The sequence below is a fragment of the Mycolicibacterium nivoides genome (assembly GCF_003855255.1).
Classification (GTDB): Bacteria; Actinomycetota; Actinomycetes; order Mycobacteriales; family Mycobacteriaceae; genus Mycobacterium; species Mycobacterium nivoides.
In genome coordinates, this window is the sequence record NZ_CP034072.1 from 1,545,562 (window position 1) to 1,601,855 (window position 56,294).

General features: G+C 67.1%; 59 protein-coding genes and 1 tRNA gene (2 of these 60 only partly in view). 45 read left to right on the forward strand and 15 right to left on the reverse strand.

Going from position 1 to position 56,294, the window contains the following annotated elements; all coding sequences use genetic code 11:
- From EH231_RS07320 to EH231_RS07350, 7 genes are all read left to right on the forward strand, one after another.
- On the forward strand, positions 1–560 hold the 3' portion of the coding sequence (locus EH231_RS07320; protein WP_090432970.1) for a tetratricopeptide repeat protein. 295 nt of this gene lie to the left of the window's left edge; the window shows 560 of its 855 coding nt (coding positions 296–855); the start codon falls outside the window, past its left edge; its stop codon occupies positions 558–560.
- A 1-nt stretch (position 561) separates the two neighbouring features.
- Positions 562–1,578 carry an HAD-IIA family hydrolase gene (locus EH231_RS07325; RefSeq protein WP_124712160.1) on the forward strand — a complete coding sequence of 339 codons (1,017 nt, stop codon included), beginning with the start codon at positions 562–564 and terminating at the stop codon, positions 1,576–1,578.
- 13 nt (positions 1,579–1,591) lie between these two features.
- Entirely contained in the window at positions 1,592–1,798 is a 207-nt protein-coding gene (locus EH231_RS07330; RefSeq protein ID WP_090432975.1) for a hypothetical protein, read from the forward strand.
- Between the two features lie 6 nt (positions 1,799–1,804).
- Entirely contained in the window at positions 1,805–2,614 is an 810-nt protein-coding gene (locus EH231_RS07335; RefSeq protein WP_090432977.1) for a TlyA family RNA methyltransferase, read from the forward strand.
- Positions 2,611–3,534 (forward strand): NAD kinase, encoded by a 924-nt coding sequence (locus EH231_RS07340; RefSeq protein WP_044518930.1) that lies wholly within the window; start codon positions 2,611–2,613, stop codon positions 3,532–3,534. The genes EH231_RS07335 and EH231_RS07340 overlap by 4 nt, the downstream gene beginning before the upstream one ends.
- Before the next feature lie 6 nt (positions 3,535–3,540).
- The gene (gene recN / locus EH231_RS07345; RefSeq protein ID WP_090432979.1) at positions 3,541–5,304 is read left to right on the forward strand and encodes a DNA repair protein RecN; all 1,764 of its coding nucleotides are present in this window, start codon (positions 3,541–3,543) and stop codon (positions 5,302–5,304) included.
- Between the two features lie 87 nt (positions 5,305–5,391).
- Positions 5,392–5,601, forward strand: coding sequence for a DUF4287 domain-containing protein (locus EH231_RS07350; RefSeq protein WP_044518928.1), 210 nt, complete (start codon positions 5,392–5,394; stop codon positions 5,599–5,601).
- Here the strand turns inward: EH231_RS07350 and EH231_RS07355 are convergent.
- Together EH231_RS07355 and EH231_RS07360 are read right to left on the reverse strand one after the other, a co-directional pair.
- Positions 5,598–6,500, reverse strand: a complete 903-nt coding sequence (locus EH231_RS07355) for a pyridoxamine 5'-phosphate oxidase family protein (protein WP_090433370.1) — start codon at positions 6,498–6,500, stop codon at positions 5,598–5,600. The genes EH231_RS07350 and EH231_RS07355 overlap by 4 nt on opposite strands.
- Positions 6,501–6,515: 15 nt before the next feature.
- Positions 6,516–6,977 (reverse strand): VOC family protein, encoded by a 462-nt coding sequence (locus tag EH231_RS07360; RefSeq protein WP_090432981.1) that lies wholly within the window; start codon positions 6,975–6,977, stop codon positions 6,516–6,518.
- Between the two features lie 143 nt (positions 6,978–7,120).
- On the opposite strand from EH231_RS07360, the gene EH231_RS07365 reads away from it, so the two are divergent.
- The 6 genes from EH231_RS07365 (at position 7,121) to xerD (ending at position 13,362) form a co-directional block, all read left to right on the forward strand.
- A complete protein-coding gene (locus EH231_RS07365) occupies positions 7,121–7,642 on the forward strand; it encodes a CGNR zinc finger domain-containing protein (protein WP_090432983.1) in 522 nt (173 codons plus the stop codon).
- A 100-nt stretch (positions 7,643–7,742) separates the two neighbouring features.
- Positions 7,743–8,927: a putative cytokinetic ring protein SteA gene (steA, locus tag EH231_RS07370; RefSeq protein WP_090432985.1), complete on the forward strand. Its 1,185-nt coding sequence runs from the start codon at positions 7,743–7,745 to the stop codon at positions 8,925–8,927.
- A gap of 15 nt (positions 8,928–8,942) precedes the next feature.
- Positions 8,943–9,884: a copper transporter gene (locus tag EH231_RS07375; protein ID WP_090432987.1), complete on the forward strand. Its 942-nt coding sequence runs from the start codon at positions 8,943–8,945 to the stop codon at positions 9,882–9,884.
- Between the two features lie 142 nt (positions 9,885–10,026).
- On the forward strand, positions 10,027–11,796 hold the full coding sequence (locus EH231_RS07380; RefSeq protein WP_090433373.1) for a CTP synthase: 1,770 nt from the start codon (positions 10,027–10,029) through the stop codon (positions 11,794–11,796).
- Positions 11,789–12,409, forward strand: coding sequence for an NUDIX domain-containing protein (locus EH231_RS07385; protein ID WP_044518922.1), 621 nt, complete (start codon positions 11,789–11,791; stop codon positions 12,407–12,409). Before EH231_RS07380 ends, EH231_RS07385 begins: the two co-directional genes overlap by 8 nt.
- A complete protein-coding gene (gene xerD / locus EH231_RS07390; RefSeq protein WP_124712161.1) occupies positions 12,406–13,362 on the forward strand; it encodes a site-specific tyrosine recombinase XerD in 957 nt (318 codons plus the stop codon). The genes EH231_RS07385 and xerD overlap by 4 nt, the downstream gene beginning before the upstream one ends.
- Here xerD and EH231_RS07395 read toward each other — a convergent pair.
- Positions 13,359–14,111 (reverse strand): O-methyltransferase, encoded by a 753-nt coding sequence (locus EH231_RS07395; protein ID WP_090432991.1) that lies wholly within the window; start codon positions 14,109–14,111, stop codon positions 13,359–13,361. The two genes, xerD and EH231_RS07395, sit on opposite strands and share 4 nt — an antisense overlap.
- 94 nt (positions 14,112–14,205) lie before the next feature.
- On the opposite strand from EH231_RS07395, the gene EH231_RS07400 reads away from it, so the two are divergent.
- From EH231_RS07400 to EH231_RS07455, 11 genes are all read left to right on the forward strand, one after another.
- A complete protein-coding gene (locus EH231_RS07400; RefSeq protein WP_234927183.1) occupies positions 14,206–15,114 on the forward strand; it encodes a ParA family protein in 909 nt (302 codons plus the stop codon).
- Positions 15,111–15,980, forward strand: a complete 870-nt coding sequence (locus EH231_RS07405; RefSeq protein WP_090433006.1) for a segregation/condensation protein A — start codon at positions 15,111–15,113, stop codon at positions 15,978–15,980. The genes EH231_RS07400 and EH231_RS07405 overlap by 4 nt, the downstream gene beginning before the upstream one ends.
- Positions 15,981–15,988: 8 nt before the next feature.
- Positions 15,989–16,726: an SMC-Scp complex subunit ScpB gene (scpB, locus tag EH231_RS07410; protein ID WP_090433008.1), complete on the forward strand. Its 738-nt coding sequence runs from the start codon at positions 15,989–15,991 to the stop codon at positions 16,724–16,726.
- Between the two features lies 1 nt (position 16,727).
- Positions 16,728–17,468, forward strand: coding sequence for a pseudouridine synthase (locus tag EH231_RS07415; protein WP_044518918.1), 741 nt, complete (start codon positions 16,728–16,730; stop codon positions 17,466–17,468).
- A complete protein-coding gene (cmk, locus tag EH231_RS07420) occupies positions 17,465–18,151 on the forward strand; it encodes a (d)CMP kinase (RefSeq protein WP_090433010.1) in 687 nt (228 codons plus the stop codon). Before EH231_RS07415 ends, cmk begins: the two co-directional genes overlap by 4 nt.
- Positions 18,148–19,566 carry a ribosome biogenesis GTPase Der gene (gene der, locus EH231_RS07425; RefSeq protein WP_090433012.1) on the forward strand — a complete coding sequence of 473 codons (1,419 nt, stop codon included), beginning with the start codon at positions 18,148–18,150 and terminating at the stop codon, positions 19,564–19,566. Before cmk ends, der begins: the two co-directional genes overlap by 4 nt.
- An 85-nt stretch (positions 19,567–19,651) precedes the next feature.
- On the forward strand, positions 19,652–20,419 hold the full coding sequence (locus EH231_RS07430; RefSeq protein WP_234940403.1) for a sulfite exporter TauE/SafE family protein: 768 nt from the start codon (positions 19,652–19,654) through the stop codon (positions 20,417–20,419).
- A gap of 243 nt (positions 20,420–20,662) precedes the next feature.
- A complete protein-coding gene (locus EH231_RS07440; RefSeq protein WP_090433016.1) occupies positions 20,663–21,604 on the forward strand; it encodes a sulfite exporter TauE/SafE family protein in 942 nt (313 codons plus the stop codon).
- 80 nt (positions 21,605–21,684) lie between these two features.
- Positions 21,685–21,758: transfer RNA gene (locus tag EH231_RS07445), tRNA-Pro, on the forward strand.
- Positions 21,759–22,196: 438 nt separating this feature from the next.
- On the forward strand, positions 22,197–22,697 hold the full coding sequence (locus EH231_RS07450) for a UCP032817 domain-containing protein (protein ID WP_124712162.1): 501 nt from the start codon (positions 22,197–22,199) through the stop codon (positions 22,695–22,697).
- A gap of 449 nt (positions 22,698–23,146) precedes the next feature.
- Positions 23,147–23,296 (forward strand): hypothetical protein, encoded by a 150-nt coding sequence (locus tag EH231_RS07455; protein WP_205866829.1) that lies wholly within the window; start codon positions 23,147–23,149, stop codon positions 23,294–23,296.
- 67 nt (positions 23,297–23,363) lie between these two features.
- Here EH231_RS07455 and EH231_RS07460 read toward each other — a convergent pair whose 3' ends face one another.
- Positions 23,364–23,723, reverse strand: coding sequence for a hypothetical protein (locus EH231_RS07460; protein ID WP_090433023.1), 360 nt, complete (start codon positions 23,721–23,723; stop codon positions 23,364–23,366).
- On the reverse strand, positions 23,720–24,463 hold the full coding sequence (locus tag EH231_RS07465; RefSeq protein WP_241177904.1) for a hypothetical protein: 744 nt from the start codon (positions 24,461–24,463) through the stop codon (positions 23,720–23,722). The genes EH231_RS07460 and EH231_RS07465 overlap by 4 nt, the downstream gene beginning before the upstream one ends.
- Positions 24,464–24,608: 145 nt before the next feature.
- On the opposite strand from EH231_RS07465, the gene EH231_RS07470 reads away from it, so the two are divergent.
- Positions 24,609–24,908 carry a hypothetical protein gene (locus tag EH231_RS07470; RefSeq protein WP_090433375.1) on the forward strand — a complete coding sequence of 100 codons (300 nt, stop codon included), beginning with the start codon at positions 24,609–24,611 and terminating at the stop codon, positions 24,906–24,908.
- A 276-nt stretch (positions 24,909–25,184) separates the two neighbouring features.
- On the opposite strand, the gene EH231_RS07480 is transcribed toward EH231_RS07470, so the two are convergent.
- From EH231_RS07480 to EH231_RS07505, 6 genes are read right to left on the reverse strand one after another with little or no spacing between them, the layout of a single operon-like run.
- Complete coding sequence (locus EH231_RS07480) at positions 25,185–26,273, reverse strand: NADH:flavin oxidoreductase/NADH oxidase (RefSeq protein ID WP_124712165.1); 1,089 nt, start codon at positions 26,271–26,273, stop codon at positions 25,185–25,187.
- Positions 26,273–27,253: an amidohydrolase family protein gene (locus EH231_RS07485; protein WP_124712166.1), complete on the reverse strand. Its 981-nt coding sequence runs from the start codon at positions 27,251–27,253 to the stop codon at positions 26,273–26,275. The genes EH231_RS07480 and EH231_RS07485 overlap by 1 nt, the downstream gene beginning before the upstream one ends.
- Entirely contained in the window at positions 27,250–27,687 is a 438-nt protein-coding gene (locus tag EH231_RS07490) for a cupin domain-containing protein (RefSeq protein WP_090433031.1), read from the reverse strand. The genes EH231_RS07485 and EH231_RS07490 overlap by 4 nt, the downstream gene beginning before the upstream one ends.
- A gap of 27 nt (positions 27,688–27,714) precedes the next feature.
- On the reverse strand, positions 27,715–28,905 hold the full coding sequence (locus EH231_RS07495; protein WP_124712167.1) for an FAD binding domain-containing protein: 1,191 nt from the start codon (positions 28,903–28,905) through the stop codon (positions 27,715–27,717).
- Positions 28,902–30,257 carry an MFS transporter gene (locus EH231_RS07500; protein ID WP_090433035.1) on the reverse strand — a complete coding sequence of 452 codons (1,356 nt, stop codon included), beginning with the start codon at positions 30,255–30,257 and terminating at the stop codon, positions 28,902–28,904. The genes EH231_RS07495 and EH231_RS07500 overlap by 4 nt, the downstream gene beginning before the upstream one ends.
- 30 nt (positions 30,258–30,287) lie before the next feature.
- Positions 30,288–31,790, reverse strand: coding sequence for an aldehyde dehydrogenase (locus EH231_RS07505; protein ID WP_124712168.1), 1,503 nt, complete (start codon positions 31,788–31,790; stop codon positions 30,288–30,290).
- 148 nt (positions 31,791–31,938) lie between these two features.
- Between EH231_RS07505 and EH231_RS07510 the strand changes: the two genes are divergently transcribed.
- Positions 31,939–33,690 (forward strand): helix-turn-helix domain-containing protein, encoded by a 1,752-nt coding sequence (locus tag EH231_RS07510; protein ID WP_164480802.1) that lies wholly within the window; start codon positions 31,939–31,941, stop codon positions 33,688–33,690.
- A gap of 16 nt (positions 33,691–33,706) precedes the next feature.
- On the opposite strand, the gene EH231_RS07515 is transcribed toward EH231_RS07510, so the two are convergent.
- Positions 33,707–34,279 carry a VldE C-terminal domain-containing protein gene (locus EH231_RS07515; RefSeq protein WP_090433042.1) on the reverse strand — a complete coding sequence of 191 codons (573 nt, stop codon included), beginning with the start codon at positions 34,277–34,279 and terminating at the stop codon, positions 33,707–33,709.
- 429 nt (positions 34,280–34,708) lie between these two features.
- Here EH231_RS07515 and EH231_RS07520 point away from each other — a divergent pair, with 429 nt between their 5' ends.
- The 5 genes from EH231_RS07520 (at position 34,709) to EH231_RS07540 (ending at position 40,824) form a co-directional block, all read left to right on the forward strand.
- Positions 34,709–36,073 (forward strand): flavin monoamine oxidase family protein, encoded by a 1,365-nt coding sequence (locus EH231_RS07520; protein WP_090433044.1) that lies wholly within the window; start codon positions 34,709–34,711, stop codon positions 36,071–36,073.
- 103 nt (positions 36,074–36,176) lie between these two features.
- Positions 36,177–37,484, forward strand: coding sequence for a GlnX family signal transduction membrane protein (locus EH231_RS07525; RefSeq protein ID WP_124712170.1), 1,308 nt, complete (start codon positions 36,177–36,179; stop codon positions 37,482–37,484).
- Entirely contained in the window at positions 37,484–38,425 is a 942-nt protein-coding gene (locus EH231_RS07530) for a glutamate ABC transporter substrate-binding protein (protein WP_124712171.1), read from the forward strand. The genes EH231_RS07525 and EH231_RS07530 overlap by 1 nt, the downstream gene beginning before the upstream one ends.
- 1 nt (position 38,426) lies before the next feature.
- Positions 38,427–40,421: a serine/threonine-protein kinase gene (locus EH231_RS07535; RefSeq protein WP_124712172.1), complete on the forward strand. Its 1,995-nt coding sequence runs from the start codon at positions 38,427–38,429 to the stop codon at positions 40,419–40,421.
- A gap of 79 nt (positions 40,422–40,500) precedes the next feature.
- Positions 40,501–40,824 carry a DUF732 domain-containing protein gene (locus EH231_RS07540; RefSeq protein WP_090433051.1) on the forward strand — a complete coding sequence of 108 codons (324 nt, stop codon included), beginning with the start codon at positions 40,501–40,503 and terminating at the stop codon, positions 40,822–40,824.
- On the opposite strand, the gene EH231_RS07545 is transcribed toward EH231_RS07540, so the two are convergent.
- Positions 40,821–41,459 (reverse strand): TetR/AcrR family transcriptional regulator, encoded by a 639-nt coding sequence (locus EH231_RS07545; RefSeq protein WP_090433377.1) that lies wholly within the window; start codon positions 41,457–41,459, stop codon positions 40,821–40,823. The genes EH231_RS07540 and EH231_RS07545 overlap by 4 nt on opposite strands.
- Positions 41,460–41,539: 80 nt before the next feature.
- Here EH231_RS07545 and EH231_RS07550 point away from each other — a divergent pair, with 80 nt between their 5' ends.
- Positions 41,540–42,754, forward strand: coding sequence for an oxygenase MpaB family protein (locus tag EH231_RS07550; protein ID WP_241177905.1), 1,215 nt, complete (start codon positions 41,540–41,542; stop codon positions 42,752–42,754).
- 12 nt (positions 42,755–42,766) lie between these two features.
- Here EH231_RS07550 and EH231_RS07555 read toward each other — a convergent pair whose 3' ends face one another.
- Both EH231_RS07555 and EH231_RS07560 read right to left on the reverse strand, forming a co-directional pair.
- Positions 42,767–43,417 carry a VldE C-terminal domain-containing protein gene (locus EH231_RS07555; protein WP_420891970.1) on the reverse strand — a complete coding sequence of 217 codons (651 nt, stop codon included), beginning with the start codon at positions 43,415–43,417 and terminating at the stop codon, positions 42,767–42,769.
- Between the two features lie 92 nt (positions 43,418–43,509).
- Complete coding sequence (locus EH231_RS07560) at positions 43,510–43,761, reverse strand: hypothetical protein (RefSeq protein WP_090433057.1); 252 nt, start codon at positions 43,759–43,761, stop codon at positions 43,510–43,512.
- 84 nt (positions 43,762–43,845) lie between these two features.
- On the opposite strand from EH231_RS07560, the gene EH231_RS07565 reads away from it, so the two are divergent.
- The 13 genes from EH231_RS07565 to EH231_RS07625 form a co-directional block, all read left to right on the forward strand.
- Positions 43,846–44,052: a three-helix bundle dimerization domain-containing protein gene (locus EH231_RS07565; protein WP_090433059.1), complete on the forward strand. Its 207-nt coding sequence runs from the start codon at positions 43,846–43,848 to the stop codon at positions 44,050–44,052.
- Between the two features lie 345 nt (positions 44,053–44,397).
- On the forward strand, positions 44,398–45,159 hold the full coding sequence (locus EH231_RS07570) for an MlaE family ABC transporter permease (protein ID WP_409543932.1): 762 nt from the start codon (positions 44,398–44,400) through the stop codon (positions 45,157–45,159).
- Entirely contained in the window at positions 45,156–45,998 is an 843-nt protein-coding gene (locus tag EH231_RS07575) for an ABC transporter permease (protein ID WP_044518893.1), read from the forward strand. Before EH231_RS07570 ends, EH231_RS07575 begins: the two co-directional genes overlap by 4 nt.
- 5 nt (positions 45,999–46,003) lie before the next feature.
- The gene (locus EH231_RS07580) at positions 46,004–47,380 is read left to right on the forward strand and encodes an MCE family protein (RefSeq protein WP_090433063.1); all 1,377 of its coding nucleotides are present in this window, start codon (positions 46,004–46,006) and stop codon (positions 47,378–47,380) included.
- On the forward strand, positions 47,377–48,405 hold the full coding sequence (locus EH231_RS07585) for an MCE family protein (RefSeq protein WP_090433065.1): 1,029 nt from the start codon (positions 47,377–47,379) through the stop codon (positions 48,403–48,405). The genes EH231_RS07580 and EH231_RS07585 overlap by 4 nt, the downstream gene beginning before the upstream one ends.
- The gene (locus tag EH231_RS07590; RefSeq protein ID WP_234927179.1) at positions 48,402–49,727 is read left to right on the forward strand and encodes an MCE family protein; all 1,326 of its coding nucleotides are present in this window, start codon (positions 48,402–48,404) and stop codon (positions 49,725–49,727) included. Before EH231_RS07585 ends, EH231_RS07590 begins: the two co-directional genes overlap by 4 nt.
- Complete coding sequence (locus EH231_RS07595; RefSeq protein ID WP_124712174.1) at positions 49,724–51,019, forward strand: virulence factor Mce family protein; 1,296 nt, start codon at positions 49,724–49,726, stop codon at positions 51,017–51,019. Before EH231_RS07590 ends, EH231_RS07595 begins: the two co-directional genes overlap by 4 nt.
- Positions 51,016–52,137, forward strand: coding sequence for an MCE family protein (locus tag EH231_RS07600; protein WP_124712175.1), 1,122 nt, complete (start codon positions 51,016–51,018; stop codon positions 52,135–52,137). The genes EH231_RS07595 and EH231_RS07600 overlap by 4 nt, the downstream gene beginning before the upstream one ends.
- Before the next feature lies 1 nt (position 52,138).
- Positions 52,139–53,599 carry an MCE family protein gene (locus EH231_RS07605; protein ID WP_124712176.1) on the forward strand — a complete coding sequence of 487 codons (1,461 nt, stop codon included), beginning with the start codon at positions 52,139–52,141 and terminating at the stop codon, positions 53,597–53,599.
- Positions 53,566–54,096 carry an Rv1363c family protein gene (locus EH231_RS07610; RefSeq protein ID WP_206429638.1) on the forward strand — a complete coding sequence of 177 codons (531 nt, stop codon included), beginning with the start codon at positions 53,566–53,568 and terminating at the stop codon, positions 54,094–54,096. Before EH231_RS07605 ends, EH231_RS07610 begins: the two co-directional genes overlap by 34 nt.
- Entirely contained in the window at positions 54,093–54,707 is a 615-nt protein-coding gene (locus EH231_RS07615; RefSeq protein WP_206429639.1) for a hypothetical protein, read from the forward strand. The genes EH231_RS07610 and EH231_RS07615 overlap by 4 nt, the downstream gene beginning before the upstream one ends.
- Positions 54,677–55,177, forward strand: coding sequence for a CAP domain-containing protein (locus EH231_RS07620; protein ID WP_090433077.1), 501 nt, complete (start codon positions 54,677–54,679; stop codon positions 55,175–55,177). The genes EH231_RS07615 and EH231_RS07620 overlap by 31 nt, the downstream gene beginning before the upstream one ends.
- Before the next feature lie 44 nt (positions 55,178–55,221).
- Positions 55,222–56,294, forward strand: partial view of an acyltransferase family protein gene (locus EH231_RS07625; protein WP_124712177.1) — the 5' portion only. 229 nt of this gene lie beyond the right edge of the window; the window shows 1,073 of its 1,302 coding nt (coding positions 1–1,073); its start codon is at positions 55,222–55,224; its stop codon lies off the right edge, out of view.

A 56,294-nucleotide genomic window follows, 5' to 3' on the forward strand; every position in this document is an offset into this window, starting at 1 on the left:
CCCGTCATCTCGTGATGGCCGGCAAGTTGCTCGACGAAGATCCCGATGCCGCACTCGCCCACGCCCGTGCCGCCCGTAACCGGGCCGGCCGGATCGCAGTGGTGCGTGAGGCTGTCGGCATCGCGGCCTACCACAGCGGTGACTGGGCACAGGCTCTCGCCGAATTGCGTGCTGCGCGGCGTATGGGCAGCAAGTCCGCGCTGCTGCCGATGATCGCCGATTGCGAACGCGGTGTGGGACGGCCCGAGCGGGCATTGGAACTGGCTCGCAGCGACGAGGCAACCGCGCTCACCGGTGAGGATGCCGACGAGCTGCGCATCGTCACAGCCGGCGCGCGTTCGGATCTAGGGCAGTTCGAGCAGGCGTTGGCGATCCTGTCCACACCGCAGCTCGACCCGACCAAGGTGGGCCAGACGGCGGCTCGGCTGTTCTACGTATACGCCGACACTCTGCTGGCGCTGGGACGCACCGAGGAGGCCCTGCAGTGGTTCCTCCATGCCGAGCAGGCCGATATCGACGGCATCACCGACGCGGAAGACCGGATCACGGAGCTGTCCTGACGTGACCACGCTTGCACGGCAACATGATTGCCTGCTGCTCGATCTCGACGGCACGGTGTTTCGTGGCCACGAGCCCACCTCAGGTGCGGTTCAGAGCCTGGCCGGCGTGGCCGCCCGGGTGCTGTATGTCACCAACAACGCATCACGGGCTCCCGAGCAGGTTGCCGAGCACTTGCGTGACCTCGGATTCGCAGCCGCTTCCGACGATGTGGTGACCAGCGCGCAGAGCGCGGCACACCTGTTGGCCGCCCATGTGCCGCCGGACTCCGCGGTTCTCGTCGTCGGGACGGATGCACTGGCCGGTGAGGTGTCCAATGTCGGGCTTCGCCCGGTTCGCACGTTCAACGAGGGTCCGGTCGCGGTGGTGCAGGGGCACTCGCCGAACACCGCGTGGCCGGACCTGGCCGAGGCCGCGCTGGCCATCCGCGCCGGAGCGCTGTGGGTGGCCGCCAACGTGGATCTGACGCTTCCTTCGGAACGCGGGTTGCTGCCGGGCAACGGTTCGATGGTGGCCGCGTTGCAGGTGGCCACCCAGCAGAATCCGCTGGTGGCCGGCAAACCCCAGCCGACACTGATGAACGACGCGTTGAGCCGCGGGACCTTCGCGACCCCGCTCGTGGTGGGGGATCGGCTCGACACCGACATCGCCGGGGCCGTCGCTGCCGGGCTGCCGAGCCTGATGGTGCTCACCGGCGTCAGCACCGCGAGCGATGCGGTACATGCCGCACCCGCGGAGCGTCCCGGATATCTCGCCGCGGATCTGCGGGGATTGCACGCCGACGCCGATGCGCTCCGCATCGGGCCCGACCCGGCCTGGCGGATCGACATCGACACCGACACGGTCACCGTGTACGCCACCGGGCAGGATCCCCAGGACGAATTGTCTGTGGTGCGGGCGACCGCGCACGCGGTGTGGGGCGCCGACCAGGGGCAGGCCGCTGTGACGGTCTCCGCCGGCGACGACACAGCGCGCCAGGCGCTGCAACGTTGGTCGTTGCTGTCGGCACCCATCGACTAGCGTGAGTGTCGCTATGACTACCGATCCAGACCAGCTGCGTGCGCAGGTCGCCGCGGTGCTGGCAGATGTGCCGGATCCGGCGGTGGACCCGTCCGCACTCGAGGGCATGGACATCGACGTGGTGGCTGCCCGGCTCGAGCAGGCCCATGATCTGCTCCTGCAGGCGCTCGAATCCGTCGACAGGGGGCAACCGGGCGGATCGCAGGCGACCGAAAGGTGAGCGCCTGTGGCGCGGCGCGCTCGCGTTGATGCCGAGCTGGTGCGGCGGGGCCTGGCCCGGTCGCGTCAGCAGGCAGCCGAGCTGATCGAGGCCGGCCGCGTCCGGATCGACGGTATGCCCGCGGCAAAACCGGCGACCGCCGTCGCACCGGACACCAACATCACCGTGATCGCCTCCGAGGAGCGCACCTGGGTCTCGCGGGGCGCGCACAAGCTGATCGGTGCACTCGACGCGTTCGAGGTCGTCGTCGAGGGCCGCCGCTGCCTCGACGCCGGCGCCTCGACCGGGGGTTTCACCGAGGTACTGCTGGACCGCGGTGCCGCCGAGGTGGTGGCCGCCGACGTGGGTTACGGCCAGCTGGCCTGGCCACTGAGATCCGACGACCGGGTACACGTGCTGGAACGCACGAATGTGCGGGAGTTGACCCCCGAGGCGATCGGCGGGCCGGTGCAGTTGATCGTGGCCGACCTCTCGTTTATTTCGCTGGCCACGGTTCTTCCGGCGCTGACGGCCTGCGCGGCCCCCGACGCCGATATCGTTCCGATGGTGAAACCGCAGTTCGAGGTCGGCAAGGACCGGGTGGGTGCGGGCGGCGTGGTGTCAGATCCCGAGTTGCGCATCGACGCGGTGTGCACGGTCGCCCGCAAGGCGGCCACATTGCAGTGGCATGCTGTCGATGTGACGGCCAGCCCGCTCCCCGGACCATCGGGCAATGTCGAGTATTTCCTGCACCTGCGTGCCCAGAGCGACCGTCCGCTGGATGGCGAGTCGCTGGAGCAGGCAGTGCGGCGGGCCGTCGAGGAGGGGCCGCAATGACGGCTGAACGCACGATTCTGCTGGTGGTGCACACCGGCAGGGACGAGGCGACCGAAGTTGCCCGTCGAGTGGAAAAGGTGCTCGGCGACAACGGCATTGGTCTGAAGGTTCTCTCGGCGGAAGCCGTGGACCGCGGCCCGCTGCATCTGGCGCCGGATGACATGCGCGCCCTCGGCGTCGACATCGAGGTCGTCGACGCCGACGAGCGAGCGGCCGAAGGTTGTGAGCTCGTGCTGGTGCTCGGCGGTGACGGCACGTTCCTGCGTGCCGCGGAGCTCGCGCGAAATGTCGAGATCCCGGTGCTGGGAGTCAATCTGGGCCGGATCGGATTCCTCGCCGAAGCCGAGGCCGAGGCGATCGACCATGTGCTCGAGCGCGTCATCGAGCGCGACTACCGCGTCGAGGAGCGGATGACCCTCGACATCGCGGTGCGGGTGGGGACCGATGTGGTGAACCGCGGTTGGGCACTCAACGAGGCCAGCCTGGAGAAGGGTCCCCGGCTCGGAGTGCTCGGCGTTGTGTTGGAGGTGGACGGCCGCCCGGTCTCGTCGTTCGGCTGCGACGGGGTATTGGTGTCGACCCCGACGGGATCCACGGCCTACGCGTTCTCGGCGGGCGGCCCGGTGCTGTGGCCGGACCTGGAGGCGATTCTGGTGGTACCCAACAATGCTCACGCATTGTTCGCCCGTCCGATGGTGACCAGCCCGTTGGCCAGTATCGCGATCGAGATCGAGGCAAGCGGCAACGATGCCCTGGTGTTCTGCGACGGTCGCCGCGAGATGGTGGTGCCTGCAGGTGGCCGCCTCGAGGTGACGCGGTGCGGTACGCCGCTGAAATGGGTGCGGCTGGACTCGGCACCGTTCACTGATCGCCTGGTGCGCAAGTTCCGGTTGCCTGTCACCGGATGGCGGGGACAGTAGATACCTGTGCTGTCGGAGATTCGTATCGAGTCGTTGGGCGCGATCAGTGCTGCCACCGCGGAGTTCGACCGCGGGTTGACGGTGCTGACCGGTGAAACCGGTACCGGTAAGACGATGGTGGTGACCAGCCTGCACCTGCTCGGTGGGGCGCGGGCGGACGCGACGAGGGTGCGTTCTGGCTCTGACCGTGCTGTGGTGGAAGGCCGGTTCAGCACAATCGAACTCGGTGAGGACGTGACCGGACGGGTCGAGGAGATCCTGGATTCCTCCGGCGCCGAGCGTGATGACGACGGCAGTGTGATCGCGGCCCGCTCCGTCAGCCGGGCCGGACCGTCGCGGGCGTTTCTGGGTGGGCGCAGTGTGCCGGCCAAGTCGCTGAGCAGCTTCACCGCCCAGGTGCTGACATTGCATGGCCAGAACGACCAGCTGCGGTTGATGCGGCCTGACGAGCAGCGGGCGGCACTGGACCGGTTCGCCGACGTCGACAAGCCGCTGGCCCGCTACCGGAGTGTGCGCGACGAATGGCTGACGGCGCGTCGTGACCTGGCGGACCGCCGCCGGCGGGCCCGGGAACTGGCCCAGGAGGCCGACCGGCTCAGCTTCGGAATCCACGAGATCGATGCGGTCGCACCGGAACCCGGTGAGGACGAGGCGATCGTCGCCGACATCCGTCGGCTGTCGGAACTCGACGCCCTGCGTGAAGCTGCGCAGACCGCCCGCTTCGCATTGGCCGGCGAGCTCGACGAGCCGACGCCGGAGTCCACATCGGCGGCCGACGGTGTGGGCCGCGCGCAGGCGGCGCTGGAGTCCACCGACGACTCGGCGCTGCAGGCACTGGGCGGCCGCCTGGCCGAGGCGATGGCGGTGATCGGTGACGTGTCCGGCGAACTCGGAGACTATCTGTCCGAATTGCCGAGCGATGCCAGCACTTTGGAGACCAAACTGGCGCGGCAGGCCGAGCTGAGGACACTCACCCGCAAGTACGCCGCCGACATCGACGGGGTGCTGGCGTGGTCCCGCGATGCCGCCGAACGGTTGGCGCAGCTCGACGTGTCCGAGGAGAGCCTGGCTGCCCTGGACCGCAAGGTCGCCGAGCTCGAGGCTCAACTGGTCGCGGCGGCAAGCGAACTCACCAAGGTCCGGTCCAAGGCGGCCAAGGGTCTGGCCAAGGCGGTGACCACCGAACTGGCCGGGCTGGCCATGACGAATGCGGTGTTCACCATCGGGGTCGGTCCGATGCCGGCGCGGGCCGATGATTCCGCGCCGGTGACCATGCCCGACGGCGAGGTGCTGCATGCCGGTCATGACGGTGTGGACGCGGTCGAGTTCGGCTTCACCGCGCACCGCGGTGCGGATGTGCTGCCGCTGGCCAAGAGTGCCTCCGGCGGTGAACTGTCCCGCGTGATGCTGGCCCTCGAGGTGGTTCTGTCGGCATCGACGGCGGGCACGACGATGGTGTTCGACGAGGTCGACGCCGGGGTCGGCGGCCGGGCCGCGGTGCAGATCGGGCGTCGTCTGGCCCGGCTGGCGCGAACTCATCAGGTCATCGTGGTGACCCACCTGCCTCAGGTCGCGGCCTTCGCCGACGCGCACCTCGTGGTCGACAGCGGGAATGGCCGGGCCAAGTCCAGCGGCGTGCGCCGCATCGACGACGAGGACCGGGTCGCCGAGTTGGCCCGGATGCTGGCCGGATTGGGGGAGTCCGACAGCGGCCGGGCCCACGCCAGGGAGCTGCTCGAGGCCGCACAGCAGGAGCGCAGCGCGCCGTAGGCCGGACTTCAGGTGGTGTCGCGATGAGTTCGCGCCAGGTTGCCGGTCGGTACGCGAAGACCCGCAATCACAACCGAAGGAGCACCCATGGCGGAATCCGTGAAGGGGCCGGCGAGCTACTTCCCGTCGATCGAGAAGAAATACGGGCGGCCGATCGCCGAGTGGCTGGAGCTGATTCGTTCGTCGCCGTTGACCAAGCACATGGAGTTGGTCGGTTGGCTCAAATCCGAGCACGGCCTCGGGCACGGGCACGCCAACGCGCTGGTCGCCCACACTCTCGCCGAGGCGCGCGCCTAGCCCTGATCGCCGGTCGGGCCCGGGTTGGCCGGCGACAGCTCGGCGGAGCTCCATCGCAGTGGGCTGACGTGGGTCAGCTCCACCACCTCGCCGATCGTGAAGTCGACAGCGCACTGCGTGCCGGCACCGGAATCGGCTTCATCCCAGTTGATTTCAGCGGTTCCGGTGAGCTGGATCGTCGATCCGGAAGACCAATCGACCACCAACAACCCGCACCGCGGGTTGGCCTCGATGTTGCCCAGGGTCATGAACATCGAGTTCCCGCGGTAGTCCGGCCACCGCAGCTGCCGGGGTGAGAGCACCTGCAGGAACCCGGGATTGCCGCCGCGGTGGGACGCGTCGGCATTACCCGCCGTATCCGCCGACCCGATGAAGAAGGCGTCGGCACTGGCGATGAGCGCTTGCTGTCGATCGGTCAGTGACTCGCCACGCTGCACGTCGGGCAGCCCCACGGCGGACCGCACCTCGGCGATGTGCCTGCGAGAGATGTACTTCGGGCAGTTCGAATACACCTGATCGGTGTGGATGCGCAGGCCTGTCCCTGCCGGCTCGGCCGAGCCGTTGACCCGCATCCGGCGCCGGGTCTGCGGCTCGATGGCGATCATCCCGATCTGCTGCCCGCTGCGCAGCACATCGCCGACCGGATCGCCCGGTGCAGGCAGCGCGTCGAGCAGGATCGTGCGCGGATCGTCGGCGTGGACGAATCCGGGTGGGCCGGCGATCAAGCTGGTCCACACCCGGCCGTCGTCGTCGGCCGCGGCGATCACGATCATCGGCTGTTCGGCGAGGAACTCAGCGGCGGCCGCGGGAACTTCGGTGCGGATCATGCGGCCGACGCGAGTGGCGATGGCCTCCTGCCCCATGCGCCGCTGCACTGCCAGCTCACCCGAGTGATACATGTTCACCTGCTCAGCTCAGAAGAATCCGCAGGTGGGGGCCGCTCCGGTTGGTGCGGGAGCGGTCTGCGCTCCGTCGGGCGCGTACACCTCGAGCCGGGTTCCGTCCGGGTCTGTGAAGAAGATACCGCCGGATGCGGCTCCCTCGCCGTGCGCGACGACGCCGTCGTGCGCGAATTCCGTGCCCAGCGCCTTCAACGCCGCCTCAACGGTCCGCACCTCGTCGATGCTGGCCGCCTCGAACGAAAGATGATGCAGGCCCGGTGTTTCCGTGGAGAATCGGCCGTTGCTCTGCTGCCAGAGCGTCAGCCGCAGCGTCCCGCCCGTGCCGAGAAAGGCGTACCGGTGCTCACCCTCGCTGTTGACGGCCAGCGGTTCGAAACCCAGCGCGTTTCGGTAGAAGGCGACCGAGCGGTCCAGATCCGTGACGTTGATGCCGACGTGTCCGGCAGCGAGCTGGGGTGTGGTGGTCCCGGTCATGCAGTCCTCCTGAATGGCTAACCGATGTAATTGCTTAAACAGGTTAGAACGGCGATGGGCGAGTCGTCAACCGTCTATTTGTATTTCGACGGTTAGTTCGGCGGGTGGCCCTTGGTGTCGCCTGCGCGTGGTTACCCTCAGGTATGCGTGACCCGCGCCCGCATGTCGGCGAACCTCTTGCGCTGGATCTGCTGAACACCCGGTGGATGTCGGCGGATGGCCCCCAGGACCTCCTGGCGGACGTCGAGGGCCTGCGGTGCTGGTTGCTGGCCAACGGGCTGGAGGATCGCTGCGAGGCCGACGAGGAGGTGCGGGTCGCCCTGATCTCGGCCCGCGAGGCCATCCTTCGGGCCCTCCGGGACGGGTCCGTCGATGAGGTGAACGAAGTGCTGGAACGCGGCCGGATCCGGCGCACGCTCACGGCGTCCGGCCCCGCCGAGGCTGCCGAGGTGTCGCAGCCGGAATGGCTCGCCGGCTGGCTGGCCGCCGACGACTTGTTGCGGTTGCTGGGTGAGGCGCCCGATCGGATCAAGCAGTGCGCACATCCGCACTGCATCCTGTGGTTCCATGACACCTCGAAAAACGGGGCCCGGCGCTGGCATTCGATGGCCACCTGTGGCAACCGTGCGAAGGCTGCGCGGCACTATGCGGCGAAGCGGGATTGAGACCGAATTCGTGTTACTGATGTGACTAAAGCCAACTTGTGAGGCTGGTGTTACGGCGCGCCTCCGCCGCCTGACCGGCCGTTCCCGACAGAATCGGCGCATGAAGATGGCCACTCTGCTCACCCGCAATGCCAGTTCGCGTCCGGGAGTGACCGGCACTGCTCGAGTGGACCGCGACATCGATCGTCTGCTGCGCCGCGTCGGCCCTGGCGACATCGTGGTCCTCGATGCCCAGGATCTGGACCGGATCACCGCCGATGCGCTGGTCGAGGCTCAGATCGCCGGTGTCGTCAACGCCTCGCCGTCGATCTCGGGGCGCTACCCGAACCTGGGGCCCGAGGTGCTCGTCGCCAACGGTGTGGTGCTCATCGACGAGGCGGGGTCGGAAGTCTTCAAGAAGATCAAAGACGGGGCGCGGATCCGGCTGAACAACGGCGGCGTCTACTCCGGTGACCGGCGCATCGCGGTGGGCACCGAGCGCAACGATCAAGAGATCCACGAGTTGATGCACGACGCCAAGAGTGGTCTGGTGGCGCATCTGGAAGCCTTCGCCGGCAACACCATCGAGTTCATCCGCAGTGAGAGCCCGCTGCTCATCGACGGCATCGGAATCCCGAACATCGACGTGGACCTGCACCGTAGGCACGTCGTGATCGTCGCCGAGGAGCCCCACGCCGCCGAGGACCTCAAGGCGCTCAAGCCGTTCATCAAGGAGTACCAGCCGGTTCTGGTCGGCGTCGGCGCCGGCGCGGACGTGCTGCGCAAGGCCGGCTACCGGCCCGCCCTGATCGTCGGCGACCCCGACAAGATGAGCGTCGAGGTGCTGCGGTGCGGCGCCCAGGTGGTGCTGCCCGCCGACGCCGACGGGCATGCCGCCGGTCTGGAGCGCATCCAGGACCTCGGCGTCGGCGCGATGACCTTCCCGGCCGCCGGGTCGGCAGCGGACCTGGCGCTGCTGCTGTGCGACCACCACGGGGCGTCGCTGATCGTCACGGTCGGTCACACGGCCTCCATCGAGGAATTCTTCGACCGCTCGCGCCAGCGCAGCAACCCGTCCACGTTCCTGACCCGGTTGAAGGTCGGGGAGAAGCTCGTCGACGCCAAGGCGGTGGCGACGCTGTACCGCAGCCGGGTGTCCGGCGGGGCGATCGCGCTGCTGGTGCTGGCGATGCTGGTGGCGGTGGTTGTCGCGCTGTGGGTGTCCCGGGCCGACGGTGCGGTGCTCGACTGGGTCGTCGACTACTGGAACCGTTTCACGCTCTGGGTACAGGGTCTCGTCAGCTGATCGGATCGGTGAGTTGTGATCACGCTACGTGCGCACGCGATTTCCCTGGCGGCGGTATTCCTGGCGCTGGCCATCGGGGTGGCCCTCGGTTCGGGGCTGCTGTCGAACACGGTGCTGTCGGGACTTCGTGACGACAAGAAGGAACTGCAGCACCAGATCGACACCCTCACCGACGGCAAGAACGCGCTGAACGAAAAACTCAAGGCCGCAGGCGAATTCGATGCGCAGATGGCACCGCGGATGGTGCGCGACGCATTGAAGGACAAGTCGGTTGTGGTGTTCCGCACGCCGGATGCCGTCGATGGTGACGTCGACGCCGTGTCGCGGTTCGTCCGCGATGCGGGTGGCACCGTGACCGGCAAGGTCTCGCTCACCCAGGAATTCGTCGAGGCGAACTCTGCCGACAAACTGCTCTCGGTGGTCAACTCGCCGATCGTGCCCGCCGGTAAGCAACTGAGCACCGCGGCGGTGGACCAGGGGTCGCAGGCCGGCGACCTCCTGGGCATCACTCTGCTGATCGACAAGAACCCGGCCGCCGCGCCTGTGGACGACACCCAGCGCCAGACCGTGCTCGCCGCGCTGCGCGACACCGGGTTCCTGACCTATGACGATCCGCACATCGGCGCGGCCAACACGGCGCTGATCGTGACCGGAGGCGGCCTCGGCGAGGACGGCGGCAACCGGGGCTCCACCATGGCCCGGTTCGCCGCCGGGTTGGCGCCGCACGGCACCGGCACTGTGCTCGCGGGACGCTCGGGGTCGGCTTCTGGAACCGGTCCGGTGGCTGTGACCAGGTCAGATGCCGGTTTGACCGCCATGGTGAGCACCGTGGACGACGCCGATTCCAGCGCCGGTCAGATCACCGCCGTACTGGCTTTGGGCGACCTCGTGAGCGGTGGGAAGCCCGGCAAGTACGGCACCGGGCAGGGCGCGACGTCGGTGACCGTCCCGCAGTAGCGAGCCGGCAGCCTCCCAACTGCTCCGCGTACGCGCGGCGCGTCAGCGACGGCTTGTCGGTGTCGGTGTTAAGGTGAGATTCCGTGGGTCGGCAGGCCACAGCAGTTTCTCGATTCCCTGCCAGTCGTCACGGAGGATGCTTTTGCCCGCCTTACGCAAGCACCCGCACACCGCCACCAAACACCTCTTCGTCACCGGTGGTGTGGCGTCATCGCTCGGTAAGGGGTTGACCGCGTCGAGCCTCGGTCAACTGCTGACCGCGCGAGGGTTGCAGGTGACGATGCAGAAGCTCGACCCCTATCTGAACGTCGATCCGGGCACCATGAACCCGTTCCAACACGGTGAGGTGTTCGTCACCGAGGACGGCGCCGAGACCGACCTCGACGTCGGCCATTACGAGCGGTTCCTGGATCGCAACCTGTCCCAGTCGGCCAACGTGACCACCGGCCAGGTGTACTCCACGGTGATCGCCAAGGAACGCCGCGGCGAGTACCTGGGCGACACCGTGCAGGTGATTCCCCACATCACCGACGAGATCAAGAGCCGGATCCTGGCCATGGCCGAGCCCGATTCGTCCGGGCAGCGCCCCGACGTGGTGATCACCGAAATCGGCGGCACGGTGGGCGATATCGAGTCGTTGCCGTTCCTTGAGGCCGCCCGTCAGGTGCGCCATGAGGTCGGCAGGGACAACTGCTTCTTCCTTCACGTTTCGCTGGTGCCCTATCTCGCCCCGTCCGGTGAGCTCAAGACCAAGCCGACCCAGCACTCGGTGGCCGCGCTGCGCAGCATCGGCATCACCCCCGATGCCCTGATCCTGCGGTGTGATCGTGACGTCCCCGAACCGCTCAAGAACAAGATCGCGCTCATGTGCGACGTCGACATCGACGGTGTGATCTCCACTCCCGACGCGCCGTCCATCTACGACATCCCCAAGGTGCTGCACCGCGAGGAACTCGACGCCTACGTGGTGCGCCGGCTCAACCTGCCGTTCCGCGATGTGGACTGGTCGGAGTGGGACGACCTGCTGCGCCGGGTACACGAGCCGCAGGAGACGGTTCGGATCGCCTTGGTGGGCAAGTACATCGACCTGTCCGACGCCTACCTCTCGGTGGCCGAGGCGCTGCGCGCCGGCGGCTTCAAACACCGCGCCAAGGTGGAGATCCGGTGGGTGGCCTCCGATGACTGCGAGACCGACCTCGGTGCGGCGGCCGCGCTGTCCGATGTCGACGGGGTGCTGATTCCGGGCGGTTTCGGCATCCGCGGCATCGAAGGCAAGCTCGGGGCCATCTCGTTCGCCCGCAAGCGCGGCCTGCCGGTGCTGGGACTGTGTCTGGGATTGCAGTGCATCGTGATCGAGGCGGCGCGGTCGGTCGGTATCGCCGGTGCCAACTCCGCCGAGTTCGATCCGAAGACGGTGGACCCGGTGATCTCCACGATGGCCGATCAGAAGGACGCCGTCGCCGGCGAGGCAGACCTGGGCGGCACCATGCGGCTGGGTGCGTATCCCGCAGTCCTGGAAGCGGGATCGATTGTGGCCCAGGCCTATCAGGCGACCGAGGTGTCCGAGCGGCACCGGCACCGCTACGAGGTCAACAACGCCTACCGGGACCGGATCGCCGAGAGCGGGCTGCGGTTCAGCGGCACCTCGCCCGACGGGCACCTGGTGGAGTTCGTGGAGTACGACTCGAAGATCCATCCGTTCCTGGTCGGGACACAGGCCCATCCCGAGCTCAAGAGCCGGCCGACGCGGCCGCATCCGCTGTTCGCCGCGTTCATCGGCGCGGCGCTGGACTACAAGGCCGAAGAGCGGTTGCCCGGCATGGACCTTCCCGAGGATTTCGCCGAGGAGGCCGGGGAAGTGGAAGCCGGCGGAAGTCCTGTCGACGACGCCGAAGCCGCTTCACTTGGCTGAACACGACTTCGAGACCCTGGCCAGCGAAACCGTCTACGTCGGAAACATTTTCGCGCTGCGCGCGGATGAGGTCAGCATGCCCGGCGGCGGTTCGGCCCGGCGCGAGGTCGTCGAGCATTACGGCGCGGTGGCCGTGGTGGCACTCGACGAGGACGGCAACGTGGTGCTGGTGTATCAGTACCGGCATCCGCTGGGCCGTCGGCTCTGGGAACTGCCCGCCGGCCTGCTCGACCTCGGTGGGGAGCCTCCCGAGGTGACCGCGGCCCGTGAACTCGTCGAAGAGGTCGGTCTCAGAGCCGATCACTGGCGGGTGCTGGTGGATCTCGATTCGACGCCGGGGTTCTCCGACGAGAGTGTGCGGATCTTCCTGGCCACCGGGCTGACCGACGTCGGACGCCCCGAGGCCGAGCACGAGGAAGCCGACATGGTGGTCGAACGGGTGCCGTTGCAGGAAGCCGTCCGTCGGGTGTTCTCCGGCGACATCGTGAACGGCATTGCGGTGGCAGGCATTCTGGCGGCGCACGCGATGCCCGATGGGGAGGCGTTACGACCGGTCGAGGCGCCGTGGACCGACCGGCCGACAGCGTTCAGGCGGCGAAAAGGCTTGCTATGACGACGCCGTCCCCCGTCCGATCGGCCCTCGACGACCAGTTACAGGGCTACCTCGATCACCTGACGATCGAGCGGGGCGTGGCGGCCAACACCTTGAGCTCCTACCGGCGCGACCTGCGCCGCTACGCAGAGCACCTGACCCAGCGCGGAATCGATGATCTGGCCAAGGTGTCCGAGGCCGACGTCAGCGACTTCCTGATCGCCCTGCGCCGGGGCGACCCCGAGTCGGGAGTGGCTGCGCTGTCGGCGGTTTCGGCCGCCCGGGCCGTGGTCGCGGTCCGCGGTCTGCACCGGTTCACCACAGCCGAGGGCATCACCGCACTCGATGTCGCCCGTGGGGTGAAACCACCCACGCCCAGTCGCCGGCTGCCCAAGAGTCTCACTCTCGACGAGGTGCTCGCGTTGCTCGAGGCCGCAGGCGGGGACAGCGAAGCCGACGGTCCGCTGACACTCCGCAACCGGGCGCTGCTGGAGTTGCTGTACTCGACCGGGGCGCGAATCTCGGAGGCCGTGGGACTCGACATCGATGACATCGACACCCAGGCGCGCTCGGTGCTGCTGCGCGGCAAGGGCGGCAAGCAACGGCTGGTGCCCATCGGTCGTCCCGCGGTCAGCGCGCTCGACACCTACCTGGTGCGGGGCCGGCCGGACCTGGCCCGGCGCGGCCGGGGCACGCCGGGGATCTTCCTCAATGCCCGCGGCGGGCGCCTGTCCCGGCAGAGTGCCTGGCAGGTGTTGCAAGATGCGGCCGAGCGGGCCGGGATCACGTCGGCGGTCTCGCCGCACACGTTGCGGCACTCGTTCGCGACCCACCTGCTCGACGGCGGTGCCGACGTGCGCGTCGTGCAGGAACTGCTCGGTCACGCCTCGGTGACCACCACGCAGATCTACACCATGGTCACCGTGCATACGCTGCGCGAGGTCTGGGCGGGTGCGCACCCGCGGGCGCGCTAACCGCCCAGGTACTCCGATTCCAGCACCAGGTCGGGCAGCAGGGTCTGATACTCGGCATGCGTCTTGTGATGTTTCGTATCCCAGAGTGAACCCTGCTGCTCCTGCATGTAGGCCAGGTACTTCGGCGCTCCCGGAAGCTTCACGTTGTCGGCGACCACGATCGAGCCCCGGTGCAGCCAGCCCCGCTTCAGCAGGCTCTGCAGGTCGGTCAGGTAGGCGTTCTTGTCGTGATCGAGGAACACGAAATCCAGCCCGCCGGTCTCGAACCCGCCTGCCGCGAGCGCGTCGAGCGTGCGTCCGCCGTCGTCGATGGTCCCGACCACGCAAGTGATCCGGTCGGCCACCCCGGCGTGGGCCCAGATGCGTCGCGCGATGTCGGCATTGGTGGGGGAGAACTCGACCGAGAACACCCGGGCGGCCGGTGCGGCGCGGGCGATGCGCATGGCCCCGTAGCCGCAATAGGTGCCCAGTTCCAAAGCCAGGCGCGGGTTGGCCCGCACGACTGCCGCGTCGAGCAGCGCACCCTTCTCGTCGCCGACGTTGATCAGAAACGACTTCTCGTAGGCGAACTTGTCGATGGTGGCGATGACATCGTCGAGGTCGCCCGCGCGGGCGTTGGCCACGACATAATCGGCGGCCGCGGCCTCCCGGCCATCGCCCCACTGCCCGGTGCGGGCGAAGTGTCTGGCGCCGATTCCCATCCGGATGAACGACCACCGCAACAGCGGCAGCCGCTGTTTGAGACTCATGACGCACACCATATGCGCCCGATTGCCCGCGGGTCTGCCCGTCCTGGCTGCGTACCGACGTTAAACTTGCGGGGATGTGCGCCATGACTGCGGGATGCCTGACCGGTGGCGGTCGGGCGTGAACGACGACGGCGGGCATGACGGACTCTTCGAGCACAGCTCACCTGAGCTCGGTCTGACCGGGCGGCCACCGCGAGACATTCCCGAACCGCGGCCCCGTTCGACTCACGGCCCGGCCAAGGTCATCGCGATGTGCAATCAGAAGGGCGGGGTCGGCAAGACCACCTCGACCATCAACCTGGGCGCCAGCCTGGCCGAGTACGGCCGCCGGGTCCTGCTGGTCGACCTGGATCCGCAGGGCGCGCTGTCGGCGGGCCTCGGCGTCCCGCACTACGAACTCGAGCACACGGTGCACAACCTGCTGATCGAACCGCGGGTGTCGATCGACGACGTCGTGATCAAGACCCGGGTCAGCGGCATGGACCTGGTGCCCAGCAACATCGACCTGTCGGCCGCCGAGATCCAGCTGGTCAACGAGGTGGGCCGCGAGCAGTCCCTGGCTCGGGCCCTGTACCCGATCCTCGATCGCTACGACTACGTGCTGATCGACTGCCAGCCATCGCTGGGCCTGCTCACGGTCAACGGGCTCGCCTGCGCCGACGGTGTGATCATCCCCACCGAATGTGAGTACTTCTCGCTGCGCGGGCTGGCGCTGCTGACCGACACCGTGGACAAGGTGCACGACCGGCTCAATCCGAAGCTGTCCATCAGCGGCATCCTGGTGACCCGCTACGACCCGCGCACGGTCAACGCGCGCGAGGTCATGGCCCGCGTGGTGGAGCGGTTCGGCGATCTGGTGTTCGACACCGTGATCACCCGGACCGTGCGGTTCCCGGAGACCAGCGTGGCCGGCGAGCCGATCACCACCTGGGCACCCAAGTCCGGCGGCGCCGTGGCCTACCGATCGCTGGCACGCGAAGTCATCGACCGGTTCGGCGCGTGAACGATGTCCTGAACAACCCGACCACCGAGGGCGCCGAAGCGGATGCCGCGGTCGGGGGCGAACCGACTGCCGGCGATCAGCAGAACCGCTTCCAGGTTCGGCTCACCAACTTCGAGGGACCGTTCGACCTGCTGTTGCAGCTGATCTTCGCGCACCGGCTCGACGTCACAGAGGTGGCATTACACCAGGTCACCGACGATTTCATCGCGTACACCAAGGAGATCGGCGCCCGCCTCGAACTCGACGAGACCACGACGTTCCTGGTGATCGCGGCCACGCTTCTTGACCTGAAAGCGGCCCGGCTGCTGCCCTCGGGCGAGGTGCACGACGAGGAGGATCTCGCCCTGCTCGAGGTCCGCGACCTCCTGTTCGCGCGATTGCTGCAGTACCGCGCGTTCAAACATGTCGCGTTGATGTTCGCCGAATTGGAGGCCGCGGCGCTGCGCAGCTACCCGCGGGCAGTGTCGCTGGAGGACCGCTTCTCCGACCTGCTGCCCGAGGTGATGCTGGGCGTCGACGCCGGGAAGTTCGCCGAGATCGCGGCCGCCGCCCTCACCCCGCGGCCGGTGCCGACGGTCGGCATCGACCACATTCACGCACCCAAGGTGTCGGTGCCCGAACAGGCACACCGGATCATCGCGCTGCTCGAACAGCGCGGGATCGGCGAATGGGCCACATTCTCGGAACTGGTGGCCGAGTGCACGGACGGATTGCAGATCGTCGGGCGCTTCCTGGCACTGCTCGAACTGTTCCGCGCCAGGGCGGTAGCATTCGAGCAACCAGAACCGCTTGGAGTGCTCCAGGTTTCGTGGACCGGAGATCGTCCGACCAGCGAACATCTGGCAACCGCTGATGCGGAAGAATAGCGAGAACAATGACTGACGAGAACTCCGATTCCGGAGTGCAGTCCGATGATGCCCCGGGTGACGCGATCCCGGTCGGAGATGAGCTGGGCATCGATGTGGCGACGGTTCCAGAGCTCGAAGACGGCGAACTTGGCGCTGTGTTGGAAGCGTTGTTGCTGGTAGTGGACACGCCGGTGACGGTCGACGCACTGGCCTCGGCGACGGAACAACCCGCCTACCGGGTGATGGCCAAGCTGCGGCTGATGGCCGAGGACTACGCCGCGCGGGACAGCGGCATCGACCTGCGCGAGGCCGCGGGCGGCTGGCGGATGTACACCCGGGCGCGATACGCCCCGTACGTCGAACGGCTCCTGCTCGACGGCGCCAGGTCCAAGCTGACCCGAGCGGCCCTGGAGACTCTGGCCGTGGTGGCCTACCGGCAGCCGGTGACCCGTGCGCGGGTGAGCGCGGTCCGTGGTGTGAACGTGGACGCGGTGATGAGGACCCTGGTCGCACGCGGCCTGATCACCGAGGCGGGCACCGATCCGGATTCGGGCGCAGCGGCGTTCGCCACCACCGAGCTGTTCCTGGAACGGCTGGGCTTGTCGTCGCTGTCCGACCTGCCCGACATCGCGCCGCTGCTGCCCGATGTCGACGTGATCGACGACCTGAGCGAATCACTCGGTGACGAGCCGCGTTTCGCCAAACTCAACAGTGGCTCATCCGGCAGCAATCAGCCGCTGGCCTTCGACGTGGACAAGGACTGACATGGCTGAAGAAGGCGTACGGCTGCAAAAAGTGTTGTCCCAGGCCGGAATTGCCTCCCGCCGGGTGGCCGAACGGATGATCACCGACGGCCGCGTCGAGGTGGACGGTCGACTGGTGACCGAGCTCGGTACGCGTGTCGACCCGGCGGTCGCCGAGATCCGGGTGGACGGATCGCGCGTCGTGCTCGACGACACCCTGGTGTACCTGGCGATCAACAAGCCGCGCGGCATGATGTCCACGATGTCCGACGAGAAAGGCCGCCCCTGCGTGGGAGACCTGGTGGAGCACCGGGTCCGGGGCAACAAGAAGCTCTTTCATGTCGGCCGGCTCGACGCCGACACCGAGGGGCTGCTTCTGCTGACCAACGACGGGGAGCTCGCCCACCGGCTGATGCACCCGTCCTACGAGATCCCGAAAACCTATGTGGCGACGGTGATCGGCACGGTGCCGCGCGGACTCGGGAAGAAGCTGCGCGCCGGTGTCGAATTGGACGACGGCCCGGCACACGTCGATGACTTCGCGGTGGTGGACACCGTCCCGGGCAAGACCCTGGTGAAGGTCACCCTGCATGAGGGGCGCAATCGCATCGTGCGGCGGATGCTGGCCGCGGTGGATTTCCCGGTGCAGGAACTGGTCCGCACCGACATCGGTTCGGTGGCGCTCGGCGAGCAGCGGCCGGGCAGTATCAGGGCGCTCAGCCGCAAGGAAATCGGCGAGCTTTATCAGGCGGTGGGAATGTGAGCGGATCTCTGGTGGTGGCGGTCGACGGACCGGCGGGAACCGGAAAGTCTTCGGTTTCAAGAGGTTTGGCGCAGGCCCTGGGCGCCAGCTACCTGGACACGGGCGCGATGTACCGCATCGTCACCTTGGCGGTGCTGCGCGCCGGGGTCGACCTGGACGATGCCGAGGCTATCGACGCGGTGGCCTCGGGTGCGGTGATCGGTGTGGGTTCGGACCCCGGTGAGGACCGCGCCTTCCTGGCCGGCGAGGACGTGTCCGCCGAGATCCGTGGTGACGAGGTGACCCGGGCGGTGTCGGCGGTCTCCGCGGTGCCCGCGGTGCGCGCCCGGTTGGTGGATCTGCAGCGCGAACTGGCGGCCTCGGGTGGCCGCGTGGTGGTCGAGGGCCGCGACATCGGCACCGTGGTGCTGCCCAAGGCCGACGTCAAGATCTTCCTGACCGCGTCGGCCGAGGAGCGGGCCCGGCGCCGCAACGCCCAGAACATCGCGAGCGGACTGCCCGATGACTATGCGACGGTGCTCGCCGACGTGCAGCGCCGCGACCACCTCGATTCCACGCGGGCGGTGTCGCCGCTGCGTGCGGCCGAGGATGCTCTGGTGGTCGACACCAGCGATATGGACCAAACACAGGTCGTGGCACACCTTCTCGACCTGGTGACCCAACATGCGGGGGTACGGCGATGAGCGTCTCTGACGGAGACGGCACCTGGTCGGACGAAAGCGACTGGGAGTTCAGCGACGAGGTTGCCGAGGTTCTGGAAGAGGCCGCGGCGCCGCCTCCGGTGGTGGCCGTCGTCGGCCGGCCCAATGTCGGGAAATCGACTCTGGTGAACCGGATCCTGGGCCGTCGCGAAGCCGTCGTGCAGGACATCCCCGGGGTGACCCGTGACCGGGTGTCCTATGACGCGAACTGGCTCGGTCGTCGCTTCATGGTGCAGGACACCGGGGGATGGGAACCCGACGCCAAGGGCCTGCAGCAGCTGGTGGCCGATCAGGCGCTCGTGGCGATGCGCACCGCCGACGCGATCATTCTCGTGGTCGACGCGGTCGTCGGCGCGACCTCGGCCGACGAGGCGGCGGCCCGGATGCTGCGCAAGTCGGGTAAGCCGGTCTTCCTGGCGGCCAACAAAGTTGACACACAGCGGGGCGAGTCCGATGCCGCGGCACTGTGGTCACTGGGCATCGGTGAGCCGCACGCGATCAGTGCCATGCACGGCCGGGGCGTGGCCGATCTGCTCGACACGGTGATGGAGAAGCTGCCCGAGGTCTCGGAGGTTGGTGGCAGCGGTGCCGGCGGCCCACGCCGGGTGGCACTGGTGGGCAAGCCGAACGTCGGCAAGAGTTCGCTGCTGAACCGGCTGGCCGGCGACGAGCGGTCGGTGGTGCACGACGTCGCGGGCACCACGGTCGATCCCGTCGACTCGCTGATCGAATTGGGCGGCAAGACTTGGCGTTTCGTCGACACCGCCGGTCTGCGTCGCAAGGTCGGCCAGGCCAGCGGCCACGAGTTCTACGCCTCGGTGCGCACCCACGGCGCGATCGATGCGGCCGAAGTGGCGATCATGCTGATCGATGCCTCCCAGCCGCTGACCGAGCAGGACCTGCGGGTGCTGTCGATGGTGATCGAGGCCGGGCGCGCACTGGTCATCGCATTCAACAAATGGGACCTGGTCGACGAGGACCGCCGGTACCTGCTGGACAAAGAGATCGACCGTGAACTGGTGCAGGTGCAGTGGGCGCCGCGGGTCAACATCTCGGCCATGACCGGCCGGGCGGTGCAGAAGCTGGTGCCGGCGCTGGAGACCTCACTGGCGTCCTGGGACAAGCGGATCTCGACCGGACAGCTCAACAACTTCCTCAAGGAGATCGTCGCCGCGACACCGCCGCCGGTGCGCGGTGGCAAGCAGCCCAAGATCCTGTTCGCCACCCAGGCGGCCACTCGGCCCCCGACCTTCGTGCTGTTCACCTCCGGGTTCCTGGAGGCCGGTTACCGCCGGTTCCTGGAGCGGCGCCTGCGTGAGCAGTTCGGTTTCGAGGGCAGCCCGGTGCGGATCAACGTCCGGGTCCGCGAGAAGCGCGGAGCACCGAAGAAGCGCTAGCGATTCGTGCACGCTGGGTAACGCCTGGCGCGACGCACCGTGCACCAGTCGGGCCGATAGGGTGGCCCGAGTGTCTGTCACCCACATGATCCTGATCGCCCTGGCCGGCGTCGGCGCGGGAGCGATCAACGCCATCGTCGGGTCCGGCACGCTGATCACCTTTCCCACGCTGGTGGCGCTGGGGATTCCGCCGGTCACGTCGACGATGTCGAATGCCGTGGGTCTGGTCGCCGGCGGCGTTTCGGGCACCTGGGGTTACCGGCGCGAACTGCGCGGACAGTGGAAACGGCTGCGCTGGCAGATTCCCGGATCGGTGATCGGTGCCGGCCTGGGCTCCTGGCTGCTGCTGCACCTGCCGGAAAAGGTGTTCGTCACGGTGGTGCCGATCCTGCTCATCCTGGCCCTGGTTCTGGTGGTCGTCGGCCCGCGGATCCAAGCCTGGGCACGGCAGCGCGCGGAGGCGTCCGGCCAGTCGGCCGACCACGTCAGCCCGCAGCGCATGGCTGTGCTGGTGATCGGCACGTTCGCCGTCGGTGTCTACGGCGGCTACTTCACCGCGGCCCAGGGAATCCTGCTGATCGCGGTGATGGGTGCGTTGCTGCCCGAGTCGATGCAGCGGATGAACGCCGCCAAGAACCTGCTGTCGTTGTTGGTCAACATCGTGGCGGCCCTGGCCTACACGATCGTCGCGTTCGACCGGATCAGCTGGGAGGCGGCGGGCCTGATCGCGATCGGTTCGCTGATCGGCGGCTTCCTCGGCGCGCACTACGGCCGCCGGCTGTCGCCGAACGCGCTGCGGGCAGTGATCGTGGTGGTGGGCCTGATCGGGCTGTACCGATTGCTGACGGTGTGAGCCCATCGGCGGGATCCCGACCACGCTCTTGTAGGCTTGCTGAGTCTGTCTAACGACGAGGGAGAGGGGCGACCGGTGGCTGAACGTGCATACCGCACCGCGCCGTCTGCCCTTGCTGCTCTCGAGCCGTTCTGGCCGTCGCGCCGGTTGATGGCTTTCGACGAATGGTGTCGCGCGCGCATCTGATCCGCGCCCGTCAGTCATCAGGTCGCCCGGCGACCACAATCGAAAGCAGCCGAACCTATGCGTTCGCTTCTGATCTTCACGCTCGTCGGCCTCGGGGCCCAGTTGGTCGATGGTGCGCTGGGCATGGCCTTCGGTGTCACCGCATCGACCCTGCTGGTGCTCAGCGGGGTGGCCTCGGCACAGGCCAGCGCCGCGGTGCACCTGGCGGAGGTCGGCACGACGCTGGCGTCGGGGCTGTCGCATTGGCGGTTCAAGAACATCGACTGGAGCATCGTGCTCAAGCTCGGTGTGCCTGGCGCGATCGGTGCGTTCCTCGGGGCCACCGTGCTCTCCTCGCTGTCGACGGAGGACGCCGCGCCGCTGATGGCCTCGATCCTGCTCGGCATCGGTGTGTATGTGCTGCTGCGGTTCTCACTGGGTTCACCGCCTGCGTTCCGTGCGGGCAGCACCTCCCACACCGCGAAGTTCCTGACCCCGCTGGGCTTGTTCGGTGGCTTCATCGACGCCTCCGGCGGTGGCGGCTGGGGTCCGGTGACCACCAGCACGTTGCTGTCGCAGGGCAAGACCGCGCCCCGCACGGTGATCGGCTCGGTGAGCGCCTCGGAGTTCCTGGTCGCGGTCTCGGCGTCGCTGGGCTTCCTGGTCGGCCTGCGGGCCGACTTCCTGCACAACCTCCCGATCGTGGCAGGCCTGGCGGCGGGTGGCGTGCTGGCCGCACCGCTGGCGGCCTGGTTGGTGTCGAAGGTCAGCCCGGCGCTGCTGGGCACCGCGGTGGGCGGCGTGATCGTGCTGACCAATGCGCAGAAGCTGTTGAAGTACTTCGGCATCCAGGGAGCGGCCTCGACGGCCATCTACGTCACGATCGCCGTCGCGTGGGCCGGGTTGGTTCTGTACGCCTGGCGGACCTCGCGGGCGCCGGAGTACCTGCCCGAGGAGCTCGACGCCGACGAGGCTGCCGAAGAAGAGCTGGCAGACGAGCCGGACACCGCCGCGCGGTGACACAACGGGGGAGCGATTGGGGCGAAACCGGGTCCCTACGGTAAGCTTTCGACTCGCTGCCGGTGCAAGCCGGAAGCAAGCGGGCTGTGGCGCAGCTTGGTAGCGCACTTGACTGGGGGTCAAGTGGTCGCAGGTTCAAATCCTGTCAGCCCGACAAAGAAAAACCCTCTCTGACCAGTGTCGGAGGGGGTTTCTTCGTATCTGGGGAGCAACGGCGGTACGGCACCGGAGTTGGGATCGGTAGCGCCGCGGGGTGTGGTCCGCTTCGTCCTGTAACGGCGTGGACGACAGGGGAGGACGAGATCATGTGGTGGATGATTCCGGTGGTGGTCATCGCGTTCGACGTGGCGATCTTCGCCATCTTCGCAACCGTGAAACGGCGGCGGCGTGGGCTTGGGACGGCCCGTCGCGGTCGGTTCGGGTCTGTGGCCGGTGCCGGTGGAGGAGCCATCTGGGCGACCGGCGCCGACTCCTCCGGTTGTGGCGACGGAGGCCATGGGGGCCACTCGGGTTGCGGTGGCGGACACGGCGGCTGCGGTGCTGGAAGTAGTTGTGGTGGGGGAGGCGGAGGTTGCGGGGGCGGTGGCTGCTGATGATCACGTTGCGAAAGGCCGGCGCCCGACGCGCTGCCGGGCAGGTGATCGCCGATCTGGAGTTACCGGAGGCGGTGTTCAAGACGTGCCCTTGGCAACCGCGTGAACTCGTCGAAACCGGTCTGCGGCAGTGGTTGCGATGTTGCGCGGTAGCGCTGCGCGACGGTCAGACCATCGGGATGCCCTCGCGTGCAGTCGATGAAGCCTGGCATGGCCTGATCCTGTGCACCGTCCGCTACGCGGCATTCTGCACTGCCGCCTACGGACAGTTCTTGCATCACCATCCCGAGGGCGGTGCGCCGCCCGCCGCCACAGCGGCCGGCGAGTGCATGGATGAACAGTTGCGCCGCATCGTCATCGCTTGGTCCATGGTCGCCGAGCCGGGTGAACGGTGCGTCTTGTGGGATCTGGACTCTCGTCTCGGGCTCGATGAGCCGTGGGGCATCAGTGATCGCCGGGTCGCGGACATCGACGCGGCACTGTGTCCCAGTACGGGATGACGATCGTGACCTCGGGGTGACCCGAACCGAGGCCGTCCACGGGGTGGCTGCCAACTGCCTACGGCCGCTGACCGCTCGCTCCCGCCGACACCGAATCGAAAGCCACAGGCGCACAACGGTTCAGGTGGAAACCGCTTCGTGCCACCGCTGAACACGCACCGACAGTGACGAAGAGCCGTACCGTCTCACCCAAATCGGATTAGGAGATAACAATTTCGGCAGTATGCGGAAAGAACCTCGGGTAGTGGGTGCCGCCGCTGACGAATTGATGGCAGGGTGGCGATGGTGACCCAGGCAAGGAGCGTCGGCAGGCCATCGCCGGTCCGGCCCCGCCGCGTTGGGTCCGCTTGAGAGTTCTTCCTGTCCACCCCGCCATCGATTGTCGAGACCAACTGCGATCAGCGAGCGGACGGCACGTCCCCCGGAGGTACGAGGCGGTCAAGGAGCTGATGAAGACCTACCTGAAGTACCCGCCGCGGCAACTGCAGAGCGAAGGCTATACGGGCCCGATCACCGTCTCGCAGTACCAGAGGTTCAAATACGTGCGCGAACAGCTGGCCGCCGACGGGGTCAACATCGCGCTGCCCACCGGCAACTGAGCGCGAGCTCACGCAGTGACGGATGCACGGCCGGGTAGTTGACGGCTGTGCATCCGCAGAACAAGGACTACCCGGACGCTGCTCGACGGACCTCGGCTTCGCCGGAGACCAACTCCAGGCTGTCACCGACGTCCACCGTCACCTCCGCCGTCGCCTGGAAAAGGCCGTAGAAGTCGTCGGTCCGGGCGAAGGTGTGGGCCCGGGAGAACAGCGGCTGCACATCGAACACCCGCACCCGGAGCTTCTCGCGCGTGAGTCTGCCCAATTCCCGGCCGGATTCGGGGTCGGTGATCACCTGATCGGACTCGGAGTGCACGGCGAAAACCATGCCCGGCACGACGCCTGCCTCAGCGCCGCGATTGATGACCAGTGTGTAGTCGTCCTCGATGAGCGCGACCTGGCCGGTGAGGGTGTGCCCGTCGGTCATGACGCCGCCAGGGAATTGCTTTCTCGCAGGGATTTGGGCGCGGAGCCTGCCCGGATCCGCGGGCGTGCGTCGTGGCCTTCCACGGACAGCAGTGCGTCGATGTGGCTCGTCTCGTCCTGCTCCGTCCCGAGCGTGAGTTCGACGGCCGTCTTGGCCTGGAACAGCGCGATCATCGCGTGTTGCTGACGTTCGGCGCCGAATGCGTTGAGCGCGACCGCGAGCTTCTTGTCGACGTATTCGACCGAACGCTGCAATTCGGTCGGCGAGGCTCCCTGGCTTTCCACGCGCGGCGCGGGCTCAACGCCGAGTCCGCTGTACCAGCGGTGTGCGAGCGCACCGAGGGCGAACGAGCACACCGGAACCACCACGACGATGCACGCGAGGCCGAGAGAGTTCTGCAGTGCGATTGCCCCGACGATGCCCAGGAGCATGGTCACGCCCACCGCGGTCACAAGGCGGACGGCCGGCGGCACTGCGGCGATCGCGCGGGACAACTGCCGCAAGGCCTCGGCGCCGGATCGAGCAATGCCGGCGAGGAACGCGATTACGGCCGTGGCCGCATTGCGTGCGATCTGTCCCACCTTGTCGGCCTGCTCGCGCGTTACCGCGGGCTTGGGCATCGACCACACCCGCTGCTGCTCCGACGGCGCCTCGGCAGCGGTCTGTGGTTCACCCTGCACCTCGTCAGGCTTCGGCTCGGACGTCTCGGACGTCTCGGGAGCCGGCGCCACGTTTGTCACATTCGCATCAACAACCACATCTGCATCATCGCGCTGGTGCCGTCCGATGGCGGTCTCGGCGCGCCGAAAATCCGTAATTCACAGATCTGGAGTTGCCTCACACAGCTAATCCCTTTCCGTTGTGGCCGGCCCGCGCTATGAATCAATGGTGAGCAACCATGTGAACCTGACCGCGCAGGAAAGCTCGTTGATCGCTGAGAGTGATCCCGACGCTCTGGCACGGATGGACGAGAAGTCGCTGAAGGACCTGCAGAGTCGGCTCAGACAAGCGCGCGAGAAGAACTTCAGCCTGTTGCGGCGCCAGGGCGCGGCTCGCGTTGAGGCCGAAGGTGCCCGCGGCGCCGCACAACCGGCCAACGAAAAGCGCGGCGAAAAGGTGGATGTCTTCGACGAGGCACTGGCGCGAGTGAGCCAGCGCCTGGAGGACGTCAGCGACGTCGAGTAGCAACCGGCGGGCTTTCCTGCGAACGTCGTTAGTGGTTCCAGGTAATCCGGCGACGTCCGGTCGGGAAGCAGAGGAGCGGCCGCGTGGGTCTCGGTGTCTGGGGTGATCTCACGATTCTTGCCGCCGTGATGGCAGCGACCTTCGCCTCGTGCGTCTTCGTGAACAGGCGCCACAACCGCGTAGCTGCGGAATGTTCCTGCGTCACCTGGGAATTGGAGGTGTCGTTGGGGATAACGTCGCGATCTGCCTCGTCCGGCATGGACAGGCAGGGCGGCCTCAGATGAACGCCCGGGTGTACTGGGGCGGGAACGGGAGAGTCACCCCGCTCTCTCGGGCGGCTTCGCGAACCCAGTTCGGATTGCGCAGCAGGGCACGCGCCAGGAAGACCGCGTCGGCGTCGCCTCCCGACACGATCGCCTCGGCCTGTCCGGCCTCGGTGATGAGCCCGACTGCCGCGGCCGGGATGTCTGCCTCGGCTCGTACCCGCTTGGCGAACGGCACCTGATAGCCGGGAAACACCGGGATCTTGGCGTCGGGTACTGCGCCGCCCGTGGAGACGTCGATGAGGTCGACTCCCGACTTCTTCAGGCCGGCGGCGAGGGCGATGGTGTCGTCGACCGTCCAGCCCGGTCGCGGGTCATCGGTATCGCCGGCAAGCCAGTCGGTCGCGGACACCCGGAAGAACAGCGGTAGATGATCTGGCCACGCACGCCGCACCGCGGTGGCGACGGCGAGGGCGAAGCGCATCCGGTTATCCAGCGATCCGCCGTACTCGTCGGTGCGCATATTGGATTGCGGGGACAAGAACTGGTGGATGAGATAGCCGTGGGCGCCGTGGATCTCGAGGACCCGGAATCCGGCCGCGGCCGCCCGACGTGCCGCTGCAGCGAATGCGGAGATGATGCGTTCGATTTCGGCATGGTTCAGTTCGTGCGGCACGGGGTGGCGGCCGAACGGTACCGGGCTCGGGCCGACCGTCGTCCAGGGCTCGAACGGGCGGGTTGGGTCCGGCCATGGGCGGCCGGTGGATCCCTTCCGCCCGGCATGCACGATCTGTATGCCCGGGACCGCGCCTTGATCGGAGATGAAGCGGGTCAACCGCTGAAACCCAGGTACCTGAGCGTCGTTCCACAACCCGAGGTCGTAGACGCTGCTGCGCCCGACGGGGTCGACGGCGGTGGCCTCCACCATCGCCAGGGCAATGCCGCCGATGACCCGCGCGCCGAAATGCGACAGATGCCAATCGGTGGGTGTGCCGGCCTCGGGTCCGTCGACCACTGCGGAGAACTGCATCATCGGTGACATCCAGGCACGGTGCGCGAACCTCACATCGCGCAGCGTCAGCGGAGTGAACAGACTGGTCATCAGCTCATCCCCAGAAAGGCCCGTGCCGCCCGGATCAACGTGTTCTCGTCGGGCCCGTGCTTGACGGCGAACCGGACCGGGTCGGGCTCGGCCATGTCGAACGGGTAGTCGCTGCCGCACACGATCTTGTCCGTGCCTGCGATCTTGCAGAGCATCTCGAGCTGGGGTGCGTCGTGAGTCACCGTGTCGAAGTACAGGTCTTCGAAGACCTCGGAAGGCGGCCGTGCGCATGCGCCCCGGGCATCGGCGCGAGCCCGCCAGCCATGATCCCATCGGCCGAGCAGGCCCGGGGCGCATCCACCGCCGTGGAGGAAGCAGATGCGCAACGCGGGAAGCTCATCCTTGACCCCGCTCAGGATCAGATTTGCTACGGCAGTGGCGGTTTCGACAGGATTGCCGATCAGGTTGGCCAGATAGTAGTCAGCCCATTCCGGTCGGCCGATCTGCATGGGGTGCACCAGTACGGCAAGGTCGAGCCGCGCGGCCTCGGACACGATGTGCCGCAGTGTCCCCCGGTTCAGTGACGCGCCATCGACCACGGGTGGGACGGCGACCCCGACGACGCCCTCGGTGTCGCGCAGTGCGGTGAGCTGGGTGGTGATGAGTTCCGGGGCGCCCAGGCTGACGATGCCCAGCCCCAGCAGTTTTCCGTCCGCCCGGGCGACGACATCGGCCAGGGCGGTGTTGAAAGCCAGCGCGTAGTCGGCGCCGGCAGCTTCGCCGCTGAGTGGAAAGGCGAACGGAGGAGCGGAAAGGACGCGGATGCCAATGCCCGCGCGGGCCATGTCCTCGACGATGGCGGCCTCGTCGCTCATCGCCGCGGTGGCGATCGACAGCGGCAGGTCACCGAGATACAGCTGACCCTCCCGGTCATTCATCGGTCCGTACGGTGCACCCGGCGGCAGCCCGAACAACGAGTGGGGGAGCCAGTGCGCGTGGACGTCGATGACCCCGCTCGGGTGGTTGTCGCCGGTGCTCATCGGGCGATGTCCAGAGCGGCGTTGTCGCTGTCCAGGTGCTCGACGGTGGTGAAAACCAGTTCGGTGTCTCCGATGTTCTCGATATCGTGCAGCAGGAATTCGCCTGGGCCGAAGTGGAAATGGCGGGTCTCGCCGGCTCGGTAGGAGACTTCGCGGACGGTGCCGTCATGGGTGTGCTGGCGGCTGCTGCCCGCGTTGATCGCGGTCCAGAAGTAGTCGAGCACATGCCGGTGGGCGTGCCAGCGCTCACCCGGTGCCAAGCGGATCTCCCAGACGCGCACGCGGGTGTCCTCGCTGAGCAGGCGTGACCCGACGTTTCCGTCGAAGGCGTGGTCGGCGAACTCGGTTTTCAGCCACTCCGGCCAGCTTTCGAAGTTGGTGGCCACCAGTTCGCCGGCGAGCGGCAGATCGGTCAGGTAATTGTTGTCGGTCATCGTCGAGTTCCTCTCGTAGTAAGGGGTTTAGCGCCCGGGACCGTAGAGGCCGAAGCGCAGGTCCGGGTCTCCGGGGGTCCATGTGTTGCGGAACTGTGAGCGCTCACCCATGTCGACCACGCGGCGTAGGAGCGTGTCGCTGAGCTGCAACTGGGCCGGTTCCCACTTGGACAATGCCGAGGCGACATCCCCTGACGAGGTGGACAGCGCCGCGGCCAGTGCCCAGGCGTCGGCCGCGGCCTTGGCGGTTCCGGCTGCTGCGTGTGGACGTGATGCGCTCGCGGCATCGCCGATCAGCGCCGCCCTGCCGAGCGCCATCCGAGAGGACCGCACGTCGGACAGCACCTGGAGGTACGGCTGTTCGGTCGCGACAACCACTTCGGATACCGCGGGAGCCAGCTGGGTCGTGGCCGCCGCGCGCAGCTCGTCGACGAAGCGGTCCTGGACCTGGCCGGGATGAACCGAAACCGATCCGGTGAATCCTCTTTTGTCGATGAGAAGTTCACTGAGCTCGGGCCCGGCGGGCACGTTGCGATACCAGACGTAGTTCATCAGGCGGTCGGATTCGTCGAGGCTGTCCTCACCCGGTATCGGGTACATGGTGATGTGAGAGTTGGGAATGACGGTGTAGGTGATCGCATCGCCGAGCACCTCGCGTGTCTGCGCGCTGAGTTCGGACAGCGCGACGGTTCCCCGCCAGCCGACGTATCCGGAATACGCGAGCGCGGCCTCGGGGTCGAAGTGCGCCCGTGCCGGCGAGGTGATGCCGTCGGCGAACACGACGAGATCGGCACGCGCTGTCCTGCCACTCACGAACCGGACGGTCACGGTGTCGGCGTCTTGGTCGAAGCCGCAGGCGAATTCGCCGTAGTGATAATGCTCGGTGCCGAAGTCGGAGAGTAAGGCACGGTAGAAGGTGCCCCAGGAGGTGTAAGTCCACAGCGCCGGCTCACGGTGGATGACAGCGCCGCCGGCATCGAGGTACTGCACGTACTCGGTGGCGGTGTGCAGGTCGGACAGATCCTGATGGCTGCGTTCGGCGAACCAGCGCACCGTGTCGGGTTGCAGGACGATGCCGCTGCCGCGTCCGTCCAGCGGGGTCGGAGTGCGTTCGTAGACGTCGACGTGGAAGCCGAGGTCGCGCAACAGCAGCGCGGCGGTCAGACCTCCGATGGATCCTCCGACGACGATCGCCGACGCACCGGCGTATTCGGTCATGACGTACTCCCTTCGCTCAGCGGAACGTTGTCGACGATCGGGTGGTCGACAGGCAATGGTTGGCCGCGGGTCTCGCGGGCGAAGGCGAGACCGATCACGGCGATCAAGCCGACTGCCGAGACCGAGGCCGTGGCGAAGCCGAGGTTTCCGTCGAACCAGGAAGCGGCGATCACGCCTGCGGTGAGTGGTCCCAGCGCGGTGATGTAGCGGCCCACGCTGTTGCAGACCGCCAGCGCAGTGGCGCGCACACTGGGCGGGAAGAGTTCGGGGCCGTAGATGAAGGTGCCCGACAACGCGCCGAACAAGCCGAAGCCCAGCAGGGGCATGGCGACCAGCATTTCGGCGAAACTGCGGTCGAAGGGGAACACCCATGCGATGGTGGCTGCCGAGACCACGAAGCTGATCAGGAACGCTTTCTTGCGGCCGATGGCGTCGGCGACGAAACCCCATGCGGCATAACCGACGATGCCGCCGGCGTTGAAGAGCATGGCTGCCACGGCGACCCGATGGTCGGCCGCTTCCCGGGGAAGGTGATCGGCTTCGGTCATCTGCCTGATGATCTGCGGGTACCAGGTGGACACGCTCCAGAACGCCACGAGCGCTCCGGTGGCCAGCGCGGTACACACCAACATGGGGTGCAGCAGCGGCGGGCTGAACAGGCGCCGCAGAATGAATCGATCGTGATCGAGGTTGCGGCCAAGGGCCTTTCGTTCTTTGCGGGCCTGCAGGTGGGCGCCGATTTCGGGCGGCTCGGGCACGTAACGGCGGATGAACCAGACCACCAGCGCGGGAATGCCGGCGAGCAACATCATGGCGCGCCAGCCGTGGTCGCCGAGCAGCGCGTACGCGGCGGCTGCCATGAAGAACCCCGCCGCGTATCCGGCCATCATGACCCCACCCGCTCGGGCCCGGAAGCGATTGCGCCAGGTCTCGGCGATCAGTGCCGCGCCCACCGGCGCCTCGACGCCTGATCCGAGGCCGGCGATGAAGCGCAGAATGCCCAGCTGCCACCAGGTTTCGGCGAAGACGGCCAGGGCGCTGAAGACCGCGTAGGTGAGGATGCCCACCGACAACACCCGGGTGCGGCCGAAATAGTCGGCGAGCATGCCGAACAAGATCCCGCCGGTGGCCCACCCCATGAGGAACAGGGCCACCGTCATGCCACCGTAGAAGCCGATCGCGGCTCCGTCGACGCCGAGGCCGCTGTTGGGTAGCAGTTCACTCATGGCCGGACCCAGCACGAGGACATAGAGGCTGCCGGCGAAGCCGTCGAGCCCCCAGCCCAAGGTGGTGCCCGCGAGCACGAGCCATTGTGTTCGGGTGATGTCGTGATACCAACGTCCTGCGGACATGGGTGTGCCTTTCAGGGTGTCGGGGACAGATCAGTTGAGGCGGCGCTGTGGTTGGTCGCCGTACCACTCGACGTGGTCGGCGGCGGTGCGCACAACGATCGTCTTGATCCAGGAGAAGTCGTCGAAAGACTCTGTGCCAGCGTCTTTTCCTGATCCAGAGTCTTTGATGCCGCCCCATGGCAGAGAAGGCTCGAGCCGGTGGTGGTCGTTGACCCACACCATGCCTGCGTTGATCCGCGCCGCCACGCGGTGGGCGCGGCTGACGTCGGTGGTCCATACTCCGGCGCCCAACCCGTAAGGGTTGTCGTTGGCCATACGCACGGCGTCGTGTTCGTCGTCGAAGGGGATCACCACTGCCACCGGGCCGAAGATCTCTTCGCGAGCGACGGTCATGTCCATGGTGGCGTCGGACAGCACGGTAGGGGAGAGGAAGAAGCCAGCATCGAAAGGTTCTGGCAGCGAAGGCTTCTTACCACCTGCCTTGAGTGTCGCCCCCTCATCGAGGCCGCTTTGGATCAGGGCGGCGACCTTGTCCCGCTGGCGGGCGCTGATGAGTGGTCCCATCTGGGTGTCAGGCAGGGCGGGGTCGCCGAGCCGAATGGCCTGCGCGCGTGCGGCGAGCGTGTCGACGAACTCGTCGTAGATTCCGCGCTGCACGAGGAAGCGGGATCCGGCGACGCAGGACTGACCCGCGGCGACGAACGCTGCGAAGGCCGCGCCCTCGGCGGCGATGCGCGGGTCGACGTCATCGAACAGCACTACGGGTGTCTTGCCGCCGAGTTCGGCCGTAATGCGCGCGAACCGTGACGCTGTAGCGATGGCTGCGGACCGGCCGGCTTCGGTACCTCCGGTAAGCGTGATCTTGGCGATGTCCGGGTGACCGGTAAGCCGCTGGCCGGCTGCGCGAGCGCCCGTGACCACGTTGAGGACACCGTCGGGTAGCCCGGCGTCGGCGAGGATGTCGGCCAGCGCGAGGGTCGTCAGTGGCGTGAGTTCGGATGGCTTGACCACCACGGTGTTTCCGTTCGCCAACGCCGCCGACAGGCTACGCGCCAGGATCAGCATCGGATGGTTGAACGGGGTGATGATGCCGCAGACGCCGAGCGGAAGCCGCTGCTGATATGTCAGATACGGGCCATCGCCCGGCAATACGGCCTGACGCTGGGCCGCCAGGAGTCCGGCGTTGTACCGAAACCACTCGGGTACCCGGGACAGCTGTGCACGCGTCTCGGTGATCGGCCGGCCATTGTTGCGTGCCTCCAGCGTGTAGAGGGTCTCGCTGGAATCCTCGATCGCATCGGCGATGCGCAGCAGGAGCTTGGCACGGTCGCTGCGAACCATGTTCGGCCACGGTCCGTCCTCGAATGCTCTGCGTGCGGTCGCCACCGCCATGTCGACTTCGTGCTCACCTTGCTCTGGCACCGTGGCGATCGCCTCGCCTGTGGCGGGGTTGACGATGTCGCGGAGTTGGCCGGGCAGCGGCGCCGCAGTGGCTGTGGACTCGGGTGTGGTGGCCGGGGATACCTGGGTCATGGCTATGAGTGTCGTCACAGCGGGATCGGTGCGCTATGTCGCGACCGACATACTTCTTCTTGATAAATGTCGCTGATGACACCTCGATCTGGGGGAGACTGAGGGCGTGACTTCGTCCGCGGGCCATGAACGGCCAGGTGCTGAACTTGTGACATGGTTGTCGGCGCTGCGCACGCTCAGCGCGCAGGCCAGCGCCGACACCGATCTGCTCGAGGTGCTCTGCCTGGTTGCCGATACGGCCCGGACGCTGCTGGGTTTCGACTTCTGTGGCGTCCTCATCCCAGATGCACACCGGGAGCGGTTGCTGGTACAGGGATGGAGTGGCCTGTCTGAGGAGTACGTCCGACGAGTCAACTCGGACAGGCCGATTCGGCTCGACAGCCGGTCCCCATCGAGCCGGTCTTTCCATCAGGGTGAACCGGTGGCCATTCGGGATGTGCGGATCGAACCCGACTTCGCCCTCTGGGCCGGCGTGGCGCAGGATCAGGGATACCGGGCCATCGTCGCCGTGCCCCTCATCGCCGGTACCGAAGTGCTGGGAACGCTCAACGGCTACTACACCTCGGTACATACCTTCACCCGCCACGAGATCGAGCGGTTGATTCTGTTGGCCAACCATGCCGCGATCGCGGTCACATCGGCACGCCGACTCGATGAGTTGCGCGCCCTGACCAGTTCGCTACGCGAGCAACGCGATGCGCTGGCCCGCTCGGAGCAGATTCACGAGCGGCTGCTGACAGTCACCTTGCGGTCTGGCGGTATCAGTGGAATCGCTGCCGCGTTGAGCGAATTGATCGGACGTCCGGTGCTGATCGATGACGGGCGTCAGGCCGAGATCGCCCGGGCCGGCGACGGTATCGAGTTTCCCACGCCCGCAGCGCGTTCGGCCGTGGCTGAACGTGACACCACGGGACCGTCGCCGACTGTCGAACCCGTCTCGGTCGCAAGCGATGTCGCGACGGGATGGCTTGTCGCCGGCGTGCGCCTGGGTAGCGAGGTGGCCGCCCGGATCTGGTTCCCGGGTGACGTCGAAGCGCTTGACCCACTGCAGATCCGCGCCGTCGAACACGCGTCGATCGTGGTTTCGGTCGAGCTGTTGCGCGAACGAACCGCGGCCGAGGTTGAGAGGCGGCTGAGCGGTGAATTGTTGACCGACGTGTTGTCGAGCAGTGGAGAACTGCCTGAACCGCTGTTGATCCGTGCGCAGCGGCTGGGCCACGACCTCGGAGTGGCGCACGTCGCGATCGTGGCAGCCTTGGCCGGACCGTCTGAGGCAGGCTTGCGTCAGGCCTGGCAGCGAGCGTTGGCGAGGGTGACAGAGCTGGCGTCGGCGTACCAGCCGAGGCCACTGGTTGCGATGCACGGCGGCATGCTCGTCACGCTGTGGCCTGACGGCGCCGACGCCGGCACGCCGCCGGGCGTCATGGTGCAGCGAGCGATGGCCGAAGTGTCGCAGAGCGTTACGGCCACCGTGGCAGTGTCGCCCACATACGGTGCCGACCACGGCGAGGGTTATCAGATCGCCAGGTCAGCGCTTGAGATCGCGACCCGGGCCGGGCGCACCGACACCGTGATCACGCTGGAGGATCTCGGCATCGTCGGACTGCTGCTCCAACTCGAAGACCCGGCCAAACTCACGGCATTCGCCACTCGCACCCTGGAACCGGTCGTTGCATACGACGCCAAACATCGCACCGAGCTGATGTCGACCCTGCGGGCCTATTTCGCTTCCAGGCAGGAGCGTAACGCGACGGCCGACTCGCTGTTGGTCCATCCAAACACCGTCGCGCAGCGTCTGCGACGCATCGAGCAGCTGTGCGGTGTTGATCTCGCCGACCCTGCCACCATCGTTCAGTTTTCTTCCGCACTCACGGTGTACGACGTCGCCGCGCCGGGCTGACGGCTTCTGGCCGGAATTACGTCAGGTACGTTTCGTGCCCGGTGGGGAATCCACCGCCGTTGGTGGCGATGTGCACGTGGTCGTAGTGGTTGGCGGTAGCTCCGCCGCGGTCCGACATCATTCGCGGGGCTTTGCCGCGGGAGTAGATCTGCTGCCGGAAGATCACGTGGTTCACGCCGAACCGGTCGGCATTGTCGAGGACGTACGCGACGATCCGGTCTCCGAGGGCTTTGCCTTCCGGAGTGCTGTAGTTCGGGATCATCACGTCGATCGCCAACCCGTTCGGGTGCCACTTCATGGAATCGGCCCGGACTCCGCCGATGTTCAGAATCTGGGGGAACCGCGCGCTGACCGCGCGGGCCGCCAGGATGGTCTCGACCTGTAGGCCCTTCTCTGAGGCCCGGCCGGCGGGTAGCGGGAACCTCATGTTCCGGCGCACGGCGCGGTCGGCACGTACAGCGGGTGCCGTGGGCGCGGCTGCAAGCTGGACGGCCGGGGGTGCGACAACCTCGGCACCGCCCTTGGTGGCCGGCCCGGTGTCTGCGCCGACGACGAGGAGTGCGGCGGCAGGCACGACGACGGCAGCCATCGCTGCGGATCGGCGGCGCCGATGCCTTTTCAACTGGTGTCTACCCACGAGGACCGGACCCTACCGGCGGTATGAACCATCCCGGGAATCGCGAAGTTGTCTGGTGCTGTCGATGGCAACTAGTTCGGCGATCAGACGTCAACCGATGCTTGACGCGCACAGGCGTCCGGCGAACGCGAGGTGAACAGAGGGCGAACCCCGGCGTATTAGCAGGTCAGAAATCATCGCACATGCGGCGACCGGTCCGGATTCCAGGGGGCGGGCACGGTGTGTGGGCGGGCCCGAAGTGGGCTCGATCGGAGTGATGTGTGCCCAGGTGGGCAAAATTTATGGCATTTACCACACCAGTCGGTCGACAGTGCCTACGCGGCGGCTGACGACGGCGTAATTTGAGCGAATCAAGCCCCGTCGAAAACGGGAGGTCGAGCCATGGCAGATGTCGACTGTTGCGTGGTGGGCGCGGGCTTCGCAGGCCTCGCCGCGGCCTTGCGGCTCAAACAGGCGGGCCGCTCCTTGGCCCTGCTCGAGGCGCGTGATCGGGTCGGTGGCCGGACCTTCACCGAGGTGCTCGATGACGGAACGTGGATCGACCGCGGCGGGGCCTGGATCGGACCGGGGCAGGATCGCATCAAGGCCCTGATGGCCGAATTCGGGGCCGAGGAGTACAAGGAGTACGTCGACGGCGACGCCATGATGATCCTCGACGGCAAACAGCACCGTTATTCCGGCACGATTCCGTGGGCGATGAGCCCGTGGGCGATCGCCAACCTCGGCGCCGGACTGCTCGAGGTGGAGCTGATGTGCAAGACCATTCCGTTCGATGCCCCATGGGAGGCGAAGAAGGCGGTCGAGTGGGATCGGATCAGCCTGGGGGAGTGGATCAACCGGCATATGCGCTCCAAACAGGCGCGCGAGATGCTCGACATGGCGCTCGCCGGCATCTACACCTCCGCGGGATCCGAGGTGTCGTTGTTGTGGGCGCTCCATCAGATGGGGTCGGGCGGCGGCCCGGGCTTCGTCATCTCCAACAAGGGCGGTGCCCAGGACGCGCGGGTGCGCGGTGGCATGGGCGCCGTCTACGGACCGATGGCAGCCGAACTGGGCGGCGCGCTGCATCTTTCGCAACCGGTGCACCTCATCGCGCACGACGACGACGGCGTGACGGTGCACGCCGAGAGCCTGACTGTGCGAGCGCGGCAGGCCATCGTCGCCGTCCCTCTGGCTGTGGCGAGCCAGATCGTCTATGAGCCAGTACTTCCCGTGGACCGAATGTTCCTCCACCAGCGGATGCCCAGCGGTGCCGTCTTCAAGATCTCAGTCGTCTATGACACGGCATTCTGGCGTGCCGACGGGCTGTGCGGACAGTCCGCCGCACCCGGCAGCCCCGCGACGCTGACCATCGACGCCTGCACCGACACCGGCACTCCCGGAATCATGTGCGTCATCACCGAAGGGCCCGCCGCCCGTCGGCTCGGGTTGCTCGACGCCACCGAGCGCAAGGCTGTCGTGATCGGCGAGTTGATCGACCGGTTCGGTCGGAAGGCCGCCTCACCGGTGAGCTATCACGAGCAGAACTGGACGGTGGAAAGGTATTCGGGTGGCGGGATGATCAGTCACGCCCCGCCCGGCGTGCTCACTGAGTTCGGCCCTGCGCTGCGGGCCCCGTGCGGACGGATCCACTGGGCCGGCACCGAGAGTTCGGCCATCATGTGCGGCTGGATCGACGGTGCGGTCCGGTCGGGTGAGCGCGCCGCCGCGGAGGTACTGGCCGCCGAGAGCGTGGCGGCCGCGTAATAAAGCCCACGTAGCGCGTTTGCGGGGGCTACCGTGCATTCGTCGGCGTTCGATCGAGTCCGGTATCGCTGTTCCGGGCCAGCCCGCGACGAGGTGATGTCGAGTGCACAGCGGTGAGTTGGAGAGTCGGCAGGCGCTCACACTCGACGAGTCCGTGCTGGCCGACGCCGAGGAACCAGACCGCCCGGTCGTGGACTTCCTGCGGGCCACGCCCGGCCGGATCGCGGTGCTGGCCGTCATCGTGATCGCGGCGGTGCTGACCGTGGGCGTGGCGGCGTCGGCGACGGCGGCCGATCGGCAACGCGAGCTTCAGACCCTGCGGTCACACACCGAACCGCTGGCCGATGCCGCACAACGGATCTACAGTGCCCTGTCGTCCGCCAACACGACCGCGGCCACTGCCTTTCTGGCCGGCGGTGTGGAACCGCGCGATGTCCGCGATCGCTACGACGCCGCGGTCGGAGAGGCGTCGGCCGGCCTGGTTACCGCCTCGAATGGGGTGTCGCCCAACGATATCCAGTCGCTTACGTTGCTCACCGACCTGTCCAACCAGCTGGCGGTCTACACGGGCATGATGGGGACCGCTCGTGCGGCCAACCGCGACGGCCGCCCGATCGGAGTCGCGTACCTCAGCGAATCGTCGACGCTGCTGCAGCAGTCCATGCTCCCGGACGCCGAGCGGTTGTACCGGACGCAGGCCGAGGCCGTCATGGCATCGGGGCGGTCGGCCGCGGCGCCTCCCGCGTTGATCGCGGGAGCCGCGCTGGCAGTGGGATTGTTGCTGTTCGCGCAGGTCTTCGTCGCCCGGCGCAGCCATCGGCGCATCAACCCGGGCCTGTTGTTGGCATCGGTGTTGATGATTGCGCTCGCTGTGTGGCTGACGGTGGCCGGACTCATTGTGACGCACGCCGTCAACGGTGCCCGCGCGGCCGGAGGGGAGCCGCTGGAATCGGCGGTGACCGCCCGGATCCTGGTCCAGCAGGCCCGTGCGGACGAGATCCTCGGGCTGCTCAAACGCGGCTCCGACACACTCTCCGACATCCGATTCGAAGAACGGACCACGCAGGTCGCACGGATCCTCGACAGGCATGCGGTCAACGGGGCACAGGACGCGCTGCACGGCTGGAAAGCCGCGCACAGCGAGATCCGCGGCAAGCTGGGTAGCGGCGACTATCCCGGTGCCGTTGAGATCGCACGAGACGGCGAAATGCAGGGTTCGACGGCCCAGTTCACCCGGCTGGATCAGGCGCTGGGGGACGACATCGCACGATTGCGGGACCGGCAGCGCGACGGGATCACCCGCGCGTACGGGGCGCTGAGTGCGTTGCCTGCCGGTGCCGCGGCCATCAGTGTGCTGGCCGCTCTCACCGTCGCCGCAGGGATCGCGCCGAGACTGAGCGAGTACCACTGATGCGGGCAGTAACCGGACTCATCGTCCTCGCCGCGACCGTGGTGACGGGATGTTCCACGACGCAACCGCTTGTCCAGGTGTCGGCCTCGCTCACCGCGATGCCGACGCCGAGCGGCGCCGTCGTGGCCTCCGGGGTTCACGGCGTGCCGGTCGAGAGTTGCGATGCGACAGCGAGTTTGCGCCCTTCAGAGGTGTCCGGACCGGCAGTGCAGGCGATCCGGCAGCGGGGCCGGCTGATCGTCGGTATCGACCAGAACACCAATCTGATGAGTTTTCGCGATCCCGTGTCGGGTGAACTGACCGGTTTCGACGTCGATATCGCGCGCGAGGTGGCCCGCGATCTGCTCGGCGACCCCGGCAAGGTGGACTTCCACCTGCTGACCTCGCCGGAGCGCATCACGGCTCTGCAGGATGGCACCGTCGACATCGTCGTGAAGGCGATGACGATCACCTGCGCCCGCGCGGAGCAGATCGCCTTCTCCACGGTGTATTTCGATGCGCATCAACGATTACTCGTGCCCAAGGACTCGCCGATCCGGGGACCGGCTGAGCTGGCGGGGAAGAGGGTGTGCTCTCAGGTGGACACGACATCGCTGGCCACAGTCGCCCGGGTGGCGCCGGCGGCGGTCCTGCTGGCCGTACAGAATTGGGACGACTGCCTGGTCGCGCTGCAGCAGGGCCAGACAGATGCGGTCAGCACCGACGACTCGATTCTGGCCGGGATGGCCGTGCAGGATCCGTACCTGCACCTGGTCGGTCCGAGTCTGGAGGATGAGCCGTACGGCATCGGCATGAACAAGTCGCGCCAGGATCTGGTCCGGGCCGTCAACGCGAGCCTGGAACGCATCCGGCAAGACGGGACATGGTTGTCGCTGTACCGGAAGTGGCTCACTGTGCTCGGCCCGCCGCCGAGTCCGCCGCTGCCTAGGTATCGGGACTGACATGGCGGAGCAGGAGGGAACGCGCGCCGTCCTGGTGACCGAGTCGTCACCGGTAAAGGTCGAGGGCACCCGCCCGCGGTTGCGTACCGGGCGTCGTCGGATCGGGGATGGCCTGGTCGAGGTCCCGATCCGGGCGGACATCGAGCCGGCCGGCGCGATACTCACCAATCCCGTTGTCGCCGAGTCCAAACGGGAATGCGGTGGCTGTGGCCGACCGGTGGGACGGGGGACTGCCGGTCGGCCCGGGCCGTGCGAAGGGGTGTGCCCGCATTGCGGCGCGCTGTTCTCGTTCTCACCTCAACTGGAGACCGGCGAGCTGGTTGCGGGCCAGTACGAGGTTCAGGGTTGCATCGCCCACGGCGGTGTCGGCTGGATCTATCTGGCGGTCGACCGCAATGTCAGCGATCGGTGGGTGGTGCTCAAAGGTCTGCTCCAGCCGGAGGCGCAACAGGCGCAGGCGATCGTCGTCGCCGAACGTCAGTTCCTCGCGATGGTGAACCACCCCGGCATCGTCAAGATCTACAACTTCGTCGAACATCCAGGGTTCGACGGGCGCCCGGTGGGCTACATCGTGATGGAGTACATCGGCGGGACCACACTCGAAGCCATCCTGGCGAAACAGCAGGCGGCGTCCGGGGACCCGGCCAAACCGATGATGCCGGTGGAGCAGGCGCTCGGATACCTGCTCGACGTCATGCCGTCGCTGTCGTATCTGCACTCACTCGGCCTGGTCTACAACGACCTCAAACCCGACAACATCATGCTCACCGAGGACAACATCGAGTTGATCGACATGGGTGCGGTGTCGGGTGTCGGGGATTTCGGGTACATATACGGCACCAAAGGGTTTCAGGCACCCGAGATCGTCCGGACCGGACCGTCGATCGCCACCGATGTCTACACGGTTGGCCGAACCCTGGCCAAGCTGACCGTCGACCTGCCCAACGATCGCTATGCCGAGTCATTGCCCGCCCGCGACGAGGTGCCCTTGTTCGAGCGGTACGAATCCTTTTATCGGCTGCTCGCCCGCGCGACCAACCCCCGTCCGGCACAACGGTTCTCGTCTGTCGATGAAATGGCGGACCAGTGCCGGGGCGTCCTGCACGAGATCATCGCCGAGCAGACGGGCTCGCCGAGTCCGCGGACGTCGACGCTGTTCAGCGTGGCGCGCTCCACATTCGGCGTCGATCTGGCGTTGCAGGGCACCGATGTGTTCGTCGACGGCCGGCGGCGCACCGCTGCGCTGGACGCCCGTGACATCGCGGACGCTCTGCCGGAACCGGTACCGGTCGAGGACGCCGAGGACGAATGGCGGGAGGACTGGGACGATGGGATCGCCGGCCTGGCGACCGGTGATCTCGGGGCGGCCCTGGCGTGTTTCGAGCGGATCGTGGCCCTGCTTCCGGGTGAGCCCGCGCCCAAGCTGGCGGTGGCGGCGACGGCTGAACTGCTGCTGGCCACGGACGACGCGCCGAATGCGGAACGGTTGCGGCAGTTGGCAGAACGGTGCTACCGGACGCTGTGGCGCACCGACCATGCGATGGTCAGCGCGGCGTTCGGCTTGGCCCGACTGCTCGCGGGCCAGGGCGACCGGCCCGCCGCGATCGATGTGCTCGATCACGTCCCGGTGACCTCACGCCACTACGGCGAGGCCCAACTGACATCGGTGGTGATGCTGCTCGAGGGGCGGACCAACGCCGAGATCACCGAGGCGCAGTTGCGCGATGCCGCACGGCGCGTGGGCGGTCTGCCCGAGACCGAGCCGCGCGTTCTGCAGATCCGCGCGTTCGTTCTCGGTGTCGCGCTCGACTGGCTCCGGTCCGGCGCGCTGCCCTCGGCCGGCGAGCCGATTCTCGGCCATGCCTTCGACCAACGCGGTTTGCGCGTCGGCATCGAGGAGGTGCTGCGGGAGCTGGCGCGGCACTCGCCACGGCGGCGTCATCGCTATCGGCTTGTCGACGTGGCGAATTCGATCAGGCCGCCGAGCTGGATGTGAGGCCGGCGCGGCGAGATCCGGGCCGCGTCGACGGCGCGCGTCCGCGGGATGCTGACGCGCATCTGACATCCTGACGAGCATGAAGGCGCTGATGATCTCCGTGATGGCGGCCGCGGCCGGGCTCGCTCTGGCCCCGGCGGCCCTCGCCGACGATCAGGGTTATCTCGCGGAGGTTTCCTCACTGGGCCTGCCGGTCTCCGATGACAATCGGGACGTTCTCGTGCAGCTTGGCCGGCAGGCGTGCCTGACTGCCCACGAAGATCCGGCAATGCGGCCCGACGATCTGGCGATGCAGATCGCCGAGGCGCGGTCGGCATATCCGTTCGAGAAGGCCACGGTCGTGGTGACCGCGGCGCTGCACAACTACTGCCCGGATGTGACGGCCACACCGAGCGTGAGCTAGTCGCCCGACCGGGTGATTCCTCGCACCACGGCGACGCAGAGGTCGGCGCATTCGGCCGCGAGTTCCGCGGTGGTTTCGATGGGATTCGCCAGCCAGGCTTCGATGATCTGGTTGACGCCACCGACCATGAACTGTGCGCCGCGGCGCAACTCGGCAGGGCTCGGTGTCGCGGACTGCAGGACATCGGGCGCAAGCTGGACGATCAGGCCGGTGATCATCTCCAGGATGTGCGTGCGGTGCTCTGCCAGTCCGGCGACGCTGCTCACGTCGCCGGTGGCGATGCGGTGGATGTGGGGGTCGGCCGCGATGATGTCGAGGAACGCGGTGAGCGCCGACCGCAGCTTGTCGGACAGTGTGCCCGGGTCCCCGACGCCCGCGTTCACCAGCGCCGTGAGCAGCTGATCCCGCACGTCGTCGGAAATGGCGAACAGCAAGGCGTCTCGGCTCTCGAACTGTTCGTAGAAGTAGCGCGAGGTCAGCCCGGCGGCGGTGCAGACGGCCCGCACGGTCACCTCGGTGATCCCGGATTCGCCCCAGATCTGGCGTCCGGCGGCGAGCAGCTTGCCTCGTCGTTCCGTGCGGCGGTCGGCCGCACTGACGCCGCCGTAGCCGCGCACCACTTGTACGCGCTTCATTGACAGCACCCTACCCGGCGCCTACATTCTGACTACGTACGTAGTCAGTCGTCCCGGTCGGTTCTGTCCAGGAGGTCACGTTGAACATCCCGGCTCGCCATCCCGAACGGCCACTTGTCGTTCCCGGTGCCATTCGGACGTTCGCGATGATGCTGGGCGTCCGCAACCCTGACGCGCAGCAGTGGCGCCGGCTCGGCGAGCGATTGACGGTCGGGGACGAGCCGATGGACCGCCTGGTCGACTGGATGTCGTCGGCGGGGATCGCGCAGATGCGTCCCCTGTTCGAGAAGGCGCTCGCCGAGGGCATCGACAAAGTGCCCGACGCCCCGGAACCGTTGCGCGAGTTCTTCACCGGCGTCGAGACAGTCCCGGCGTGGGTGAACCGGGACAAGCTGCGCAAAGGACAGCGCGCACTGCTTCGGGGCGGTTCCGACGGCATGTCGATCGCGCGCGATGTGTCGCTGCTCGGCGGTTACCAGTTCTCCGGGTTCAACAAGACCCTGCTGCGTACGGGTGCCCTGGAGAAGGGGTCGAACAAGCGCTTCGCCGAGACGATGCAGTGGGCGATGGATGTCATCTCCGACGGTGGTCTCGACCCCTTGGGGGCGGGGTACAGGTCCACCCTGCACGTGCGGTTGATCCATGCGTTCGTGCGCCGCCACGTGGTGGCGATGCCGGACTGGCGCGCCGACGAGTGGGGTTTACCCGTCAACCAGACCGATATGGCCGCGACGCTGGTCGGTGCTCTCGTCGCGCCGCCGGTGGCCTCGCTCGCGATGGGAATCCTCCCTGCGCCAGGCGAACTCGACGCCATCGCGCACCTGACCCGCTATGTCGGCTGGCTGATCGGCGTGGAGGATGAATGGCTGCCCAAGACCTTCCAAGAGAGCATCCGCGTGCTGTACCACACGTCCACCGCGCTGGCGGTTCCCGATGAGACGACGCGGCAGTTGTCGGTTCCGATGGCCGAGGACCCGCTGTCGTGGCACTACCGCGGTATCGGCGGCCTGCGTCGCCGCTTGGCGTGGGCACAGCACCTGTCGATCACCAGCGCGTTCCTCGGGCCCAGCGCGATGCGTGTCCTGGGGCTGCCCGCCTACATGCCGCCGTGGTATCCGCTGGTGAAGATGCCGGTCAATCTGATGCGGAGTGCCGCTGCGATGGCTTCGCGGAGCGGCATGGATCGCGCGGTATCCCGCGGACAACGCGAGCAACAAGTCTTGCTGCGAACCATCATCGGCGACAGCGCGGCCAATATCGGCGAGTCAGCGGTGCACGTGAGCAGCGCAGCCTGACCACAATTACGTCTAGCGGGTCATCGAGCCGATGAAATAGGTTTCGTGGCCCGTGGGGTAGCCGCCGCCGTCGGTGGCGATGTGGACGTGGTCGAAGTGATTGAGGGTCTCGTTCCCGTAGTCGGCGGTCCAATGCGGCGCGCCGATACCCGGATAGAGGCCTTGCCGCCAGATCACGTGCAGCACACCCCAGCGCTCGGCGTTGGCCAGGGCGAAACCGGCGATCTGGTTACCGAGTTCGATGCCCTCCTTGGAGTGATACTTCGGGATCATCACGTCGATCGCCAGACCGTTGGGATGCCACTTCAGCGCATCCTGCCGATACCCGCCGATGGTAGTGATCTCGGGGAACATCACCGCGATGGCGCGGGCCACCCAGATGGTCTTGACCTGTAGGCCGCCCTCGGGTGCCGGGCCCTTCGGTAGGGAGAACTGGAAGTCACGGGCCACTACGGGTGCGCTGGCCGCCACCAACTCGGCTTGATGAGCCGCCGGCGCCGGCTGCTGCTGCTCCACGGGCGGCGTCGCCGCAGGGACGTCCGCACAACATTTCGACTCGGTGTTCTGGACGTAGACCATGCCCGCGGCGACGGTGACCGAGACCGCGAGCGCCAGCAACCGACCCCTGCCGCCGGCCCACCGTCGTTTCCCCACGGCAGCAATTTACTGCGCTCGCAAGCCCGGTGGGACGGGAACCGCGTCCGGCAACCTCATGTCTTTCTCGATGGCACCCGGAATTGGCTGAAATCGGGCCGTCAGGGCCCGCCCGGTGCGGTCTCGGCCTCGCGGTGCGGGCAGGTTTCGGGGAACCTGCGATGGATGGCGTCGATCAGGTGATGCGTCTCGTACAGATCGGCACGCAACTTGCTGACCTCGCGGCGATCGCACGCCGACGCTCGGCGCTTGCGCCGCTCCGCTTTCTCCAGGCGCGTCGACACGTCCTCCACGTGCCGCCATAACTCACCCAGAAGGGACTGAGCCTGTGCGGTGTCGGCGGAGTGGTCCACGTTACGGATCGTGCCATCTGTGTCTTCATTCCGCTCACTTCCTCAGATCTTGACTATCGCGCAGGTCCAGCGGATTCTGAAGCCATGGTCAGGATCAGCGAAGAAGTCATGATCGCCGAACTGCTGATCCGCCTCGGCGTGGCCTATCCAGAAGCATCTGCCGAGGACATCACCGGATGCGTCCACCGCGCCCAGGAGCGCTTCGAGTCCAGCCCCATTCGCGAATTCGTGCCGCTGCTCGTGGAGCGGCGAGCGCGAGCGGAGCTCACCGGGCCGATCGTCGGGGGCTGACCGCGGCTCCACGGCACGGGGTATGGCGCGGGCATGGTCCGCGTGATCACGGCAGCCCGCAATAGCTCGGATCGTCCTGATTTGATCGGCCTGAGCTGAAACCGTGCAAACGTTGCAGCCAGCGAGTATCGGTAATTGACGGCCATGTTTCCCGTTGGCGAGCGTTGACAGCTAATCGGCCCACTCCTAACCTCCCGCCCAGGCTCGGCGACGATGGGAATGAATGTGGGATCCGCACGGGAGTGCTCGGACTGCGCGGCAATGACGCCGCTGTCGTCGTCATGCGTCGATGTCCCGCGGCGATCGGGATAACCCCGTGCCTGTCTTCCTCGGCAGTCGGTCGTGATGGGGATCGCCTGGTCCAAACCCGCTTTCGCGGTCGGCGATTTCGTCGTCCTGGCCGGCGAGACCTTTGCCGCGATGGCCCGCCCGCCGTTCGCCTGGCGGGAGCTGCTCGATCAGATCTGGTTCGTGGCGCGGGTGTCGATCGTGCCCACCGTCGTGCTGTCCATCCCGTACACCGTGCTGATCGTGTTCACGCTCAACATCGTTCTGCTCGAGGTCGGAGCCGGTGACCTGTCCGGTGCCGGTGCCGCCCTCGCGTCGGTGACCCAGGTCGGTCCGGTGGTGACCGCGATCGTCGTGTCCGGCGCTGCTGCCACCGCGATGTGCGCAGACCTGGGCGCGCGGACCATCCGCGAGGAGATCGACGCGATGAAGGTGATCGGGGTCAACCCGGTCCAGGCGCTCGTGGTGCCGCGCGTGATCGCCGCGACTTTCGTTGCGCTGATGCTGTATTCGGTGGTCGCGGTGGTCGGACTCACCGGCAGCTACGTGTTCGTGGTCTACGTCCAGCATGTCACGCCCGGCGCCTTCGTCGCCGGCCTGACGCTGCTGACCGGCCTGCCGCAGGTCGTGGTGTCCCTGGTCAAGGCGCTGCTGTTCGGGCTGTCGGCCGGCCTGATCGCCTGCTACAAGGGCCTTTCGGTGGGCGGCGGCCCGACCGCTGTCGGCAACGCGGTCAACGAGACCGTGGTGTTCGCCTTCATGGCGCTGTTCTTCATCAACATCCTGGCCACCGCCTTCGGCGTGAAGGTGGCTCCGTGACAACCACTTCCGAGGACCGCGGGCCCGAAATCCTGAACCGGGCCGTGGACGGCACCCGCCGCGTGGGGGAGCAGACCGCCTTCTACGGCCAGGCATTGTTGTCCACCGGGGATGCGTTGCGGCGCTATCCGGGCGAGGTTCTTCGGCTGATCGCCACGATGGGCATGGGCACCGGGGCGCTCGCGGTGATCGGCGGCACCGTCGTGATCGTGGGATTCCTGACCCTGACCACCGGTGCGCTGATCGCCGTCCAGGGCTACAACACGCTGTCCAACGTCGGAATCGAAGCTCTCACCGGGTTTCTGGGCGCCTTTCTCAATGTCCGGTTCATAGCTCCCGCGACCGCGGGTGTGGCACTGGCCGCCACCATCGGCGCCGGTGCCACCGCGCAACTGGGCGCCATGCGGATCAACGAGGAGATCGACGCGCTGGAAGTGATGGGCATCCGGGCGATCACCTACCTGGCGTCCACCCGCATCGTCGCGGGAGTGATGGCCGTGGTGCCGATCTACACGGTCGCGGTGTTGATGTCGTTTCTGGCCACCAGGTTCGGCACCACGATCATCTACGGCCAGTCGCGGGGTGTGTACGACCACTACTTCACCACGTTCCTGCACCCAGCCGACCTGGTGTGGTCGTTCACCGAGGCGCTCGCGATGGCGGCCGCGGTGATGGCGATCCACACCTATTACGGCTACACCGCCACCGGTGGACCCGCCGGCGTCGGTGAAGCGGTCGGCCGCGCGGTCCGCACCTCGATCACCGCCGGGGTGTTCATCCTGTTGACCATCACACTGTCCGTGTACGGGCAGTCCGGAAACTTCCACCTGTCGGGGTAGCCGCGATGACCAATTCACCCCGGCGAGAAAAGATCGATCCGATCTGGTGGGCTCCGGTCCTGGTCATCGTGATCGTGGCCGTGACCGCCCTGACCGCACTGCTGTTCACCGGCACGCTGCGCCGTACCGTCCCGCTCACCCTGGTCTCCGATCGGGCCGGCCTGGTCATGGAGGACGGCGCCAAGGTCAAGCTGCGAGGTGTCCAGATCGGCGAAGTCTCGTCCATCGCAGCCGAAGCCACCGCGGGGGACGCCGGCGCGAGGCTCAGACTCAAGATCGATCCCGACGACTTCGCCTACCTCCCCGGCAATGTCGAGGCGGAGATCAAATCCAGCACCGCCTTCGGTGCCAAATATGTCGACCTCATTGTCCCGGACGGCGGTGCGAGTCCCGAGCCGCTGCGACCGGGCGCGGTGCTGCACTCGCGCAACGTCACCGTCGAAGTCAACACCGTGTTCGAAAACCTGCAATCCGTTGTCACCGCGATCGACCCGGCGAAACTCAATGCGGTCCTCGCCGCCGTCGGCGAATCCCTGCGCGGCAAAGGGGAAGTCATCGGCCAGGCCATCACCGACGCCAACAAGGTGCTGCTAGCGGTGAATCCCCGGATGGACACCATCCGTCAGGACTGGCAGTTGTTCGGAGAGACCACCCAGGCATACTCCGTTGCCGCGCAAGACATCCTGTCGATCCTGGAGTCCTTCTCTACGACGGCGAACACCATCAGCACCCACGCCGGGGCGCTCGATGAACTGCTGCTGTCCGCGGTCGGCTTCTCCCGCTCGGGCATCGACACTCTCGGCGCCAACCAACCCAACCTCGTGCGCGCGCTGAACCTGCTCGATCCGACCACCGCACTGTTCATGAAGTACTCGCCCACATACACCTGCCTGTTCCAGGGGGCGGTCTGGTTCCTCGAACACGGCGGCCGGGATGCACTGGGCGGTAACGGAAAATCGGTGATCATGGACGCGGCCCTGCTGGCCGGCGACGATCCCTACCGCTATCCGGACAACCTTCCGGTGGTCAACGCCACGGGCGGGCCCGGTGGCAGGCCGAGTTGCGGCTCGCTGCCCGACGTCAGCAAGAACTTCCCGGTGAAGTACCTGGTGACCGACACCGGGTTCGGCACGGGACTGGACGTCCGGCCCAATCCGGGCATCGGATTTCCCGGCTGGGCCAACTATTTCCCGGTCACCCGCGCGGTGCCGGAACCGCCGAGCATCCGCTATCCGGGCGCGCCGGCGCCCGGCCCGTTGCCGCCGTATCCGGGTGCGCCCGCCTACGGCGCACCCGAGTTCGGACCGGACGGAGCGCCGCTCTACCCACCGGCGCCGGGCCCTCCGCCAGGTCCGCCGGCACCACAGGAGGGACAGCCATGAGGCGCGCGACTTTCCGCGTCGCGACGCGGGTGGTGCTGTTCACCGCATTGAGCCTGGTCTTCACCTTCATCCTGGTGACCGTGTTCGGACAGTTCCGATTCGATTCACGCGCCTCGTACAGCGCGGTGTTCATCAATGTGTCCGGGCTCAAGGGCGGCAATTTCGTGCGCATCGCCGGCGTCGAGGTCGGCAAGGTCAAAGACCTCACGCTGCACAAGGACGGGACAGTCACCGTCGACTTCGCCATCGACAAGGCCCTGACTCTGACCGAGGGCACCCGCGCCGCGGTGCGTTACGAGAACCTGATCGGCGACCGCTACCTGTCCCTGGACGAGGGGCCCGGATCTGTTCGCAAACTTCAGCCGGGACAGTCGATTCCACTGGAGCGCACATCGCCCGCGCTGGACGTCGACGCCCTGATCGGCGGATTCCGGCCGTTGTTCCGCGCGCTGGACCCGGATCAGGTCAACGCGTTGTCCGGGGAACTGCTGAAGGTGTTCCAGGGGCAGGGCGGCACCATCTCATCGGTACTGGCCCAGACGTCGGCGTTGACCACCACGCTGGCCGGGCGCGACCAGCTGATCGGTCAAGTGATCACCAACCTCAACACCGTACTCGGCACGTTCGCCAAACGCGACGAACAGTTCGCCGAAGGCCTCGACAAGCTGTCGGAGCTGGTTGCCGGACTGGCAGAACGCAAATCCGACATCGCAACCGGGACGGCCTACATCAACGCGGCCGCCGGCTCGGTGGCCGACCTGCTGACCACCGCGCGCGAACCGATCAAAGAGGCAGTGACCCAGACGGATCGGTTCTCGGGGCAGATCATGGCCGACCGGGACTACGTGGACGACCTGGTCAAGACCCTGCCCGACGCGTACCAGGTGCTCGCCCGGAACGGGCTCTACGGCGACTATTTCGGCTTCTACCTGTGCGACGCGATTCTCAAGCTAAACGGAAAAGGCGGCCAGCCGGTGTATGTCAAACTCGCCGGCCAGGATTCGGGACGGTGCACGCCGAAATGACGCGACTGACACTCAAGCGGTTCACCATCAAACGGCCCACGATCAAGCCGCTGGCAGAGCGCAGCCGGCCGGCCGTCGGTGCGGTGGCGATCCTCCTGCTCGCTGCCGCGGTGGTGGCGGCCTTCTCCTACGACAAGATTCCGTTCATCAAGGGCACCTCCGATTACTCTGCGTACTTCTCAGAGGCCGGCGGCATCAAATCCGGTAGCGACGTGCGGGTTTCGGGACTGAGTGTGGGTCGGGTCTCGCAGGTCCGGCTCCAGGGCGCCCGGGTTCTGGTGGACTTCACCGTCCGTGACGGCGTCGAACTGGGCGAGCGCACCGAGGCGGCGATCAAGACGGAGACCGTGCTCGGAACCAAGGTGCTCGAGCTGACCTCCCGAGGCGACGGCACTCTGACCGGACCCATCCCGATCGAGCGGACCACCTCTCCCTACGACCTGCCGTCCGCGCTGGGGGATCTGACCACCACGATCAGCGGACTGGACACCACGCAGTTGTCCTCGGCGCTCACCACATTGGCGGACACGTTCCGCGACACCCCACCGGATCTGAAACTCGCGCTGGAAGGCGTGGCCCGGTTCTCGGACACGCTCAACGCCCGTGACGCCCAACTGCGCAACCTGTTGGCCAACGCCAACAAGGTCACCGGTGTGCTCGCCAAGCGCAGCGACCAGATCGCCAACCTGGTGGTGACCACCAACGCACTCCTGGCCGAACTGCTGTCCCAACGGGACTCGGTCGACGCGTTGATGAACAACCTCACCGCGGTGTCACACCAGATCTCGGGCCTGGTCGCCGACAACCGCACGCAACTCAAACCCGCCGTCGACAAGCTCAACGGGGTGCTGGAGATCCTGGACAACCGCAAGGGCGAATTGCAGCGCACGCTGTATCTGCTGCGCCGCTATGCGATGTCGTTCGGCGAAGTGCTCGGGGCCGGACCGTTCTTCAAGGCGTCACTGGTCAATCTGCTGCCCGGGCAGATCGCCCAGCCCTTTGTCGATTCCGCGTTCTCCGATCTGGGCCTGGATCCCAATGTGCTGCTGCCGTCACAACTGGTCGACCCGGGTACCGGCCAGCCGGGTACGCCACCGCTGCCGATGCCGTACCCGCGCACCGGACAGGGTGGGGATCCGAACCTGTACCTGCCCGACGCGATCACCGGCAAGCCGGGAGATCCGCGTTACCCCTACCGGGAACCACTGCCCGCTCCGCCGCCGGGTGGACCGCCGCCCGGACCACCCGCATTGGCCCCCGCTCCAGGGGAACTCCCGCCGCCCAGTTTCGGGCCGCCGGTACCGGCAGAAGGCGGGCGGTGACCATGTCGACACGCGTACTGCGGATCGCAATCGCCTCGGCGCTGAGCGTCATCCTGGTCGTCGCGATCACCGTGGTGGCCACTCCGTGGTGGGATCGGGTCAGGGACAACACCTTCACCGCCTACTTCGCCAACACCAACGGGCTCTACACCGGGGACGAGGTGCGCATCCTCGGCGTGGCGGTGGGAACCGTCGAGCGCATCGAACCCCAACCCGACGCCGCCAAGGTCACCTTCACGGTCGACAGGCAATACCCGGTGCCCGCCGACGTTCAGGCGGCGATACTTTCGCCGTCGTTGGTCAGCGCCCGCGCACTCCAACTCGTTCCGGCTTATGAGAGCGGTCCGAAACTGGCCGACGGCGCGGCGATTCCACGGGAACGCACCGCGGTTCCCGTGGAATGGGACGATCTGCGCCAGCAGTTGGAGAAGCTCACCGACTCTCTGCAGCCCACCACTTTAGGCGGGCCCAGTGCGGTCGGCGAGTTCGTCAACAGCGCGGCAGACAATCTGCGCGGCCAGGGCGATACGGCCAGGGACACGGTGATCAAACTGTCGCAAGCGGTTTCGGCGCTGGGTGATCACAGCACCGACATCTTCAGCACCGTCCGCAATCTGCAACTGCTGGTATCCGCGCTGACCTCGAGCAGCGATCTGCTGGCGTCGTTCAACACCAATCTGGCCGACATCAGCACCGTGTTGAGCAACAGCCCCGACGAGGTGGCCAACGCCACCCAGGCCCTCGACGTGGCGGTCAACGACCTGCGCGGGTTCGTCGCCGAGAACCGCGAAGGCCTCGGCGTCACGTTCGACCGCCTCAACGCGATCACCACCGCACTCAACGACAGCCGTGCCGACGTCAAGCAGGTGCTGCACATCGCGCCGACGGTGTTCCAGAACTTCATGAACATCTACCAGCCGGCGCAGAGCGCGGTGACCGGGATCCTGGCACCGGTCAACTTCGCCAACACCGTCCAGTTCATCTGCAGCGCAGTACAAGCCGCATCCCGGAAGGACTGGGAGCAATCGGCGAAGTTGTGCGTGCAGTACCTTGCGCCGATCATCAAGAACCGCCAGTACAACTTCCCGCCGCTCGGGATCAATCCGTTCGTCGGGGCGTCAGCGCGGCCCAACGAGATCACCTACAGCGAGGACCGGCTCAATCCGCACCTGCCGCCACCGGCTTCCGCACCGCCTGCGGCGGAGGTATCGCAGGACGCGGCGCCTGCGCCTATCCAAACCGATCCCGCACTGGGGCTTCCCGGCCTGATGCTCCCGGGAGGCACGCCATGAGGCGGCTGGTGGTCGCGGCGCTCGTCGTCATGTGCCTGTCGGTGATCCCGGGATGTGAATGGCGTGGGCTGAATTCACTGAGTCTGCCGGGAACCCAAGGCAACGGCGACGGCTCGTACACCATCCAGGCGCAGTTGCCCGATGTGGTGGTGATCCAGCAGAACACCCGCGTGCGTGTCGGAGACGTCAACATCGGCAACGTCACCAGGATCGAAGTCCAGGACTGGCATGCGCTGGTGACCATGCGCATCGACGGCGGCGTCCACCTGCCGGCCAACAGCACCGCCAAACTGGGACAGACCAGCCTGCTGGGCTCCATGCACATCGAGCTCGCGCCGCCGGTGGGCGAGGCACCGCGCGGCGAACTCACCGACGGCTCGGTGATCCCGTTGTCGGCCGCCGCCACCTATCCGACCACCGAGCAGACTCTCGCGTCGGTGTCGGTGCTGCTCAACGGCGGCGGGCTGGGCGAGCTGCAGGAGATCAACCAGACCTTCGCGAAGGCGCTGGCGGGCCGGGAGAACGACATGCGCAGCCTCCTCGGCCAATTGGACACCTTCATCGCGGGACTCAACGCACAGACCGATGACATCATCACCGCCACCGAGCGGCTCAACTCGCTGGCCGGTCAGGTGGCGGCCCGGGACGACACCGTCGACACCGCGCTCACCACGATCCCGAAGGCGCTCGCCGTGTTGTCCGAGCAGCGCACCAAGATCGCCGATGCCGTCGACGCACTTGGAAAGTTCAGTGCGATCGCCACCTCGACCGTCGCCCAGACCAAGGAATCCCTCGTCAACAACCTGCGCAACATCGCGCCGGTGCTGCGGGAACTCGCCAACGCCGGGCCCGCACTCACCCGGGGCCTGGACTTCCTGTCGACGTATCCGTGGGTGAAGAGCACGGTGGCCAACTGGTTCCGCGGCGACTTCGCCAACATCACGCTGGTGGTTGATCTGACGTTGAGCCGGATCGACAGCAGTCTGTTCACCGGAACCCGGTGGGAAGGCAACCTCACCGAACTCGAAATGCAGTGGGGCCGCACGATCGGCCAGATGCCCAGCCCGTACACGGCAGGCAACCCGCTGATCGCTCCTTACCGATGGGGGGCGTACTGACATGATCCGGCTGTCCCGTTCGGTATGGATCCAGTTGGCGATCCTGTCCACGATCACCGTCGTCGCCGTGGGCATCATGGCATTCGGTTTCGTCAAGGTCCCGGCACTCCTCGGGTTCGGCCGATACACGGTCACGATCCAACTCCCTGCTGCGGGTGGGCTGTACCCAACCTCGGTGGTCACCTACCGCGGTACCGAGGTCGGAAGGGTCAAGTCGATCGGCGTCACTCGTGCCGGAGTCGATGCGGTGCTGACCCTGGACTCGAACATCGCAGTGCCGTCGCCGGTTTCGGCTGCCGTCCACAGCCGGTCCGCGGTCGGGGAGCAGTTCCTCGAACTGACTCCTGACCGCGGCGCGACCGGTACCTTGCGCGACGGCGATGTCATCGGCGTCGACAAGGTGCGCATCCCGGCCGACATCGGGAACGTGCTCGATGCGACCAACAAAGCCCTGCAGGCCATTCCGCCGGACAATCTGCGCACGGTGGTGGACGAGTCGGCCAAGGCCGTGGGGGGACTGGGACCCGAGCTGTCCCGCATCGTCGACGGTTCGACCGCCCTGGCCATCGAAGGCGGCAAGACCGTCGATCCGCTCGCGCAGTTGATCGATCAGTCTCCGCCGGTGCTCAATTCGCAAGTGCAGACTGCCGATTCGATTGCGACGTGGGCACAGCGGATGGCCGCGATCACCGGCCAACTCAAAACCCAGGACGCCGCGTTCGCGGATCTGCTGACGAAAGGAGCGCCGGCACTGGGGGAGAGCAAGGCGCTGTTCGACCGGGTGGCTCCCACCCTGCCCGTCTTGCTGGCCAACATGGTGAGCCTCGGTGACATCGCCGTCACCTACCGCAACGATCTGGAACAGTTGCTGGTTCTGTACCCGCAGGGCACGGCCGTGATGTCGGCGATCACCCTGGCCAACGCCGACACCAAACAGGCGTACCGGGGCATCTACCTCGACTTCAATCTGAACCTCAACCTGCCGCCACCATGCAACACGGGATTCCTGCCGGTGCGCCAACAGAGGTCACCGTCCGACCAGGACTACCCGGAACGGCCCGCGGGCGAGCTTTACTGCCGGGTTCCGCAGGACTCGGCCCTCAATGTTCGTGGCGTGCGCAACATCCCGTGCGAGACCAAGCCGTGGAAGCGTGCGCCGACCGTCGAACTGTGCGAAAGCGACGAGGAGTACGTCCCGCTGAACGACGGCCTGAACTGGAAGGGCGATCCCAACGAGACGCTGTCCGGCCAGGGAGTGCCGCAGTACGCACCGGGCACCGATCCGCGACTGCCGCCCCCGCAGGGCACCGGCGCAGCGCCTCCGCCCGTGGCCTTTGTCCCGTATGACCCGGCCACCGGAACCTATCTGGCGCCGGACGGCCGGTCCTACACCGACTCCGACCTCGCCGACAGCACGAAAGGCAAGACATGGCAGAGCATGCTGACGCCGCCGAGCGGCTAGACGAGCCGGACACCGGTCCCGGCATCCGTATTCCGATCGCGGTGGTCCTCGTCATCGTGGCGGTGCTGGCCGCCCTCACCGGCTGGCTGGGCTACCGCGATCAGCGATCCCACGCCACCGAGGAGCAGCGCAACCTGTTCGTGCAAGTGGCGCGCCAGGCGGCGGTGAACCTCACCTCGATCAGCCACTCCGAAGCCGACGCCGACATTCAGCGAATCCTGGATTCGGCGACCGGTACCTTCCGCGATGACTTCGAGAAGCGGTCGGGCCCGTTCGTCGAGATCGTCAAGCGGACCCAGTCGACATCCCGTGGCACCGTCGCCGAGGCCGGCCTCGAGTCCGAGACCGATGACGAGGCGCGGGTATTGGTCGCCGTCTCGGTGAAGACCTCGACCGGCGCTGCACCCGAACAGGATCCGCGTCGCTGGCGCATGCGCATCAGCGTTGAGCAGGTTGGCGACGACGTCAAAGTGTCGAATGTGGAGTTCGTGCCATGACCACAGATACCGCAGCGGAGCTCTCCGATCCGAAGGCCGATGAGCTGGAGACCGACGACCTGGTCGTCGAAGAACTGATTGAGGACGATGCTGAACCCGCGGAGCAGGACCAGCCCCGACGCCGGTCCATCTCGTGGACGCGGGTGCTGACGTTCGGTGTGCTGCCCGCTTTGGCGCTGGTCCTGGCGCTGGGGGCGGGCTTCCTGAAATGGCAGGACGGGGCCGCGCGATCGGCACAGGCGGCGGGCACGGAGTCCGTCCGCGCCGCGGGCGAAAGCACCGTGGCGATCCTGTCTTATCGACCCGACACCGTGGACACCGAATTGCCCGCGGCCGCGGACCGGCTCACCGGTGAGTTCCGCGACCAGTACACGCAACTGATCGACGACGTCGTCATCCCCGGGGCCAAACAGCAGGTGATCTCGGCGGTGGCCACGGTGCCGGCTGCCGCGTCGGTATCGGCGTCACCCCGGCATGCGGTGGTCCTGGTGCTCGTCGACCAGACCACCACAATCGGCACCGGTCCGCCGACCAAATCCACCTCCAGTGTGCGGGTCACCCTCGACAAGGTCGAAAACCGATGGCTCATTTCGCAATTCGAACCGGTCTGATCGCCGCCGTAGCGGCCCCGTTGGCGCTTTCCGCCGCATGGGGCCCGGCGCCCGCGCATGCCGACAACCAGCGGCTGAACAGCGGCGTGATCGCCAACGTGTTCACGATCCAGCGTCAGGCGGGCTGCACCACCAATGTGAAGGCCGACCCGAAGCTGCGGTTGGCGGCCGAATGGCACACCAACGATCTGCTCGCCGACCGCAGCCTGGACGACCATGCCGGCTCCGACGGATCGACGCCGCAGTCGCGGGCCGAGGCTGCCGGATTCCGCGGCCGGGTGGCCGAAACGGTCGCCATCAACCCGGCGTTGGCGATCAACGGCATCGAGATCCTCAACCAGTGGTACTACGACCCGGTCGATTTCGCGATCCTGTCCGACTGCGCCAACACCGCTATCGGTGTGTGGTCGGCCAATAGTCTGGACCGATCGGTGGTCGTGGCCGTGCTGGGTCAGCCGGCGGACGCGTAGTAATACCCATCCCGACCCGGCGCTCGGACCGGCAGACTGAAGCCATGCCAATCGACGAGGCAGTGCCCTCCCCGGACACCGTCACCCGGGACACCAAGCCGGACCGTGACCGTGCGGTCGATGTCGCGCGCCTGGGCGCCCTGCTCGTGGTGATCTTCGGGCACTGCGCCCTGCTGCTGGCCACCATCGATTCCGGGGGCGTACGGGTCGGCAACATCCTCGGTGCACTCCCGGCGCTGGCCCCGATCACCTGGGTGCTGCAGGTGATGCCACTGTTCTTCCTGGCCGGAGGGGCTGCGGGTGCCTACAGCTGGCATTCCGGTCGCTCGTGGGGTGCGTGGTTGCTCGCCCGTGCCCAGCGCCTCTGCCGGCCGGTGTTCTGGTACCTGGCGGTGTGGTCGGTGGTCCTGGTCGTGGTGCACGCGACGATGGGGGCCGAGTCCGCCGCTGCGCTCGGGCGCGAGTGCGTGGCCCTGCTGTGGTTCCTGGGTGTCTACCTGATGGTGCTCGCCTTCGTCCCGGCAATGATGCGCCTGCACACGGGCCGGGCACTGGCATTGGTGGTCGCCGGACTGATCGTCGCCTCCGGAGTGGTGGATGCCATCTGCTTCGCGGCCGGCACCCCCGAGGCGGGCACCGTGAACCTGATCATCGTCTGGTTGATTCCCGTGGTGATCGGGGTGGCCTACGCGCGCCACCTGATCTGCGCGCGGCGGGCGATCGCGATCGCGGTCCTCGCCTTCACCGCACAGGTGATCCTCGCTCTCACCGGCATTTACGACGTGTCGCTCGTCGTCACTGGAACCGAGCACGTGTCGAACGTGTCACCGCCGACGCTGCTGCTGGCACTGCACTGCACGTGGATGCCATGCCTGTTCATCGCCGCTGCGGACCCGATCCGGCGCTGGGCCGCCCGTCCGCGGGTCTGGTACGTGGTGGCGACGGGCAATGGGGGAGCCATGACGCTGTACCTGTGGCACATCCCGGTGATCGCGATCGCCGCGTTCGGTCTGCATGCCCTCGGCCTGGATGCGTTCGACCCGCACGCCCCGGACTTCTGGCCCCATCTGGCTTTGCGTGCAGTGGTTTTCGCGGTTCTCATGGCGGCGGCCTTCCG

What these genes read in the sequence shown, in the direction of transcription:
- EH231_RS07330 (WP_090432975.1), top strand. Translation starts at nt 1,592, where the DNA reads ATGACTACCGATCCAGACCAGCTGCGTGCGCAGGTCGCCGCGGTGCTG.
- EH231_RS07340 (WP_044518930.1), top strand. Translation starts at nt 2,611, where the DNA reads ATGACGGCTGAACGCACGATTCTGCTGGTGGTGCACACCGGCAGGGAC.
- EH231_RS07350 (WP_044518928.1), top strand. Translation starts at nt 5,392, where the DNA reads ATGGCGGAATCCGTGAAGGGGCCGGCGAGCTACTTCCCGTCGATCGAG.
- EH231_RS07355 (WP_090433370.1), bottom strand. Translation starts at nt 6,500, where the DNA reads ATGTATCACTCGGGTGAGCTGGCAGTGCAGCGGCGCATGGGGCAGGAG.
- EH231_RS07360 (WP_090432981.1), bottom strand. Translation starts at nt 6,977, where the DNA reads ATGACCGGGACCACCACACCCCAGCTCGCTGCCGGACACGTCGGCATC.
- EH231_RS07365 (WP_090432983.1), top strand. Translation starts at nt 7,121, where the DNA reads ATGCGTGACCCGCGCCCGCATGTCGGCGAACCTCTTGCGCTGGATCTG.
- steA (WP_090432985.1), top strand. Translation starts at nt 7,743, where the DNA reads ATGAAGATGGCCACTCTGCTCACCCGCAATGCCAGTTCGCGTCCGGGA.
- xerD (WP_124712161.1), top strand. Translation starts at nt 12,406, where the DNA reads ATGACGACGCCGTCCCCCGTCCGATCGGCCCTCGACGACCAGTTACAG.
- EH231_RS07395 (WP_090432991.1), bottom strand. Translation starts at nt 14,111, where the DNA reads ATGAGTCTCAAACAGCGGCTGCCGCTGTTGCGGTGGTCGTTCATCCGG.
- EH231_RS07400 (WP_234927183.1), top strand. Translation starts at nt 14,206, where the DNA reads ATGCCTGACCGGTGGCGGTCGGGCGTGAACGACGACGGCGGGCATGAC.
- scpB (WP_090433008.1), top strand. Translation starts at nt 15,989, where the DNA reads ATGACTGACGAGAACTCCGATTCCGGAGTGCAGTCCGATGATGCCCCG.
- EH231_RS07415 (WP_044518918.1), top strand. Translation starts at nt 16,728, where the DNA reads ATGGCTGAAGAAGGCGTACGGCTGCAAAAAGTGTTGTCCCAGGCCGGA.
- der (WP_090433012.1), top strand. Translation starts at nt 18,148, where the DNA reads ATGAGCGTCTCTGACGGAGACGGCACCTGGTCGGACGAAAGCGACTGG.
- EH231_RS07430 (WP_234940403.1), top strand. Translation starts at nt 19,652, where the DNA reads ATGATCCTGATCGCCCTGGCCGGCGTCGGCGCGGGAGCGATCAACGCC.
- EH231_RS07440 (WP_090433016.1), top strand. Translation starts at nt 20,663, where the DNA reads ATGCGTTCGCTTCTGATCTTCACGCTCGTCGGCCTCGGGGCCCAGTTG.
- EH231_RS07450 (WP_124712162.1), top strand. Translation starts at nt 22,197, where the DNA reads ATGATCACGTTGCGAAAGGCCGGCGCCCGACGCGCTGCCGGGCAGGTG.
- EH231_RS07455 (WP_205866829.1), top strand. Translation starts at nt 23,147, where the DNA reads ATGAAGACCTACCTGAAGTACCCGCCGCGGCAACTGCAGAGCGAAGGC.
- EH231_RS07460 (WP_090433023.1), bottom strand. Translation starts at nt 23,723, where the DNA reads ATGACCGACGGGCACACCCTCACCGGCCAGGTCGCGCTCATCGAGGAC.
- EH231_RS07470 (WP_090433375.1), top strand. Translation starts at nt 24,609, where the DNA reads ATGGTGAGCAACCATGTGAACCTGACCGCGCAGGAAAGCTCGTTGATC.
- EH231_RS07480 (WP_124712165.1), bottom strand. Translation starts at nt 26,273, where the DNA reads ATGACCAGTCTGTTCACTCCGCTGACGCTGCGCGATGTGAGGTTCGCG.
- EH231_RS07485 (WP_124712166.1), bottom strand. Translation starts at nt 27,253, where the DNA reads ATGAGCACCGGCGACAACCACCCGAGCGGGGTCATCGACGTCCACGCG.
- EH231_RS07490 (WP_090433031.1), bottom strand. Translation starts at nt 27,687, where the DNA reads ATGACCGACAACAATTACCTGACCGATCTGCCGCTCGCCGGCGAACTG.
- EH231_RS07495 (WP_124712167.1), bottom strand. Translation starts at nt 28,905, where the DNA reads ATGACCGAATACGCCGGTGCGTCGGCGATCGTCGTCGGAGGATCCATC.
- EH231_RS07500 (WP_090433035.1), bottom strand. Translation starts at nt 30,257, where the DNA reads ATGTCCGCAGGACGTTGGTATCACGACATCACCCGAACACAATGGCTC.
- EH231_RS07505 (WP_124712168.1), bottom strand. Translation starts at nt 31,790, where the DNA reads ATGACCCAGGTATCCCCGGCCACCACACCCGAGTCCACAGCCACTGCG.
- EH231_RS07515 (WP_090433042.1), bottom strand. Translation starts at nt 34,279, where the DNA reads ATGGCTGCCGTCGTCGTGCCTGCCGCCGCACTCCTCGTCGTCGGCGCA.
- EH231_RS07520 (WP_090433044.1), top strand. Translation starts at nt 34,709, where the DNA reads ATGGCAGATGTCGACTGTTGCGTGGTGGGCGCGGGCTTCGCAGGCCTC.
- EH231_RS07530 (WP_124712171.1), top strand. Translation starts at nt 37,484, where the DNA reads ATGCGGGCAGTAACCGGACTCATCGTCCTCGCCGCGACCGTGGTGACG.
- EH231_RS07535 (WP_124712172.1), top strand. Translation starts at nt 38,427, where the DNA reads ATGGCGGAGCAGGAGGGAACGCGCGCCGTCCTGGTGACCGAGTCGTCA.
- EH231_RS07540 (WP_090433051.1), top strand. Translation starts at nt 40,501, where the DNA reads ATGAAGGCGCTGATGATCTCCGTGATGGCGGCCGCGGCCGGGCTCGCT.
- EH231_RS07545 (WP_090433377.1), bottom strand. Translation starts at nt 41,459, where the DNA reads ATGAAGCGCGTACAAGTGGTGCGCGGCTACGGCGGCGTCAGTGCGGCC.
- EH231_RS07565 (WP_090433059.1), top strand. Translation starts at nt 43,846, where the DNA reads ATGGTCAGGATCAGCGAAGAAGTCATGATCGCCGAACTGCTGATCCGC.
- EH231_RS07570 (WP_409543932.1), top strand. Translation starts at nt 44,398, where the DNA reads ATGGGGATCGCCTGGTCCAAACCCGCTTTCGCGGTCGGCGATTTCGTC.
- EH231_RS07580 (WP_090433063.1), top strand. Translation starts at nt 46,004, where the DNA reads ATGACCAATTCACCCCGGCGAGAAAAGATCGATCCGATCTGGTGGGCT.
- EH231_RS07585 (WP_090433065.1), top strand. Translation starts at nt 47,377, where the DNA reads ATGAGGCGCGCGACTTTCCGCGTCGCGACGCGGGTGGTGCTGTTCACC.
- EH231_RS07590 (WP_234927179.1), top strand. Translation starts at nt 48,402, where the DNA reads ATGACGCGACTGACACTCAAGCGGTTCACCATCAAACGGCCCACGATC.
- EH231_RS07600 (WP_124712175.1), top strand. Translation starts at nt 51,016, where the DNA reads ATGAGGCGGCTGGTGGTCGCGGCGCTCGTCGTCATGTGCCTGTCGGTG.
- EH231_RS07605 (WP_124712176.1), top strand. Translation starts at nt 52,139, where the DNA reads ATGATCCGGCTGTCCCGTTCGGTATGGATCCAGTTGGCGATCCTGTCC.
- EH231_RS07610 (WP_206429638.1), top strand. Translation starts at nt 53,566, where the DNA reads ATGGCAGAGCATGCTGACGCCGCCGAGCGGCTAGACGAGCCGGACACC.
- EH231_RS07615 (WP_206429639.1), top strand. Translation starts at nt 54,093, where the DNA reads ATGACCACAGATACCGCAGCGGAGCTCTCCGATCCGAAGGCCGATGAG.
- EH231_RS07620 (WP_090433077.1), top strand. Translation starts at nt 54,677, where the DNA reads ATGGCTCATTTCGCAATTCGAACCGGTCTGATCGCCGCCGTAGCGGCC.